51 protein-coding genes (1 of these 51 only partly in view) are annotated in these 56784 nt (G+C 70.6%); 27 read left to right on the plus strand and 24 right to left on the minus strand.

What is annotated here, in order from left to right; all coding sequences use genetic code 11:
• Positions 1–71: 71 nt before the first annotated feature.
• Genes LWF15_RS17245 through dapF form a run of 3 tightly spaced genes read left to right on the plus strand, consistent with a single transcriptional unit; the run spans position 72 to position 2712 of the window.
• Positions 72–902, plus strand: coding sequence for a class III extradiol ring-cleavage dioxygenase family protein (locus LWF15_RS17245; protein WP_232811861.1), 831 nt, complete (start codon positions 72–74; stop codon positions 900–902).
• Positions 899–1843 carry a tRNA (adenosine(37)-N6)-dimethylallyltransferase MiaA gene (gene miaA / locus LWF15_RS17250; RefSeq protein WP_232811862.1) on the plus strand — a complete coding sequence of 315 codons (945 nt, stop codon included), beginning with the start codon at positions 899–901 and terminating at the stop codon, positions 1841–1843. Before LWF15_RS17245 ends, miaA begins: the two co-directional genes overlap by 4 nt.
• Positions 1840–2712, plus strand: a complete 873-nt coding sequence (dapF, locus tag LWF15_RS17255) for a diaminopimelate epimerase (RefSeq protein ID WP_232811863.1) — start codon at positions 1840–1842, stop codon at positions 2710–2712. Before miaA ends, dapF begins: the two co-directional genes overlap by 4 nt.
• An 84-nt stretch (positions 2713–2796) precedes the next feature.
• Here dapF and LWF15_RS17260 read toward each other — a convergent pair whose 3' ends face one another.
• Entirely contained in the window at positions 2797–3438 is a 642-nt protein-coding gene (locus LWF15_RS17260; RefSeq protein WP_232811864.1) for a class I SAM-dependent methyltransferase, read from the minus strand.
• Positions 3439–3565: 127 nt separating this feature from the next.
• Between LWF15_RS17260 and hflX the strand changes: the two genes are divergently transcribed.
• Positions 3566–5050 (plus strand): GTPase HflX, encoded by a 1485-nt coding sequence (hflX, locus tag LWF15_RS17265; RefSeq protein WP_408623500.1) that lies wholly within the window; start codon positions 3566–3568, stop codon positions 5048–5050.
• Positions 5051–5068: 18 nt separating this feature from the next.
• Here hflX and LWF15_RS17270 read toward each other — a convergent pair whose 3' ends face one another.
• Positions 5069–5548, minus strand: a complete 480-nt coding sequence (locus LWF15_RS17270; protein WP_232811866.1) for an ATP-binding protein — start codon at positions 5546–5548, stop codon at positions 5069–5071.
• Positions 5549–5793: 245 nt separating this feature from the next.
• On the opposite strand from LWF15_RS17270, the gene LWF15_RS17275 reads away from it, so the two are divergent.
• Positions 5794–7920 (plus strand): ATP-dependent DNA helicase, encoded by a 2127-nt coding sequence (locus LWF15_RS17275; protein WP_232811867.1) that lies wholly within the window; start codon positions 5794–5796, stop codon positions 7918–7920.
• Positions 7921–7923: 3 nt separating this feature from the next.
• Here the strand turns inward: LWF15_RS17275 and LWF15_RS17280 are convergent, their stop codons facing one another.
• Entirely contained in the window at positions 7924–8184 is a 261-nt protein-coding gene (locus LWF15_RS17280; RefSeq protein ID WP_232811868.1) for a hypothetical protein, read from the minus strand.
• A 354-nt stretch (positions 8185–8538) separates the two neighbouring features.
• A complete protein-coding gene (gene lexA, locus LWF15_RS17285) occupies positions 8539–9273 on the minus strand; it encodes a transcriptional repressor LexA (protein WP_232811869.1) in 735 nt (244 codons plus the stop codon).
• Between the two features lie 360 nt (positions 9274–9633).
• On the opposite strand from lexA, the gene LWF15_RS17290 reads away from it, so the two are divergent.
• The 5 genes from LWF15_RS17290 to LWF15_RS17310 all read left to right on the plus strand — a co-directional run bounded on the left by LWF15_RS17290 (position 9634) and on the right by LWF15_RS17310 (position 16055).
• Entirely contained in the window at positions 9634–10068 is a 435-nt protein-coding gene (locus LWF15_RS17290) for a hypothetical protein (RefSeq protein WP_232811870.1), read from the plus strand.
• A 605-nt stretch (positions 10069–10673) separates the two neighbouring features.
• Positions 10674–11039, plus strand: a complete 366-nt coding sequence (locus tag LWF15_RS37605) for a LysM peptidoglycan-binding domain-containing protein (RefSeq protein WP_232811871.1) — start codon at positions 10674–10676, stop codon at positions 11037–11039.
• 603 nt (positions 11040–11642) lie between these two features.
• The gene (gene nrdR / locus LWF15_RS17300; RefSeq protein ID WP_232811872.1) at positions 11643–12137 is read left to right on the plus strand and encodes a transcriptional regulator NrdR; all 495 of its coding nucleotides are present in this window, start codon (positions 11643–11645) and stop codon (positions 12135–12137) included.
• A gap of 288 nt (positions 12138–12425) precedes the next feature.
• Positions 12426–15362, plus strand: a complete 2937-nt coding sequence (locus LWF15_RS17305; RefSeq protein ID WP_232811873.1) for a vitamin B12-dependent ribonucleotide reductase — start codon at positions 12426–12428, stop codon at positions 15360–15362.
• Positions 15363–15668: 306 nt separating this feature from the next.
• On the plus strand, positions 15669–16055 hold the full coding sequence (locus LWF15_RS17310) for a DUF2500 domain-containing protein (RefSeq protein ID WP_232811874.1): 387 nt from the start codon (positions 15669–15671) through the stop codon (positions 16053–16055).
• A 57-nt stretch (positions 16056–16112) separates the two neighbouring features.
• Here the strand turns inward: LWF15_RS17310 and LWF15_RS17315 are convergent, their stop codons facing one another.
• Positions 16113–16646, minus strand: a complete 534-nt coding sequence (locus LWF15_RS17315; RefSeq protein WP_232811875.1) for a calcium-binding protein — start codon at positions 16644–16646, stop codon at positions 16113–16115.
• A gap of 161 nt (positions 16647–16807) precedes the next feature.
• Here LWF15_RS17315 and LWF15_RS17320 point away from each other — a divergent pair, with 161 nt between their 5' ends.
• The 4 genes from LWF15_RS17320 (at position 16808) to LWF15_RS17335 (ending at position 21546) form a co-directional block, all read left to right on the plus strand.
• Positions 16808–17710: a LysR family transcriptional regulator gene (locus LWF15_RS17320; protein ID WP_232811876.1), complete on the plus strand. Its 903-nt coding sequence runs from the start codon at positions 16808–16810 to the stop codon at positions 17708–17710.
• Positions 17711–18447: 737 nt separating this feature from the next.
• Complete coding sequence (locus tag LWF15_RS17325) at positions 18448–19434, plus strand: ABC transporter substrate-binding protein (protein ID WP_232811877.1); 987 nt, start codon at positions 18448–18450, stop codon at positions 19432–19434.
• On the plus strand, positions 19431–20633 hold the full coding sequence (locus LWF15_RS17330) for a quaternary amine ABC transporter ATP-binding protein (RefSeq protein ID WP_232811878.1): 1203 nt from the start codon (positions 19431–19433) through the stop codon (positions 20631–20633). Before LWF15_RS17325 ends, LWF15_RS17330 begins: the two co-directional genes overlap by 4 nt.
• Positions 20626–21546 (plus strand): ABC transporter permease, encoded by a 921-nt coding sequence (locus LWF15_RS17335; RefSeq protein ID WP_232811879.1) that lies wholly within the window; start codon positions 20626–20628, stop codon positions 21544–21546. Before LWF15_RS17330 ends, LWF15_RS17335 begins: the two co-directional genes overlap by 8 nt.
• A gap of 49 nt (positions 21547–21595) precedes the next feature.
• Here LWF15_RS17335 and LWF15_RS17340 read toward each other — a convergent pair whose 3' ends face one another.
• Positions 21596–22258: a response regulator gene (locus tag LWF15_RS17340; protein ID WP_232811880.1), complete on the minus strand. Its 663-nt coding sequence runs from the start codon at positions 22256–22258 to the stop codon at positions 21596–21598.
• Complete coding sequence (locus LWF15_RS17345) at positions 22255–23301, minus strand: sensor histidine kinase (RefSeq protein WP_232811881.1); 1047 nt, start codon at positions 23299–23301, stop codon at positions 22255–22257. The genes LWF15_RS17340 and LWF15_RS17345 overlap by 4 nt, the downstream gene beginning before the upstream one ends.
• A gap of 258 nt (positions 23302–23559) precedes the next feature.
• Between LWF15_RS17345 and LWF15_RS17350 the strand changes: the two genes are divergently transcribed.
• The 4 genes from LWF15_RS17350 to LWF15_RS17365 all read left to right on the plus strand — a co-directional run bounded on the left by LWF15_RS17350 (position 23560) and on the right by LWF15_RS17365 (position 25553).
• Complete coding sequence (locus tag LWF15_RS17350) at positions 23560–23988, plus strand: hypothetical protein (protein ID WP_232811882.1); 429 nt, start codon at positions 23560–23562, stop codon at positions 23986–23988.
• Positions 23989–24151: 163 nt separating this feature from the next.
• Positions 24152–24889, plus strand: a complete 738-nt coding sequence (locus tag LWF15_RS17355; RefSeq protein WP_232811883.1) for a phosphotransferase — start codon at positions 24152–24154, stop codon at positions 24887–24889.
• Positions 24890–24914: 25 nt separating this feature from the next.
• Positions 24915–25325 carry an ASCH domain-containing protein gene (locus LWF15_RS17360; RefSeq protein WP_232811884.1) on the plus strand — a complete coding sequence of 137 codons (411 nt, stop codon included), beginning with the start codon at positions 24915–24917 and terminating at the stop codon, positions 25323–25325.
• 84 nt (positions 25326–25409) lie between these two features.
• Entirely contained in the window at positions 25410–25553 is a 144-nt protein-coding gene (locus tag LWF15_RS17365; protein ID WP_232811885.1) for a hypothetical protein, read from the plus strand.
• Positions 25554–25555: 2 nt separating this feature from the next.
• Here the strand turns inward: LWF15_RS17365 and LWF15_RS17370 are convergent, their stop codons facing one another.
• The 5 genes from LWF15_RS17370 to LWF15_RS17390 form a co-directional block, all read right to left on the minus strand.
• Positions 25556–25756 (minus strand): hypothetical protein, encoded by a 201-nt coding sequence (locus tag LWF15_RS17370; protein ID WP_232811886.1) that lies wholly within the window; start codon positions 25754–25756, stop codon positions 25556–25558.
• A gap of 30 nt (positions 25757–25786) precedes the next feature.
• Positions 25787–26518 (minus strand): aspartate/glutamate racemase family protein, encoded by a 732-nt coding sequence (locus LWF15_RS17375; protein WP_232811887.1) that lies wholly within the window; start codon positions 26516–26518, stop codon positions 25787–25789.
• A gap of 2 nt (positions 26519–26520) precedes the next feature.
• Complete coding sequence (locus LWF15_RS17380; RefSeq protein WP_232811888.1) at positions 26521–28035, minus strand: NCS1 family nucleobase:cation symporter-1; 1515 nt, start codon at positions 28033–28035, stop codon at positions 26521–26523.
• 90 nt (positions 28036–28125) lie between these two features.
• Positions 28126–28842, minus strand: a complete 717-nt coding sequence (locus LWF15_RS17385; protein ID WP_232811889.1) for a GntR family transcriptional regulator — start codon at positions 28840–28842, stop codon at positions 28126–28128.
• A gap of 75 nt (positions 28843–28917) precedes the next feature.
• Positions 28918–29985, minus strand: a complete 1068-nt coding sequence (locus tag LWF15_RS17390; protein ID WP_232811890.1) for a 5'-3' exonuclease — start codon at positions 29983–29985, stop codon at positions 28918–28920.
• 183 nt (positions 29986–30168) lie between these two features.
• On the opposite strand from LWF15_RS17390, the gene LWF15_RS17395 reads away from it, so the two are divergent.
• Positions 30169–30675 (plus strand): MarR family winged helix-turn-helix transcriptional regulator, encoded by a 507-nt coding sequence (locus LWF15_RS17395; RefSeq protein ID WP_232811891.1) that lies wholly within the window; start codon positions 30169–30171, stop codon positions 30673–30675.
• A 3-nt stretch (positions 30676–30678) separates the two neighbouring features.
• Here LWF15_RS17395 and hrpA read toward each other — a convergent pair whose 3' ends face one another.
• Complete coding sequence (hrpA, locus tag LWF15_RS17400; protein ID WP_269810356.1) at positions 30679–34689, minus strand: ATP-dependent RNA helicase HrpA; 4011 nt, start codon at positions 34687–34689, stop codon at positions 30679–30681.
• Between the two features lie 97 nt (positions 34690–34786).
• On the opposite strand from hrpA, the gene LWF15_RS17405 reads away from it, so the two are divergent.
• Entirely contained in the window at positions 34787–35332 is a 546-nt protein-coding gene (locus LWF15_RS17405) for a Rieske (2Fe-2S) protein (protein WP_232811893.1), read from the plus strand.
• 57 nt (positions 35333–35389) lie between these two features.
• Here the strand turns inward: LWF15_RS17405 and LWF15_RS17410 are convergent, their stop codons facing one another.
• The 3 genes from LWF15_RS17410 to LWF15_RS17420 all read right to left on the minus strand — a co-directional run bounded on the left by LWF15_RS17410 (position 35390) and on the right by LWF15_RS17420 (position 39381).
• On the minus strand, positions 35390–37684 hold the full coding sequence (locus tag LWF15_RS17410; protein WP_232811894.1) for a flagellar hook assembly protein FlgD: 2295 nt from the start codon (positions 37682–37684) through the stop codon (positions 35390–35392).
• Between the two features lie 244 nt (positions 37685–37928).
• Positions 37929–38099, minus strand: a complete 171-nt coding sequence (locus tag LWF15_RS17415) for a hypothetical protein (RefSeq protein WP_232811895.1) — start codon at positions 38097–38099, stop codon at positions 37929–37931.
• A 298-nt stretch (positions 38100–38397) separates the two neighbouring features.
• Positions 38398–39381: a ribose-phosphate diphosphokinase gene (locus LWF15_RS17420; RefSeq protein WP_232811896.1), complete on the minus strand. Its 984-nt coding sequence runs from the start codon at positions 39379–39381 to the stop codon at positions 38398–38400.
• Positions 39382–39560: 179 nt separating this feature from the next.
• On the opposite strand from LWF15_RS17420, the gene LWF15_RS17425 reads away from it, so the two are divergent.
• The gene (locus LWF15_RS17425) at positions 39561–40007 is read left to right on the plus strand and encodes an SRPBCC family protein (RefSeq protein ID WP_232811897.1); all 447 of its coding nucleotides are present in this window, start codon (positions 39561–39563) and stop codon (positions 40005–40007) included.
• Positions 40008–40084: 77 nt separating this feature from the next.
• Here LWF15_RS17425 and LWF15_RS17430 read toward each other — a convergent pair whose 3' ends face one another.
• The 3 genes from LWF15_RS17430 to LWF15_RS17440 are packed head-to-tail and all read right to left on the minus strand — an operon-like array spanning position 40085 to position 44380.
• Entirely contained in the window at positions 40085–40834 is a 750-nt protein-coding gene (locus LWF15_RS17430) for a M50 family metallopeptidase (RefSeq protein ID WP_232811898.1), read from the minus strand.
• Positions 40835–40851: 17 nt separating this feature from the next.
• Entirely contained in the window at positions 40852–42339 is a 1488-nt protein-coding gene (locus LWF15_RS17435; RefSeq protein ID WP_232811899.1) for a glycosyltransferase family 87 protein, read from the minus strand.
• A 37-nt stretch (positions 42340–42376) separates the two neighbouring features.
• Positions 42377–44380 carry a penicillin-binding transpeptidase domain-containing protein gene (locus LWF15_RS17440; RefSeq protein WP_232811900.1) on the minus strand — a complete coding sequence of 668 codons (2004 nt, stop codon included), beginning with the start codon at positions 44378–44380 and terminating at the stop codon, positions 42377–42379.
• Positions 44381–44427: 47 nt separating this feature from the next.
• Between LWF15_RS17440 and LWF15_RS17445 the strand changes: the two genes are divergently transcribed.
• The 4 genes from LWF15_RS17445 (at position 44428) to LWF15_RS17460 (ending at position 48844) form a co-directional block, all read left to right on the plus strand.
• A complete protein-coding gene (locus tag LWF15_RS17445; protein ID WP_408623446.1) occupies positions 44428–46197 on the plus strand; it encodes an alkaline phosphatase D family protein in 1770 nt (589 codons plus the stop codon).
• Positions 46198–46450: 253 nt separating this feature from the next.
• Complete coding sequence (locus LWF15_RS17450; RefSeq protein WP_232811902.1) at positions 46451–47332, plus strand: PadR family transcriptional regulator; 882 nt, start codon at positions 46451–46453, stop codon at positions 47330–47332.
• 274 nt (positions 47333–47606) lie between these two features.
• The gene (locus LWF15_RS17455; protein ID WP_232811903.1) at positions 47607–48536 is read left to right on the plus strand and encodes a PAC2 family protein; all 930 of its coding nucleotides are present in this window, start codon (positions 47607–47609) and stop codon (positions 48534–48536) included.
• Positions 48537–48643: 107 nt separating this feature from the next.
• Positions 48644–48844, plus strand: coding sequence for a DUF397 domain-containing protein (locus LWF15_RS17460; protein WP_232811904.1), 201 nt, complete (start codon positions 48644–48646; stop codon positions 48842–48844).
• Between the two features lie 76 nt (positions 48845–48920).
• On the opposite strand, the gene LWF15_RS17465 is transcribed toward LWF15_RS17460, so the two are convergent.
• On the minus strand, positions 48921–49736 hold the full coding sequence (locus LWF15_RS17465) for a phosphatase PAP2 family protein (RefSeq protein WP_232811905.1): 816 nt from the start codon (positions 49734–49736) through the stop codon (positions 48921–48923).
• Between the two features lie 11 nt (positions 49737–49747).
• Positions 49748–51331: an ATP-dependent DNA ligase gene (locus LWF15_RS17470; protein WP_232811906.1), complete on the minus strand. Its 1584-nt coding sequence runs from the start codon at positions 51329–51331 to the stop codon at positions 49748–49750.
• Positions 51332–51427: 96 nt separating this feature from the next.
• Between LWF15_RS17470 and LWF15_RS17475 the strand changes: the two genes are divergently transcribed.
• The gene (locus LWF15_RS17475; RefSeq protein ID WP_232811907.1) at positions 51428–51814 is read left to right on the plus strand and encodes a hypothetical protein; all 387 of its coding nucleotides are present in this window, start codon (positions 51428–51430) and stop codon (positions 51812–51814) included.
• On the opposite strand, the gene LWF15_RS17480 is transcribed toward LWF15_RS17475, so the two are convergent.
• The 3 genes from LWF15_RS17480 to LWF15_RS17490 form a co-directional block, all read right to left on the minus strand.
• Positions 51801–53456, minus strand: a complete 1656-nt coding sequence (locus tag LWF15_RS17480) for an ABC-F family ATP-binding cassette domain-containing protein (protein WP_232811908.1) — start codon at positions 53454–53456, stop codon at positions 51801–51803. The two genes, LWF15_RS17475 and LWF15_RS17480, sit on opposite strands and share 14 nt — an antisense overlap.
• A 76-nt stretch (positions 53457–53532) precedes the next feature.
• Positions 53533–53949, minus strand: a complete 417-nt coding sequence (locus tag LWF15_RS17485; RefSeq protein WP_232811909.1) for a YccF domain-containing protein — start codon at positions 53947–53949, stop codon at positions 53533–53535.
• A 117-nt stretch (positions 53950–54066) separates the two neighbouring features.
• Complete coding sequence (locus LWF15_RS17490) at positions 54067–55290, minus strand: pyrophosphate--fructose-6-phosphate 1-phosphotransferase (RefSeq protein ID WP_232811910.1); 1224 nt, start codon at positions 55288–55290, stop codon at positions 54067–54069.
• Between the two features lie 329 nt (positions 55291–55619).
• On the opposite strand from LWF15_RS17490, the gene LWF15_RS37610 reads away from it, so the two are divergent.
• Positions 55620–56784 carry the 5' portion of a GGDEF domain-containing protein gene (locus tag LWF15_RS37610; RefSeq protein ID WP_232811911.1) on the plus strand. 506 nt of this gene lie beyond the right edge of the window, so only the first 1165 of its 1671 coding nucleotides appear in the window; its start codon is at positions 55620–55622; its stop codon lies beyond the right edge, outside the window.

The following is a 56784-nucleotide window of genomic DNA, read 5'->3' on the forward strand; positions in this document are numbered from 1 at the left end:
CGAGTTCTGCGGTCAGCGCACACCCACGTCATCACGGTCCGCGTCGGCGCTGCCGGGTTTAGGGTCGGGGGGTGCTCGCCGCTGCCTTCGTGCCTTGTCCACCCTTGCTCGTCCCGGCCCTCACCGGCGCCGACGACAGCCAGACCCGAAGCACGCAGCCGCCCGGGGGCGCGCCACCCGTCGCAGAAAGCACCGCCCTTCAGAACGGTGCGGTCGAAGACAGCGCGGGCATGGCCGCCGGGGCCGGGGTCTCGGTGCCCGCCCTGACCGGTCCTCTGCTGGCGGCTTGCGACCAGGTGGTGTCCGGCCTGCTCGAGGCGGCGCCGCAGACTCTCGTGGTTGTCGGGCCGGGGGAGCGGACGTGGCGGCACTCGTCCGAGGAGTGGGGCACGCTGGCCGGGTTCGGCGTGGCCGTCGAGGCGCCGCGGAGCCATGCGCCGACCGCGCCGGAACTTCCCTCGTCGCTGACCATTGCCCGGTGGCTGCTGGAGCGGGCCGGCTGGAGCGGACGGCTCATCCTGCAGGAGGTGTGCACCACCGCCTCCGTACCCGACTGCCTCGAGCTGGGGCACTCGCTCGAGCAGCAGGCCGGCCCGGACTCGGCCTGGCTGGTGCTGGGCGACGGCAGCAACCGGCGGGGGGTGCGCTCGCCCGGGTTCGAGGATCCGCGGGCCGAGGCCTTCGACGCTGAGGTGGTCAAGGCCCTGACCAGCGTCGATCCGGACGCCCTGGCGGCTCTCGACCCGGCCCTGGCCGACGAGCTGGGCTGTGTCGGCCGGGCCGGCTGGCAGGTGATCGCGGGGGCGCTCGACGGGCCCGGCTCGGCGGCGGCCGCGATGCGTTACGACGCGGCCCCCTTCGGGGTCGCCTACCTGGTCGCCGACTGGCGGTTCGGGGCATGAGCGAGACGAACGCAGCCGCCACCCCCGCGCTGATCGTGGCCGTGGTGGGGGCGACCGCCACCGGCAAGTCCGACCTCGCCCTGGATCTCGCCGAGGCGCTCGACGGCGAGGTGATCAACGCCGATGCGATGCAGCTGTACCGAGGCATGGACATCGGCACGGCCAAGCTGCCGGTCGCCGACCGGCGCGGCGTGCCGCATCACGTGCTCGACGTGCTCGACGTGACCGAAGAGGCGAGCCTGGCTGCGTACCAGCGCGATGCGCGGGCTGCGCGCGACGACATCCTGGCCCGGGGTAAGACGCCGATCCTGGCGGGGGGCTCGGGACTGTACGTGCGGGCGGTGCTCGACCAGCTCGAGATCCCGCCCACCGACCCCCGCGTGAGGCTGCGCCTGGAGCGGGAGGGCGAGCAGGCCGGGGCGGCCGAGATGCACCGGCGCCTGGCCGAGAAGGACCCGGCGGCGGCGATCGCCATCCTGCCGACCAACCTGCGTCGCATCGTCCGGGCGTTGGAGGTCATCGAGCTGACCGGCCGGCCGTTCAGTGCCACCCTGCCCAAGCCGGAGTACGACGTGCCGGCCGTGCAGATCGGGCTGGCGGCCCCGCGCGAGGAGCTGGACGACCGGATCGCCGCCCGGGTGGTCCGGATGTGGCGCGAAGGCCTGGTCGAGGAGACGGTACGGCTGGTGTCCGAGGGGTTGCTCGACGGCCGGACGGCTCCCCGGGCGCTCGGCTACGCCCAGGTGCTGCGGATGCTCGAGGGCGAGCTGGACGAGGTGGAGGCTCAGGTCGACACCGTGAACACCACGCGGAAGTTCGCCCGGCGTCAGGAGTCCTGGTTCCGTCGGGACGAGCGGGTCACCTGGCTGCCCTACGACGCCGCGGATCTGCGGCAGCGGGCGGTCGAGGCCGTCTCGAGCACGCGTAGCCTTACCTCGTGACCACTTTCGCGAAAGGCCACGGCACGGAGAACGACTTCGTGCTTCTCGACGACCCCGACGGTGGGATCGACCTGACGCCGGAACTGATCCGCCGTCTCGCCGACCGGCGGGCCGGGCTGGGCGCCGACGGAGTGATCCGCGTTGTGCGCAGCGCGGCGGCGGGGCAGGACCCGAGCGCCGAGTGGTTCATGGACTACTGGAACTCGGACGGCAGCGCGGCCGAGATGTGCGGCAACGGCAGCCGGGTCTTCGTGGCACACCTTCTGCGTCGGGGCTGGGTCCAGCTGGAAGACGGCGAGGATGTGCGGATCGCCACCCGGGGTGGCGTGATGCCGGTGCGGCGCCGCGGTGAGCTGTTCACCGTCGACCTGGGCGCCTGGAAGGTCGCAGGGGGGCCGCCGGCCGTGGCTGCCGGTAGCGACGTGAAGGTCACCTTCCCCGGGCTACCCCCGCTGCCGGGTCTCTCGGTGGCGCTGAGCAATCCGCACGTCGTGGTCGCCCTGCCCGACGTCGAGACGCTCGAGGCCCTCGACCTCTCGGTCGCTCCGATCGTCGACCCGGCTCCGCCGAACGGCACTAACGTCGAGATCGTGGTGCCGCTGCACGACCAGAGCGTGCTGTCCGACCTCGGCCATCTGAAAATGCGGGTGCACGAGCGCGGCTCGGGGGAAACCCGTTCGTGCGGCACCGGAACCGTGGCTGCGGCGCTGGCCGCCCGGGCCTGGGGTGGCGACCTGGCGCCTGACCACTGGCGGGTGGACGTGCCCGGTGGAACGCTCTACGTCGACGCGGAAGGCACGGCGAGCGAGGGTGATTCGGCCAAGTTGTCCGGCCCTGCGGTGATCGTGGCGGACGGCGAACTGGTCTGAAGTCAGGCAGCGGGTCGGTGGGGTCGGCGAAAGCCAACCACCCCACCGACCCGGCCTCTCAGCGTTCGAGGCCCACGAGCGTCTTCAATTCGACGCAGGAGCGGTGACCCGCAAGACCCGGTAACCCTTCGCGCTACCCGCGCGCACCACCGACCATCCCCCGGGAAGCTGCGTCTGCAACCAGCCGTGCAGGGAGTCGGCGCCCAGGTTGCGTTGCACCACCAGGTGCGCCGACGCCTCCGGCAGCAGCCGGGGGAGCCAGTGCAGCAGCATGGCGTGCAGTTCCTGCTTACCCACGCGGATCGGCGGATTCGACCAGATCGCGGCGAAACGTACGTCGTCCGGCACCTTGTCCGGGGTGGCCGTGCGTACCCCAGCAGCCCCCGCCCGACGGGCGTTGAGACCGGTGAGCTCGAGCGCCAGTTCGTTCACGTCGACCGCCCACACCGAGGCGGCGGGCGAGAGCAGGGCCTGGGTAAGCGCGATCGGCCCCCAGCCACAGCCCAGATCGAGCAGATCGCCCTCGGGGGGCGGAGGCGGGACCTCCCGCAGGAGCACCCGGGTGCCCAGGTCGATGCGGTCCCCGCTGAACACGCCGCCGGCCGTGGTCACCTTGACCTCGCGCCCGGCCAGCATGATCTCGACCTCCTGGCGGGCGGAGGCCTCTTTCGGCGTACGGAAGTAGTGGGCGCCGGGCTCGGCCGCCTCAGAAGATTCGCTGGTCATCGCTGGCAAAGCGTAGGCCCCCGCACCGGCCCTCTTCACCATGGGCGGGAATCTCGCTGGCCACCGCCGTGTTGACATGCAAGGCTGGATGTCGTAAGCCCAGCCAGACCGACCAACGGAGGATGCTCTGAGTATCAAGGATCGCAGCACTGCCGACCGTAGCGACGCCGTCGAGCGCATCCTGTCCCGGCAGGGAACCGCACTCGCCGACGGGAACACCCGCTGGGGCGAGCACGACGGGGACCAGACCGACCTGGCCGACCGCCAGGCGCTGCGCCGAGTTTCCGGGTTGTCGACCGAGCTCGAGGACGTCACCGAGGTCGAGTACCGGCAGCTGCGACTTGAGAAGGTCGTCCTCGCCGGGGTCTGGACCAGCGGGAGCACCACCGACGCGGAGAACTCGATCCGGGAGCTCGCGGCCCTGGCCGAGACGGCCGGGTCGCAGGTGCTGGACGGTGTCCTGCAGCGTCGTACCTCACCCGACCCGGGCACCTACCTGGGCAAGGGCAAGGCCGAGGAGCTGCGCGGGATCGTCGACGCCACCGGCGCGGACACGGTTGTGTGCGACGGCGAGCTCTCGCCCTCGCAGCGGCGTGGCCTGGAGGACGTGGTGAAGGTCAAGGTCATCGACCGCACCGCGCTGATCCTCGACATCTTCGCCCAGCACGCCAAGTCCAAGGAGGGCAAGGCGCAGGTCGAGCTCGCCCAGTACGAGTACCTGCTGCCGCGTCTGCGCGGTTGGGGTGAGTCGATGTCCCGCCAGGCCGGTGGCCAGGTGGGAGCCGGTAACGGTATGGGCTCGCGTGGTCCGGGTGAGACGAAGATCGAGCTCGACCGGCGGCGCATCCGCGCCAAGATGGCCAAGCTGCGCCGTGAGATCGCCGAGATGAAGACGTCCCGGGTGACGATGCGCGACTCCCGTCGCCGTAACGCCGTCCCGAGCGTGGCGATCGCCGGTTACACCAACGCCGGCAAGTCCAGCCTGCTCAACCGGCTCACCGGGGCCGGCGTGCTGGTCGAGAACGCCCTGTTCGCCACCCTGGACCCGACGATCCGCCGGGCGGCCACGCCGGACGGGCGCGAGTTCACCCTGGCCGACACGGTCGGGTTCGTCCGGAGCCTGCCCACCCAGCTGGTCGAGGCCTTCCGCTCCACGCTGGAGGAGGTCGGCGACTCCGACCTGCTGCTGCACGTGGTCGACGGCAGCCATCCCGACCCGGAGAGCCAGATCACCGCGGTCCGCTCGGTGCTGGCGGAACTGAAGGGCGACGTCCCCAAGGAGATCGTCGTCATCAACAAGATCGACGCGGCCGACCCGGAGGTGATCGACCGGCTGATCCTGCGCGAGCCGCAGGTGATCGCGGTGTCGGCGCGCACCGGTGAGGGGATCGACAAGCTGCTCGACCTGATCCAGGACGAGCTGCCCCGCCCGGACGTGCAGGTCGAGGTGCTGGTGCCCTACGACCGCGGCGATCTGGTCAGCAAGATCCACGAGCGCGGCGAGATCCTCTCGTCCGAGCACGTGGCCGAGGGCACGCGGATCAGTGCCCGGGTCAGCGCCGGCATGGCCCACGTGCTGGAGCCGTACCGGCAGGAAGTCGCGGCTTCCTGAACCGCACCGGTTCCGTGGTCATCGGCGGCGATGCAGTCGCAGCGTCACCGAGACCACGGAACCGCCGGTCGGGCGCGGAGTCACCACCAGGTCGTGGGTGAGCTCAGCGACCAGGTAGAGCCCGCGTCCGTGCTCGGACAGCGCGTCCTCGGGCAGCGAGGGGACCAGCCGGCTCTGCTCGTCGAGCAGTTCCGGGCGGTCGCCGAATCCCGGCCCGAGGTCGGCGGCGCTGACCAGGGGATGCGGGCCGTCCCAGCTCAGGGCGATCCAGGCCGGGCCCGGGGTGTGGGCGAAGGTGTTGTTCAGCAGTTCCGCCACCACCACCTCGGCGGCGTCGAACTCGGCCTCGTCACAGTCGTCCGCCGCCCGGCTGCGCAGAGCCGCCATCACCAGGCGGCGTACCCGCGGCACCATCGCCGCGTCCTCTGCGTCGAGCGTCCAGGAAAGTATCCCCTCGGGCTCGCGACTCCCTGGAGCCCGCGCGCCGGGGGTCGTCACCGCGGTAGCCCTCCAGGATTCGTGCCGGCAGTCGAGATGCCGTCGACTGGAACGGTTTACTGCCGCTCCCAAACGCCTGGTGGCGCTCATCAGCTCGCTCCTCCGCCTGTTCCGCGCGAGACCGCCCCACCGCGGTTTGATGGTTGAAGGTCAAGCTAAAGACAAAGGTGCAGTACGGGGGCGGTTTGCCGGGGCGCAGAGTCCCATATTCAGGTCTTTGGAGTACGGCCCGTTAGGCTGGTCCGATGGCTTCCACCCCCGATCCCGAGCCGGACGAGCAGCTCGAGGAGGAGGCCGGGCAACCGGCCGAAGGGGCGCCCAGGAAGCGCCGCCGCCGGGTGGCCAAGCTGCTCGCCGCCGCGGTCTCGGAGATCGGTGGCTCCCCGCGCGAGGGCCAGGTGCAGATGGCCGAGGCGGTCGACGAGGCGATCAACGCCCGCCGGCACCTGCTGGTCCAGGCCGGCACCGGCACCGGCAAGTCGCTCGGCTACCTGGTCCCGGCGGCCAAGAAGGCGGTGAACAGCGAGCGTCCGGTGGTGATCTCGACGGCCACGCTCGCCCTGCAGGCGCAGATCGTCGAGCGTGACCTGCCGCGCCTGGCCGGCGCGCTCACCGGTGAGCTCGGCCGCTCGCCGAGCTGGCAGCTGGTCAAGGGGCGCCGCAACTACGTCTGCGTGCACAAGCTGGCGGGCGGCTTCCCGGACGACGACACGCTGTTCGACTCCCCGGCCGAGCTCCCGGTGCTGGACCAGGCCGACAAGGCGGTGAACCACCCGGCGCCCGCCACCGGCGTCACCTACAGCGCAGCCGCGAGCAAGCTCGGCCGTGAGGTGGTGCGGCTGCGCGAATGGGCCGAGACCACCCGCACCGGAGACCGGGACGAGCTCGTGCCCGGGGTCTCGGAGAAGGCCTGGCGCCAGGTCTCGGTCAGTGCCCACGAGTGCCTGGGTGCCTCCCGCTGCCCGATGGCCGGGGAGTGTCACGTCGAGCTGGCCCGGGAACGCGCCCGCGAGGTGGACATCGTGGTCACGAACCACGCGCTGGTGGCGATCGACTCGTTCGAGGGCCGCTCGATGCTGCCCGAGCACGAGGTGCTGGTGCTGGACGAGGCCCACGAGTTCGCCGACCGGGTGACGTCGGTGACCACCGACGAGATGACGGCCTCGATGGTGGAGTCCGCGGCCCGGGGTGCCCGTCGGGTCGGCGTCGGTGACACCACGATGCTCGAGGTCGCCGGCGAGACGCTGGAGGGCGTGCTCGAGGGGCTGCCCGCGGGGCGGTTCGAGAACGCGGTGCCGGAGGGCCTTCTGGCCGCGGTGTCCCAGGTCCGCGACACGGCCCGGGCCGTGGTCTCGTCGATCCAGCAGCTGGCCAAGGACGACAAGGGCGGTGAGGGCGACGGAGCCCTGCAGGTCGCCCGGGCCGCGGTCACCGAGGTCTTCGACGTGGCCGAGCGGCTGATCTCGGCCGCCGCCCAGGCCCAGGCCTACGACGTGGTCTGGATCTCCCGAACCCGGCGCCCGGACGGGGGTGAACGGGTCGGGCTGCACGTGGCGCCGCTGTCGGTGGCCGGGCTTCTGCGCGAGCGGTTGTTCGCCGACCGCACGGTGGTGCTCACCTCGGCCACGCTGACGTTGGGCGGCACCTTCGACTCGGCGGCCGGTTCGGTGGGCCTCGGGGGAGAGGGCGCGCCCGAGTGGACGGGCCTCGACGTGGGCAGCCCGTTCGACTACCCCAAGCAAGGCATCCTCTACCTGGCCAAGCACCTGCCCCAGCCCGGCCGGGACGGCACGTCGCCGCAGGCCATGGACGAGCTGGAAGAGCTGATCAGGGCTTCCGGAGGGCGCACGCTCGGGCTGTTCTCCTCGCGGCGGGCGGCCGAGGCCGCCGCCGAGGAACTGCGCGACCGGCTCGACGTGCCGATCCTGTGCCAGGGCGACGACAGCATGAACACCCTGGTCAAGGAGTTCGCGGCGGATCCGCGCACCTGCCTGTTCGGCACCCTGACCCTCTGGCAGGGCGTGGACGTGCCGGGGCCCTCGTGCCAGCTGGTCGTGGTGGACCGGATCCCGTTCCCCCGCCCGGACGACCCGCTGGCCTCCGCCCGTCAGCGGGCGGTGGCCAAGGCCGGGGGCAACGGGTTCATGTCGATCGCGGCCACCCACGCCGCCCTCCGGCTGGCCCAGGGCGTCGGCCGGCTGATCCGCTCATCGGGCGACAAGGGCGTGGTGGCCGTGCTGGACCCCCGTCTGGCCACGGCCCGGTACGGCGGGTTCCTGCGCGCCTCGCTGCCGCCGTTCTGGACCACGACCGACAAGAAGGTCGTGCTCGAGGCCCTGCGGCGGATCGACGGGGCGGCCGAGGACGCCTGAGCCTCAGGCCCGCAGGGAGACCCGGACCGCGCTGGTCAGCTCGTCGATGGTGGTGACGCCGTCGAGGAAGTCGTCGGGGAAGGTCACGTCCAGGGCCTCACCCATCGCGTTCAGCAGCCGGGGGCGCGAGGCCTCGTCGGTGTCGAGCACCGCGGGGAGCTCGTCGGGCAGACCGTCGGCGGGGACCCGCAGCTGACGGGCGACCACGGCGCGAACGGCCGAGTCGAGCTCGACGACCGTGAGGTCGAGAACGGGATCGGTCACTGCTCGATCCTTCCTGTCCGGCCGAGCCGGTGAGGAATCCGGATCGGTCTCTTAGCCGCCTGGGGCGGGGCAACGGTCACGTCACCGTCGGTTCCCAGGCCCGAAACACTTTTGACGTCCGGAGACAGTAGCGTGCCGACCTGGTCGGAACGGCCTGGTCCAGCTGTCGGTCCCCTTTTCGGAGCCGGTGATATATCGAACACCGGGCCGCCTGCAGACGTCACGAAGCCGGCTCCGCGCAGGCCAGGCGGAACCGGCTCCGGTTCTTGTGCGCGCGCTTCCGTGCGGGCGCCGTTCGGGTGTGCGGCAGTGCTGCTTCGGCCTTGGGGCGGCGCTGTTGCGGCCTCCGGGCTCTCAGACGCGACGCATGACCGCGACCACGCGGCCCAGGATCGTCGCGTCGTTACCCGGGATCGGCTTGTAGGCCTCGTTGTGCGGCAGCAGCCAGATGTCGCCGTCCTTCCGCTTGAACGTCTTCACCGTGGCCTCGCCGTCGATCATCGCCGCGACCACCTCGCCGTTCTCGGCCACCGGCTGACGGCGGACCGCGACCAGGTCGCCGTCGCAGATCGCCGCGTCGATCATCGAGTCCCCGACGACCTTGAGCAGGAACAGCTCGCCGTCACCGACCAGCTGACGGGGCAGGGCGAAGACGTCCTCCACCGCCTGCTCGGCCAGGATCGGGCCACCGGCGGCGATCCGGCCGACCAGGGGCACGTAGGACGGCGAGGGCTGGGTGTCGCGGTTGCCGTTCTCGTCCGCGAACTGCGGTGAGGCGGCCTGGCGCTCGCCCGGCATGATCACCTCGATCGCCCGGGGACGGTTCGGGTCGCGCCGGACGAACCCCTTCTTCTCCAGGCTGGACAGCTGGTGCGCAACGCTGCTGGGGCTGGTCAGGCCCACCGCCTCGCCGATCTCGCGCATGGTGGGCGGGTAGCCGCGCCGGTCGACGGTCTCCCGGATGGTCTCCAGCACCCGCCGCTGGCGGACGGTGAGGCCGTCGCCGTCGGGGGGCCCGTCGGGGAGCGTGCGCACGGTTGCGCCCCCCTTCTCCGACACCGCCGCGCCGGCGGTCGGATCGTCTGCCATCTGCCACCTCCATGACCCTGTGCCCGGCAGTCCGCCGGACACGATCACCGTAGGGAAGCGCGGCGACACTTTCAAACAAGTGTTCGAACGTGTCGCGAGTTTGTCGCCGGTGAGTGGTAGACATTGGACATGTGTTCGATCGAACCTGTGTTCGAACACCTCTCGCCCGGTCCCGATCGCCTCAGATCCCGAACCCATCGCATTGGAGTCGAAGGATGAGCCTGACGTTTGCTTCTTCGTCCGCCCGTAACCGGGCCTCGCAGCGCTCTCGGTCCGGCCGTCCCGTGCTTGCCGGGGAGCGTCCGCACCTGCGTCTCGTGCGCGAGGGGGAATGTGCGTCGGATGTCGAGAAGAGTTTCAGTGGAGGCGATTCCGGGTTTCTGGGGCGTCTGGGGGATCTGGGCCGGTTCGGGCAGTTCGGTCGGCTCGCCGGGATCGGGCGTTCGCGTGGGGAAGAAGATCCAGAACTGGGGACGTTCGGGGCGGGCGTGGGCGGTAAGCGGGCTTCCGGGCGCTCGGGTGAGTCGGGTGTGCGGGGACGACGAGGTGGTCCGGGAGGTGCGGGGCGCGCCGTTCCGGGTCGTTCGGGGGCGGGCGGTCGCGCGCTGCGACGTAGTGGCGAGGCCGGGCGTGTCGGGGGCGGCCTGGCTGAGCCGGCTAAGGCTGGTCGCGGCGAGCGTGCTGATCGAGCTTGGCGTGGTGCTGACCGGGGTGTGCTCGGTGGGCAGTCGGCCGGGCGCGGTGGGGAGCGGACCGGGCGTGGTGCCGGGCAGGTTGTGCGCGGCGAGCGGGTAGGCGACCGGGGTGGGGTGGGCTCGGCTGGGGGTGGCCGAGCAGGTGGTGCCGTGGGCCGATCGGGTGAAATGGTCCAGCGGGCCTCAGTAGTTGCGGGGCGCGCGCAGGGGGAGCGGCGCGCCGTCGGCGCCCCCGGACAGCGGGCCATCGTGTTGGGGCGTAGCGGGCATGAGCCTGGCCGGGGTGTGCGGCTGCCCGCCCAGGGGCAGGCTGTGCCTGAAGAGCGGGTTCAGCGGAGTAACTCCGGGCATGCACGTGGGGCGGGTAAGGGGCAGTCGGTCACCGCTTCGGGGCGGCCTGGCCCGGGCCGGCAGAGCCACGGGGCTGGTGCTGAGCATCGCCGGGGTGCGGTGCAGCGGGCTTCGGTCCTGGCCGGCACCCAGTCCATCGATCTGAGTGACATCGAGGTCGGCGGTCGGGGTGGTTCGTCGAAGGCTGGTCACGGGCCTGCGGCCCAGCGGGGTAGTGCCGACCGGCCGGGAACGGGGCAGGGCGCAGCTCGGCGTGCGTCTGGGGCGCCGGGCGGAGTGGAGCGCGGCGCAGGTGGGCGGGCGTCCGGGGTGCCGGGCGAGGTAGAGCAAGGTGCGGCTCAGCGGGTTTCTGGGGTGCGGAGCGGAGCTGGTCAGGTTGCGCCCGCTCAGGGCGCTGTTCCGGCGGCACCGGAGCGCGACGCCCTGCGGCTGACGCGGCGTGGTCAGGTGGTGGTGCGGGCCGGGGCTGCCCTGCTGGCGTCGACCTCCGTGCTGGCCGGGGTGCTCCTGATCAACCGCACGGCTGAGGCGGGTTCTGACGTGCAGCCGGTGTCGGTCTCCTACCGCGTGGTGCTGCCGGGCGAGACGCTGTGGGCCATCGCCGGCGAGGTGGACCCGGAGGGCGACCGGAGCGAGACGGTGGCCGACATCATGGATCTGAACGCGCTCACCGACCCCGCCGTGGCGGCCGGTCAGCGTATCGCCCTTCCGGGCAACTAACTCCGCATGTTCGGCCGGTGACAAGCTGTGGGCACTAGATGTTGGGGTTCGGTTCTCTTTCCGGGTGCGGATCTGGCAGTCTTTCCGGCGGTGGCCCGACCCGGCCTGTCGTCCTCGCCACGGGCGGTCGGCGTGTCGCGGGAGGGCCCGACAAGATCATCCGCGATCCGGACGCCTCTCGGTCATGACCATAAGTAGCTTTATAGTTGCGCGCGGTAATCGCCCGGCAGGAGCAGGCAATGGGCAACGATGCAGGTCGCGAGCACGGGTTCCGGATGATCGGGACCAGGGCGGGGGCTCGTTCCGGAAGTGGTCGATCGGTGTGGATCACGATCCGGGGCGGATGTCCAGGATCTTCGCAGGGGCGTCTCGAGGGTGGCCTGACCACGGCTGCCGGGTGGCGCGCAAGGGGTTCGGGCAGCTTGCATGTCGTTGGTCATCGTCCTAGCGTTACCCCTAGATGTAGTAGTTACAGGGCTGTAAGCGGTCCACATCTAGTTAGTGATTGCCCACAGGGCGGAGTCATCCGTTCCTTCGGCCGTCCCCGCGCCCGGTCTGTCCGGGTACGGTCCGCTCTCTGCGTGTCTCCTGGGAGGAGTCGTCGTGAACTGCCCCTTCTGCCGTAACTCCGACTCCCGCGTGGTCGACTCGCGCAGCACCGACGACGGCGCCGCGATCCGCCGGCGCCGCCAGTGCCCGCAGTGCGGCCGTCGCTTCAGCACGATGGAGACCGCCAGCCTCACGGTGGTCAAGCGGTCCGGCGCCACCGAGTCGTTCAGCCGGACCAAGATCATGACCGGCGTCCGCAAGGCCTGCCAGGGCCGCCCGGTCGGCGAGGACGACCTGGCCCGGCTGGCCCAGCGGGTGGAGGAGACCATCCGGGCCACCGGTTGCGCCGAGATCGAGGCGCACGAGGTGGGCCTGACCATCCTGGGGCCGCTGCGGGAACTGGACGAGGTCGCGTACCTCCGGTTCGCCAGCGTCTACCAGGCCTTCGAGTCGCTCGAGGACTTCGAGTCGGCGATCACGGTGCTCCGGGCCGAACGGGAGCCGACCGGCGTCGAGCCGGGCAACCCCCCGGCCTCCAGCGCCACCTGACATCGACCACCGCCGTCGCCAGGCAGGGGAAGGCCGGGCGACGGCGGTTCGGCGCAGAGACACACCGCACCACCAGCGTCACCAGTACGGCCGGGCGCCACCGCTCTGCCCTGCGCCAGGACGGCAGGCACCACGCTCCGCCGGCACCACCCGAACCATTGCACCTGCACCGCAATTAGCAACACGCCTGCACCACAACGCAATTCACCAAAGCGCCGATATCGGCACGAGTACGCCGTCGCCCGGGTCACCCCGGGCCCAGGCACAGCAACTAAGGGGAACGGACGAATGACGGAGACCGTCTCAGGCCAGTCGGGCCAGGGGTCGCGGAAGACCCGCAACGGAGCACCGCAGGTGCGCCGCACCGGTCTTAAGATCGGCCGGGTCTACACCACCGAGGGGATCCACCCCTACGACCAGGTCACCTGGGAGCGCCGGGACGTCGTCCAGACGAACTGGAAGTCGGGTGAGACGATCTTCGAGCAGAAGGGCGTCGAGTTCCCCGACTTCTGGAGCCTGAACGCCTCCACGATCGTCACCACCAAGTACTTCCGCGGCGCGGTCGGCACCGACTCCCGCGAGTCCAGCCTCCGGCAGCTCATCGACCGGGTGGTGCTCACCTACACCAAGGCCGGTCGCGACAACGGCTACTTCCTCGGCGAGGACGACGCCGAGGTGTTCGAGCACGAGCTCACCTGGATGCTGCTGAACCAGGTCTTCGCGTTCAACTCCCCGGTCTGGTTCAACGTCGGCACCAGCGCCCCGCAGCAGGTCAGCGCCTGCTTCATCCTGTCCGTCGACGACTCGATGGACTCGATCCTGAACTGGTACAAGGAAGAGGGTTTCATCTTCAAGGGCGGCTCCGGCGCCGGCCTGAACCTCTCCCGCATCCGCTCCAGCAAGGAACTGCTGAACAGCGGCGGCACCGCCTCCGGCCCGGTCTCCTTCATGCGCGGGGCCGACGCCTCGGCGGGGACGATCAAGTCCGGCGGGGCCACCCGGCGCGCGGCCAAGATGGTAGTGCTCGACGTCGACCACCCGGACATCGAGGAGTTCGTCGAGACCAAGGCGCGCGAGGAGAACAAGATCCGCGCCCTGCGCGACGCCGGCTTCGACATGGACCTGGGTGGCAAGGACATCCACAGCGTCCAGTACCAGAACGCCAACAACTCGGTCCGGGTCAGCGACGAGTTCATGCGCGCCGTCGAGTTCGGTGAGCAGTTCGGCCTGACCAGCCGCACCACCGGCGAGGTGATCGAGCACGTCGATGCCAAGGAGCTGTTCGGCAAGATCGCCAAGGCGGCGTGGGAGTGCGCCGACCCGGGCATCCAGTACGACGGCGTGATCAACGACTGGCACACCACCCCGGAGTCCGGCCGGATCACCGCCAGCAACCCCTGCTCCGAGTACATGCACCTGGACAACTCCAGCTGCAACCTGGCCTCGCTGAACCTGCTGAAGTTCGTCAAGGACGACGGCTCGTTCGACGTGGAGAAGTTCACCAAGGCCGTCGAGATCGTGATCACCGCGATGGACATCTCGATCTGCTTCGCCGACTTCCCGACCGAGGCGATCACCGAGACCACCCGCGCCTACCGCCAGCTGGGCATCGGCTACGCCAACCTGGGCGCCCTGCTGATGGAGTCCGGCCTGGGCTACGACTCCGACGGTGGCCGGGCCCTGGCCGCCTCGATCACCTCGCTGATGACGGGTGCGGCCTACCGCCGCTCCGCCGAGCTCGCCGGGGTCGTCGGCGCCTACGACGGCTACCAGCGCAACGCCGAGGCGCACCGCCGCGTGATGCGCAAGCACGCCGCCGCGAACGACACCATCCGCACCATGCATCCGATGGACATCGCCGTGCAGCGCGCCGCCACCAAGGAGTGGGAGCAGTCGCTGAAGATCGGTGAGCAGAACGGCTGGCGCAACGCGCAGGCCTCGCTGCTGGCCCCGACCGGCACCATCGGCTTCATGATGGACTGCGACACCACCGGTATCGAGCCGGACTTCTCGCTGGTCAAGTTCAAGAAGCTGGTCGGCGGCGGCTCGATGCAGATCGTCAACCAGACCATCCCGCGGGCGCTGCGCAAGCTCGGCTACGCCGAGGAGACGGTCGAGGCCATCGTCGAGTTCATCGGCGAGAAGGGGCACGTGATCGACGCCCCCGGCCTGAAGGCCGAGCACTACGAGGTCTTCGACTGCGCGATGGGCCAGCGGGCGATCCGTCCGATGGGCCACGTCCGGATGATGGCGGCCACCCAGCCGTTCCTGTCCGGCGCCATCTCCAAGACGGTCAACCTGCCCGAGACCGCGACCGTCGAGAACATCGCCGACGTGTACTTCCAGGGCTGGAAGCTCGGCCTCAAGGCGCTGGCCGTCTACCGCGACAACTGCAAGGTCGGCCAGCCGCTGTCGGACGCCAAGGCGAAGAAGACCGAGGAGCCCGCCAAGGTCGAGAAGGTCGTCGAGAAGGTCGTCGAGTACCGCCCGACCCGTAAGCGCCTGCCGAAGTCGCGTCCCTCGATCACCACCCGCTTCACCGTGGGCGGCGCCAAGGGCTACATGACGGCCGGCTCCTACCCCGACGACGGCCTCGGCGAGGTCTTCATCAAGCTCGGCAAGCAGGGCTCCACCCTGGCCGGGATGATGGACTCGTTCTCGGTGGCGGTGAGCATCGCCCTGCAGCACGGGGTGCCGCTGCAGACCTACGTGGAGAAGTTCACCAACCTGCGCTTCGAGCCGGCCGGCCTGACCGACGACCCGGACGTGCGGATGAGCTCCAGCATCATGGACTACGTGTTCCGCCGCCTCGCCCTGGACCACCTGTCCTTCGAGGAGCGCTCGGCCCTGGGCATCTACTCGGCCGAGGAGCGCACCCGCGAACTGGAGACCGGTTCCTACCTGCCGGCCGAGGACGACAGCGAGGACGTCGAGGAGGAGCTGGAGAACCTGGCCCAGTCGGCTCCCTCAACCCCGGCCCAGCCCGAGGTGGTGCAGCCGCTGACCACGGGCCACGCCACCAGCCAGCTCCCGGTGGTGAACGTGAGCGGGGCCGCCACGGCGAAGTCGGCGCCGACCGCGGTGCACTCCTCGGCCGAGCTGTTCGAGGCGATGCAGGGCCGCACGGCCGACGCCCCGATGTGCTTCACCTGCGGCACGAAGATGCGCCCGGCCGGTTCCTGCTTCGTCTGCGAGGGCTGCGGCAGCACCTCCGGCTGCAGCTGACCTGTCCGGATCCGACCAGGGGCGGTGCCGAGAGACTTCGGCGCCGCCCCTGGCGCGTTCGTACCCACCAGCTCGTGGGTGCGTCCGGAACAGCTGAAAAGGGGGCCCTGGCAAGCGGAGAACGCTCACCAGGGCCCTGGGTCCTGCCTGCCGACCTCAAGCCCCGGTCTCCGGCCCCCGCGCCCGCCTGCCCGCCGATCCGGTGACAGGGCCGGCGAACAGATCACAGCCGGCTGCGTGCATCGAAAGGCCAGGGTGCCGCGTCTGTACTGAGGCAGGCACCGGGGTGGAGCGTGGGAGGAACCGATGGAAGACGAGATGTTCCGGGATTTCGACGGGTCGCTCGACCTGTTCGCGGTCGGGTTCTTCGTGGTGTTCGGCGCTGTCGCCCTGGTGATCCTGACGGGGATCCTGTTCGCGATCTACAAGGGACTGGCCCAGCGCAGCCGCGACAACGCCTCGCCGCTGCTCACCGTGCCGGCCGTCGTGGTGGCCAAGCGGCAGGAGGTCCGGCGCAGCGAGAACAGCGCGAGCAACGCGTACTACCTGACCTTCGAGGTGCAGGGCCACGACCGGGTCGAGTTCCCGGTGCTCGGACAGCAGTGGGGGACGATCCTGGAGGGCGACCGCGGTCGGCTCACCTATCAGGGCAGCCGGTTCAAGGGCTTCGACCGCACCCCGCAGGACCGCTGAGCGCGGCCCGGGGCGTCAGGTCCGGCCTGACGCCCCGGGAGCCGCTCGAGGAACCGGTCAGTCGTCGTCGTTGTCGTCGCCCTGGTCGATGTCGTCGCGGCCCGGGCCGCCGTTGATCTTGTCGCGGCCGGGGCCGCCGTCCAGGTCGTCCGCCCCGGAGTTGCCCCAGATCCGGTCGGCGCCCTTGCCGCCGTCGATGTCGTCGCCGCCGGAGCCGCCGTACAGCTTGTCGTTGCCCGACTCGCCGTCGATGTCGTCCTCACCGGTGCCGCCGTAGACCGTGTCGGCCCCGGTGCCGCCGTCGATCTCGTCCTCACCGGCGCCACCGCAGATCAGGTCGTTGCCGCCCCGGCCGTCGATCTCGTCCTCGCCGCCGCGGGCGACGATCACGTCGCGGCCCTTCGTGCCGTTGATCTCGTCCTCACCGTTGGTGCCGACGATCGTCGCCTTCACCCCGTTGCAGGTGAACGTGGCGGCGGCCTTCGGCGCGGAGCTGGCCGAGGCAGGCGCGGCCAGCAGGAACGTTCCGGCGCCGATGGCCGCGGCAGCGGTGACGGCGAAGGGGACGGTGCGGGTCAGCTTGCGGGACATGCTCACTCCTTGGTGCGGTGGTCTTCGTGCGGTCCGGCTCTCCGGACTGATGACAACTTCACCGGGCGGGCGTGAGCCGAACAGGAGAGGGAGATGAAGGGCTTCTCATCTTCCGCCTGCGACCTGGTTCCTTTGCGGACGTTTGCCCCTACCTTGGGGCGATGGAGCGTCGTCAGCTGGAGTACTTCCTCGCGGTTGCGGAGTGTGGAAGCTTCACCCGGGCCGCGGCCGCCCTCACCATCGCCCAGCCCAGCCTGTCCCACGCGATCGGGCTCCTGGAGCGCGAACTGGGCTCCGTACTGTTCGAGCGGCTGGGGCGCGGGGTGCGTCTCACCGCCGCCGGCCAGGCCCTGCTGGCCCCGGCCCGGCGCACCCTGCGCTCGTTCCAGCTCGCCGCCACCGCGGTGCGCAGCGTCAGCGACGTCGGGTTCGGCCGGCTGACGATCATCTCCAACACCCTGTGGGCGGTGGAACCGCTGGTGCAGATCATCGGCGAGTTCCGGCAGGCCCACCCGGCCGTGCAGTTCAGCGTGGGCGACCCGGTGCGCCGTTCCGAGGTGCTCGACCAGGTGCGCTCGGGCGAGGCGGACTTCGGTCTCGTCGACGGAACCCCGCCGGCGGGCGTGCTGGAGAGTCGCTGGCTGCTGGAACACCGGCTGGTGGCGGTGCTCCCGCCGGGGTCCCTGCCCGGTCTGACCTCGGTGAGTGTGTCCGAGCTGGTGCCGGTGGGGCTGATCTGCACACTGCGGGGCACCGCGCTGCGCGAGCTCCTCGACGTGGAGCTGCAGGTGGCCGGCGAGGCGTCGGAGATCGCGGTGGAGACCGCCCACCTGGCCTCGGTGATCCCGCTGGTGCTGGCCGGGGCCGGGGCTGCGCTGCTGCCGGAGGGGCTGGCCGAGGACGCCGCCCGGCGGGGCGCGCGGGTGCTGCCGTTGCGCCGGCCGACCAAGGCGGCGGTGCACCTGATCTGGCGGTCCCGAGGGCTGAGCAGCCCGGGCGAGCAGTTCCTGGCCCTCGCCACCACCATGTTCGGCGATGTGCCGGAAGCCGTCACCCAGCTATAGATAATGTCTATAGGATTGAGAGAGAAATGGTCTCCCTCAATCACCCCGGGCTATCGACGGCCCTGCCCCCGGCTGTCACGATCAGCTCAGCCGGGCGAAGGGCAGCTTCACCGCGGTCGATGCCGCACGGGCGGAAGTGCCTGTGACTGACTATGTTTCGAATGGGTGAAGAATGTGCTCCGGTCCGGCACCAGGTGTGGTGACCAAGGTAGCGGTGATGGCCGGCCGACGTCACCGCCGACCGTGGGCGAGGCCCTCCGGGCCCGGGCCGGTGGTCGACGACGGCGGCGGCCGGGTGGCCGGCTGTCGACCCAGGGTGGCCGGCCTGCGCCGGAAGTGAGTGAGAAGGCTCACCCGGGCGCAGGCCGGGGGCGAGAGCCCGGAGCCAGGTGTGCTATCCGGCACCGGCTTTCGGATCCGGACGGGCCTTCCGGGCCGATCCCTGGCAAGGTTGTACGTCCGGAACCGCACGCCGACGAAGCCGTGAACCTGACGAACGATCTGACGATGACTGCCGCACGTGAGCACGACCGGCCCGGCCGCCCCGGATCTTTCCGGCGCGGTCGGCGTCCGGCCTGCCCGCTTGCCTGCTGCACAACACCTTTGGGCCCCGCCCGGACTCTGCGCAGTCGAACCTGGCCCCCGGAGGCCGGTTTCTGCCGCGAGCAGGTCCCCGCCGGGCAGACGGTCGGCCCACGTCGGAATCCCCCCGCAGCACCGGAAGAAGGAGAAGCAGGATGAGGCCTCCCAGACGGCATGGTCTGAGGGCGCTGGCCGTCGCGCTGTGCGTGGCCGCGGTCACCAGCGCCTGTTCCAGCGCCGAGGACAAGGGTGACTTCGCCCTGCTCGGCGACGGCGGAGGCGGCGGCGGGGGTGGTGGCACCGAGTCGGTGACGCTGATCCAGCAGCCGTGGGTCGACCTCCAGGCGCAGAACGAGATCGCCAAGCAGATCCTCGAGGACCTGGGCTACTCGGTCCGGGTCAACGAGGTCTCGGTCGAGCTCGGCGCCCGGGCGATCGCCAGCGGTGACGCGGACGCCTACCTGGGCAACTGGTGGCCCTCGCAGGAGCCCACCTACGGCGAGCTGATCGACGGCGGCGACGTGGTGGTGGACAGCACGATCCTGGAGGGCACCGAGTACTCCCCGGTGGTGCCCGGCGACACCGCCGAGGAACTGGGCATCAAGTCGCTGGCCGACCTGGACCAGCACGCCGACGCGTTCGGCCGCCGGATCTACGGCATCGAGGCCGGTGCCCCGGGCAACGAGACGATCCAGAAGGCCATCGACGAGGACGCCTACGGCCTCGGCGACTGGAAGCTGGTCGAGAGCGGCACCCCGGCGATGCTCGCGCAGGCCGAGAAGGCGCAGAGTGCGGGCCAGCCGATCGTCTTCCTGGGCTGGAGCCCGCACTGGATGACGGTGCAGTTCAAGACCGTGTTCCTGGAGGACCCGGAGGGCGTCTGGGGCGGGGCCGGTGAGATCCGCACGGTCTCCCGCGCGGGCTTCGCCGAGGAGAACCCCAACATCGCCACGTTCCTGAAGCAGCTCAGCTTCACCACGGACGAGGCCGGGCAGTTCTACTACGACCACGACAAGGAAGGTAAGTCGCTGAGCGACATCGCGTCGGCCTGGATCGAGGCCAACCCGGAGAAGGTCGGCGAGTTCCTGCAGGGTGTGAAGTCCAGTGACGGTCAGGATGCGGAGTCGGTGATCGGCGCATGATCGAGGGAAAGAACCTGAGCAAGGCCTACGGCCTCAGCGCGGGCGCCGCCCGCCGGGCCCTGGCCAGTGAAGATCCGGCCGCCGCGGTCGCCAAGGCCGGTGGCTACCTGGGCGCGCACGACGTCAGCTTCCGGATCGAGACCGGCGAGATGTTCGTCGTCATGGGTCTTTCCGGGTCGGGCAAGTCCACCGTGCTGCGCATGATCAACCGCCTCAACGAGCCCAGCAGCGGTGAGCTGCTGATCGACGACGAGGACATCGTCAAGGTCCCGGACGCGCGGCTGCGCCAGATCCGGAACCAGAAGATCGGCATGGTCTTCCAGCACTTCTCGCTCTTCCCGCACCGGACCGTGCTGGAGAACGCGGCCTACGGGCTGAAGGTGCGCGGCGTGGCCAAGGGCGAGCGGTTCGAGAAGGCCGACGCCGCACTGAAGCGGGTCGGGCTGGAGGGGCGCGGCTCGAAGTACCCGCACGAGCTCTCCGGCGGTATGCGCCAGCGCGTCGGCCTGGCCCGGGCGCTGGCCGTCGACCCGCCGATCCTGCTGATGGACGAGCCGTTCTCGGCCCTCGACCCGCTGATCCGGCGGGACATGCAGGACCTGCTCACCCAGCTGCAGGCCGAGGACAGGCGCACCACCGTGTTCGTCACGCACGACCTGAACGAGGCCATGCGGATCGGTGACCGGATCATGGTCATGCGCGACGGCAAGGTGGTCCAGGTCGGCGCCGGCGTGGAGATCGTGGCCCGCCCGGCCGACGACTACGTCAGCGAGTTCGTCGCCGACGTGGACCGGGCCCGCGTGCTCACCGCCGCCGACCTGGTGCGCCCGGCGCTTCTCACCTTCCGGGTGGGCGAGGACCCGGCGGTGGCGCTGAGCCGGCTGGCCGACAACGAGGCCGTGGGTGCCTTCGTGCTGGAGGACGACGGGCACCTGCTCGGCGTGGTCACCGACACCAACCTGCACGACGCGGTCACCCGCAAGGAGAAGGACCTCGCCCGCTGCGTGACGAAGGAGTACCACGCGGTGAAGCCGGACGCCGTGATCGGCGACTTCATGCATCTGGCCGGCCGCCAGGTCGTCCCGGTCACCGTGGTCGACGAGAACGGCAAGCTGGCCGGCGTGGTGCCCCGCGCGGCCATCCTGTCCAGCCTTTCGAGCGTTGCCGAGGCCCGTGAGGAGGCGGCAGTCAATGCCTGAGATCAAGATCGGCCAGTACGGTGAGGACGTCATCAACTGGCTCACCGACAACCTCGAGGGTTTCTTCGACTGGCTCACCACCCTGCTGAGCCACCTGCTGCGGTTCACCTACGACATCGTCGCCGGTCTGCAGCCGATCCCGATGACCATCGTGTTCGCGGTGATCGCGCTGGTGGTCACCCGCCGCATCGGCCTGACCGTGCTGCTCACCGCCGGCCTGCTCCTGGTCGACGGGATGGGCCTGTGGTACGAGACCATGCAGAGCCTGGCCACCGTGCTGCTGGCCACCGCGGTGGCGCTGCTGATCGGGATCCCGGTGGGCATCTGGTCGGCGTTCAACCCGGTGGTCCGGGCCGTGGTCGGGCCGGTGCTGGACTTCATGCAGACCGTGCCCACCTTCGTGTACCTGCTGCCGACGGTGCTGTTCTTCGGCATCGGGGCGGTGCCCGGCATGATCGCCACCATCGTGTTCGCCGCCCCGCCCGCGGTGCGCCTGACCACACTGGGGATCCGCCAGGTCGACGCCGAGACGGTCGAGGCCTCGGCCGCCTTCGGCGCGTCGCGCCTGGAGATCCTGCGGGAGGTGCAGCTTCCGCTGGCCCGTCCCTCGATCATGGCCGGGGTCAACCAGGTGATCATGCTGGCCCTGTCGATGGTCGTGGTCGCCGGTCTGGTCGGTGGTGAGGGTCTGGGCGGCATCGTCGTCTCGGCGGTGCAGAGCCTGCAGATCGGTGACTCGATCGAGGGCGGCCTGGCCGTGGTGGTGCTGGCGATCTACCTCGACCGGGTCTCGGCCGCGCTCGGCGGTCAGGGCCGGGGCAACCCGTCCTGGTGGCCGAAGCGCACGGCCACCGAGGGCCTCGAGCAGGTCCAGGTGCAGCCCGCGGGCAAGGAACTGGTCCCCGCGAACTGAACCGGAACGAAATGAGGGACGTCCGTGACCACCTGGTCACGGACGTCCCTCATTCGTTCTGGCCGGCTACCACGAGAGCATTCTCGTAGGCGAACACCACCGCCTGGACCCGGTCGCGCAGGCCGAGTTTCAGCAGGAGGCTGCTCACGTGCGACTTCACCGTGGTCTCGGCGACGTGGAGCCGACGGCCGATCTCGGCGTTCGAGAGGCCACGGGCCAGCAGCACCAGCGTCTCCCGCTCGCGGGCGGTGAGTCTTTGCGCCGCAGTACCGGTGGTGACGGGTGGGCTGCGATGCGCGAAAACCTCAACCAGCCGCCGGGTCACCGAAGGGGAGAGCAACGAGTCGCCGCTGTGCACCACCCGGATCGCTTCGAGAAGCTTCTCGCGGGAAGCATCCTTGAGCAGGAACCCGGCCGCCCCGGCCCGGATGGCACCGAAGACGTACTCGTCCTCCTCGAACGTGGTGAGCACGAGAACCCGCGTCTCGGGGTGCTTCTCGGTGATTGCCGCGGTTGCGGTGATGCCGTCGGAGACGGGCATACGGACGTCCATCAAGACTATGTCGGGCCGGTGCCGCTCGGTCTCGTGGACGGCAGCGATGCCGTCGGCGGCCTCGCCCACCACCTCGAGGTCGTCGAAGGCAGCCAGAACCAGGCGCAGGCCCAGCCGGACCAGTTCCTGGTCGTCGGCGAGAAGGATGCGGATGCTCACGGTGTCTGATCTTTCGGCCGAGGCAGCTGAGCCGTGAGGCGAAAACCACCGATGGACGGGGGTACCGGGCTCTGGGTGGCCAGCTCGCCGCCCGCTGCCGAGACTCGTTCGTGAAGGCCGCGCAGTCCGTGGCCACCTTCCCAGGCCGAAGCCGGGGCGACCCGGCCGTCGTCCTGCACAACAACCTCCAGACGCTCGTCGCCGTATCCGATGTGCACGCTTACCTGACTGGGGGAGTGGGCGTGCCTGAGCACGTTGGTCAGACCCTCCTGAACGATGCGGTACGCCGTGAGCTCGATCCCGGGCGGGGCGGCCCGGATCGAGCCGGTGCGGCTGAGGGTGACCGGCATACCGGCTTCCCGGTGCCGGGCCACCAGATCTGGCACCTGGTCCAGGGTGGGCGCCGGAGCGAGCGCGGCCCCGTCACCCTGGTTACGCAGCACCAAGAGCATGCGCCGCAGTTCCGCCATGCTCTCCTCGCCGCTCTTCTCCACCCGGCGCAGCGCCTCCTCCGCCAGGTCGGGATCGCGGCGTACGGAATCCCGGGCACCCCGTACGCCGAGCAGCATCACGGTGACCGAGTGAGCCACGATGTCGTGCAGTTCGCGGGCGATCGCAGTGCGCTCGGCCTGGGCCGCGAGCTGGTCACGCTGTTCTCGTTCCCGCTCCAGTTGCTCGGCGCGTTCGGCCAGGGTGGCCACGTAGCGCTGCCGCGTTTGCAGGTAGACGCCGACGGCCCAGGCCAGCACCGGCACCGGCAGGCTGCTGATCGAGCCGACCTGCAGCACGATGGCGCTCACCACCAGCGCCGGCACCGACCTACGGCGTTCTTCCTGCAGGGAGAGCAACCCGAGGGCGATGACCGCAGGCGCTCCGCCGGGGTAAGCATTGATCGCCGCCAGGAAGCCTTCGATGAGCAGGAGGGCCAGAAGAACGCCCAGGGGACTGCGGCGGTGGAACCAGAGCAGCAGCCCGGCCAGAACACTCAGCGCGATCGGTATGGCAGGTGGCGGGCTGCCCGGGGCACCAAGACTGTCTGACAAGAACCCGATCTCGAGCCCGACAGCGCTCCCGACCAGTCCCAGGTCGATCAGTTGGTCTCGCTGACCAGACGATACCCGTTGCCAGGCGGCTGCAATCGCCTGCCCGCCCGACCCCGCCGACCACCCGACCCGAGCCTTCACCGGCTACCCCCGCCCGATCGTCCATTGTTCTGCTGGCTCTTTCAGATCACGAGCGGCTTCGCTGTAACGTGGCGGTGCCGCTCGCGAACTCTGCTGCCTTCGTGAACAGGATGGTGCATGAATCCCGCGCTGTTGGGCGAAATTCTGCCCCTCGCCCTGCTGGACTCGGTGAGCGTGTCAACTCTGCTGGTGCCGGTCTGGTTCCTGCTGGCCCCGGGCGAGCTGCGGTACCGGAACGTGTTCGGGTACCTGCTGGTGCTGGCCACGGGGTATCTGGTGCTCGGCGTCGGCCTGGCCGCCAGTTTCTCGGCTCTGCGCCGGCAGGTCACTGACCTCCTCGACTCGCCGGTGGGTGACCTGCTGGTCACCGTCTTCGGTATTGCGTTGCTGCTGTTTGCGGCCTGGTACGGCCTGGGGCGACGACCTGACGCAGCGGGGGAGGAGGGTCAGCTGTCGCGTTGGCGTGATGCAGTGGTCGGGCCGAACGCGGCGGCGCGCGGTGTCCTCGTGATCGGGGTGGTGGCCGTGCTGCTGGATCCGCCGTAACGAACGCGAGGACACGGCCTGGCTGCTGGCCATCGTGGGAGGGCTCCTGCTGTCCACCACCGATCTGTTCGCGCGGCTCAGCGACAGTGTCGGAGGATGAGTTTCTATGGAACAGGAAATTCCTCTGGCCGGGGGCGTCGGGAACGCAGGGCAGGTCTTTCGCTTGGGAGACACGGTCAGGCGCCCCTGGCGGTCGTACACCGCCCCTACCCACGCCTTTCTCGCTCACCTGGCGAAGACCGCCCCCGGGATCGCCCCGGTGCCGGTGGGTCAGGACGAGCGGGGGCGCGAGGTGCTCAGCTGGATGCCGGGCGACGTCGCGCTGCCGCCGTTTCCGGCGTGGTCGTTCACCGATCAGTACCTGTCGTCGCTCGGCCGTCTGCTCCGACGTCTGCACGATGCGGCCGAAGGCTGGCAGCCCCCGGCCGGCAGCGTCTGGAACACCGAACTGGCCGACCCGGAAGGCGGGTCGATCATCGTGCACGCCGACATCTGCCCGGAGAACATCGTGGCTCATGACGGCTCTGCCGCCGCGGTGCTCGACTGGGAATTCGCGGCGCCCGGGCGCCCCTTGTGGGACGTGGTGAGTACCGCTCGTCTGTGCGTGCCCTTCACCCACCCGAGCCGTCACGACCCGTCGGTCCCACCGATGGACATGGCTGAGATGCGCCGTCGCTTACTGGTTTTCCTCGCGGGGTACGGGCTGTCCGAGGAAGATCGCCGGGCCTTTCCTCGGGTGGTCGACCAGCGTCGGCAGGCCGGGGAACTCTTCGTGCTGGGACGGGTGGCCGCTGGGCAGACAGCGTTCGGGCGCTGGGTCACCCCGCAGGGGCGGGCACAGCTGGCGGCCGAGAAGTCCTGGGTGGCCGAACTGCCGGCCGATGTGGCCATGGAAGGCTGAGCGCCCGACGACGGAGGAGGAAACGATGGGCTGGCCGCGGGTGGACGGGTTGCGCACGATGGAGCTCGGCTCCAAGGGGGCGATGCGGGCCGAGCTGAACGGGCTGGTGCTGGCCGGGCTGAAACGGGGCACGGCCGGGCTCTACTCGGACTACGCCGCCGAGGGGGAGGAACTCGAGCAGGCCGGCGAGGTGATGGTGCTGGTCGACGACGACCTGACCGAGGTGGGGCGGATCGAGGTCACCGGCGTCCAGGTGGTGCCGTTCGAGCAGGTCACCGATGAGTTCGCGCGCTCCGAGGGCGAGGGTTTCGCCGACTGGGAAGAGTGGGCGCTCGCTCACCGCCGGTTCTGGGAGAGTGCCGGCGAGACGGTGTCGGGGGACACGCCGGTGGCCTGCGTCTCGTTCCGGCTGTGGTCTGCGTCCGACCTGGGCTGACCTCGGTGCCCGGGTGATATCTGGGCAAATCGATCATGCCGACGTAGTGTGAGGGCGCGGGGGCTGAGGCGGGAGGGGGCTGCGGTGAAGATCTCGGCGTTGGTGTGGCTGGTCTGCGTGGTGGCGCTGGTGATTGCCGGAGCGATGGCCTTCTCCGGCAATCTGTTCCCGGCCGCGATCACCCTCGTCCTGGTCTGCGTGGTGCTGCTGGCGCACCGATTGCGCTGAAATCAGAACAGACGGGGCACCAGCAGGGCGAGCACGGCCAGCGCCACGCCGGCGCCGCTGAGGATCATGATCTGGCTGCGCTGCTGCTCGGTCGGGATCTCACCGCGCCGCGACTGCTTGTAGGCGGTGTAGACGATGCGCAGCACCAGGCCCATCACCACGAGGGCGGCCAGGCCGAGCACGGTCAGAACGGCGATCTCCACACGCCCACCCTAACCGGACTGCGCGCCTGGTCACCCCAGGCCCCACGGGGCCAGCACCCCGGTGAAGGGCTTGGGCGGCGGCGGGGCGAACTCACCTCTCTTCCCGGTGCTCAGCCCCAGACGCACCAGCGACTCGGCGAACACGGTGGCCGCCGCCACCCCGTCCACCACCGGTGACCCGAGAGCGTTCGTGATCGATGCGCAGAGGTCGGCCATCCCCGCGCACCCCAGCACCACCGCGTCCGAACCGTCCTCCTCCAGCGCCCGGCGGCAGTGCTCGGTGATCACCGCCCGGGCCTGCGGGTCGGTCTCCAGCGCCAGCACCGGGATCTCGCAACTGTGCACGCCCCGGCAGCGCTCGCCGAAGCCGTAGCTGCGGGCCAGGTCCCAGGCCCGCCCGGTGGTCCGCGAGAGGGTGGTGACCACGCTGAACCCCCGCCCCAGGAACGAGGCGGCGTGCATCCCCGCCTCGGCGATCCCGACCACCGGGCCCCGGGCCCGTTCCCGGGCGGCCTCCAGCCCGGGGTCGCCGAAACAGGCCACCACGTAGGCCGAGACCCCCTCCTGCTCACCGCGCGCGATCTCGGCGAGCAGGCCCGGCACGGCCAGGGCCTCGTCGTAGTGGCTCTCGATCGAGACCGGGCCGTGCTCCGGGTTCACCGCCTCGACGACCGTGCCGGGACCGGCCACCGCGCGGGCGGCGTGGGCGATCGTGGCGGTCATCGAGGCGGTGGTGTTCGGGTTGATCACCCGGATCCGCATGGTCAGCCGGCCGCCTCGGTGAGGGCCCGCCGGGTGGCCGACCCGGGCCGTCCGGCCAGCGCGAAGTAGGCCACGAAGCCCAGGGCGCAGCCGATGAACCAGCTGTAGTCACTGATCCAGAGCGCGTCGCCGGTCAGCTTCGGCACCACCACCGAGGCGATCGAGAAGGTGCCGGCCAGGGCCGTGGCGAGCACCGCGTCCGGGTTGTAGCCCTTCTCGTACCAGTACCTTCCGTCCTCCGACATGGTGAACAGGTCGTCCACCACCACCCGCTGGCGGCGGATCAGGTAGTAGTCGGCGATCAGGACCCCGAACAGCGGGCCGATCAGGGCACCCAGCACGCCCAGGGTGTAGTGGATCGCGTCGGTGTTGTCGTACCAGTTCCACGGCGTGAGGATCACCGAGCCGACCGCCGCGATCATGCCGCCGGCCCGCCAGCTGATCCGCTGCGGGCTGACGTTGGAGAAGTCGAAGGCGGGGGAGATGAAGTTGGCCACGATGTTGATCCCGATCGTGGCAGTGGTGAAGGTGAGGGCACCGAGCACGATCGCGAAGGTGTTGTCGATCCGCGAGACGGTCTGGACCGGGTCGGTGATCAGCTCGCCGAAGACCGGCAGGGTGGCCGCCGCGGTGAGCACCGTGAGCAGCGAGAACACCAGGAAGTTGACCGGCAGGCCGAGCAGGTTGCCGCGCTTGACCGCCTCGAAGCTGCGCCCGTAGCGGGAGAAGTCGCCGAAGTTCAGCATCGGGCCGGAGAAGTAGGAGACCACCAGGGCGATCGCCGAGAGCATGGTGGTGACCACGCTCCAGCCGGAGAGGTTCTCCGACGAGAGGTTGAGCGAGACGTGCCACTCGGACTTCCACAGCAGGTAGCCGCAGAGCAGGAACATCACCACGTAGACGGCCGGGCCGCAGAAGTCGATGAACCGGCGGATGCTCTCCATGCCCATCCAGAACACCGCCGCCTGCAGCACCCAGAGCAGGGCGTAGGTGCCCCAGCCCAGGTAGGAGAGGCCGAGGAAGCCGTGCTGGGCGGGGTCGGCGTAGGGCGCCAGACCGTCGAACAGGCGCACCAGCACCACGTCGAGCGCGGCCGAGGCCAGGTAGGTCTGGATGCCGTACCAGGCCACCGCGATCGCCCCGCGGATGATCGCCGGGATGTTGGCGCCGCGCACACCGAACGGGGCGCGGCAGATCACCGGGTACGGAACCCCGGCGATCTGGCTGGGTTTCGCCACCAGGTTGCAGAAGAACTGGACGATCAGGATGCCCACCACCAGCGAGACCAGAACCTGCCAGGAGGTGAGACCGAGGGCGAAAAGGCTTCCGGCGGTCACGTATCCGCCGACGCTGTGCACGTCCGACATCCAGAACGCGAAGATGTTGTACGTGCCCCACTTCTGGTCGGCCAGGGGCGCCAGGTCCTCGTTGGTGAGGCGGGGGTCGTACCCCTCCTTGATCACTGAAGCTCCGGCCGGGTGGTCGGGGGTCAGGTGGTGGACGACGTCTTCGGCCATGAGCGGGCTCCCGGGGCGTAGGAGGAGGCGTAGGAGGATCAGGGGCTCCTTCGACGCTAGGCCGCGCTTGTTGCCCGGTGATGTCGGCTTTCATATATCTTCCGGATCGGCCAGCAGCCCGGCCCGTTCCGGCAGCGAGGCGATCACCTGCGCCAGACGGTCGTGGTGCTGGCCGGCGATCCGGAGCAGGGCCTCGGCGTCGCGGGTGGTGAACGCGGTGAGCATCGCGGTGTGCTCGCCGTGCAGCAGCGCCCGCTCGGCGCCGGGTAGCCAGCGCATCGGCTGGAACGGCTCGGTGACGTTCCAGGCCGACTCGAACATGCGCTGCAGCCGGTGCATCCGGCAGGGCACGATCAGCGCCAGATGAAAGTGCCGGCTCGCCCGGTGGTAGCTGCGCGGATCCCAGTCGGTCTGCAGGGTCTCCAACATCGCATGGGCCTGAGCGGCAGCAGCGATGTCGGCCGAGGTGGCCATCTCGACGGCGGCCCGCAGAGCCGCCGACTCCAGCACGCCCCGCACCAGGTAGATCTCGGACAGCTCCCGCCGGGTCAGTTGCGCCACCACGTAACCAGCGTTCGGCCGGTGGGCCACCAGGTTCTCCCCCACCAGCGTCTTCAGGGCCTCGCGCACCGGGATCGGGCTCACCCCGAACAACGCGGCCACCTCGGCCAGGGGGATCGGGGTACCGGGCGGGGCGCCGCCCTCCAGGATCACCCGCCGCAGCTCGTCCAGGATCGCCAGCTGGGGGCTGCCGGTGCGGCGTGGCTCCAGCTGGGCAAGGAGAACCGATCGCCGTCCGTGGCCCATCCTCGGGAAACTACCTGAGGACGGCGGGAGCCGGGGGCCCCGCAGAAGGCATGGACTTACGAAACCCGACCCAGGTCAGAACAGGCTCATCTGCCCGGCGTCGGCCAGCGCGGCGGCGTTACGGGCGGCCCGGGTGAGCGTGGGGCGGGGCAGGGTGATCACCCTGTCCTTGTTCTCCGGGCGGGAGCGCGGGCCCTGCCCGTAGACCCGCTCGCTGTACCAGGACGGCGGCTCGCCGCCGGTGAGTGACCAGAGCGAGGCGCCGAGCCGGATGTCGCGGGCCCTCAGCGTGTCCTGCAGGCGCTGCTCGTCGAGCGGCAGGGACATCGTGGCGATCTTCGGGATGCGCAGGTCGCGGCGCATCTCCATGAGGTGCTGGTTGCGGGCCACGTTCGCGCGGGCCTCGGGGCCGGCCAGGGCGGCGGTGGCGGCCGGCCCGATCAGCGCGGCCACCTCCTCTTCCCGCCCGTCGTCGAGCGCGCCGTAGACCTTCTCCACCGACTCGAACTCGGCCAGCAGCTTCGCCGCCCGCTTGGGGCCGATGCCGAAGGCGCCGGGCAGGTTGTCGGAGGCGTCGCCGCGCAGGGCGGCGAAGTCCTTGTACTGGTCGGGGCGCACGCCGTACTGGTGCTGCAGCCCTTCCGGGTCGATCAGGGGCGAGCCGTCGATGCCGCCGTTCATCACCCGCAGCACCGAGGTGTTCTCGTCGACCAGGGCGAACATGTCGCGGTCGCTGGTGACCACGGTGGTGCGCCAGCCGTGCCGGCGGGCGGCCCGGGCCGAGGAGGCCATCACGTCGTCGGCCTCGTAGCCCTTGGGCACGATCACCGTGACGCCGGCCGCGGCCAGGAAGCCGGGGGCGGCGTCGAGCTGCAGGCACAGATCTTCGGACTTCTCCGGCCGGTGCGCCTTGTAGCCGTCGTAGTCACCGCGCCGGACCGACTCACCGGCCGCGCAGTCGAAGCCCACCACCAGGGCGTCCGGCCGCAGCCGGGCCGAGGCCGTGGCCAGGAAGCTGATCAGCCCCTTCAGCGCCCAGACCGGGGCGCCGCCCTGGTCGCGCAGATCGCCCTGGGACATCGCGTGGTGAGCGCGGTGCAGGAGGCTGTTGCCGTCGACAGCCAGCAGCAGGGGAACGGGCACGCGTCCCAGAATGCCCCAACCGGTCGCGTCGGCGCACGCACCCTGACCGGAAAATCTCGAACGAGTGTTCGATCTTGCCTGGCCGCAGGCCCGGTGGATCTCCGATTACCGGCTGGTTGCCCCGGGGAACCACCGGAGCGTCCGATGAGGCAGATTCCCGAAAACCCTGGATACAGTGTGCCGGTGAGCGAACCGCGGTGGCTGAGCGACGAGGAACAGAAGGCCTGGCGCAAGTTCGCCGCGGTCTTCACCCTGCTACCGGCCTCCCTGGACGCCCAACTGCAGCACGACGCCTCCCTCACCCACTTCGCCTACTTCGCCCTGGCCATGCTCTCCGAGGCGCCCGACCGTCAGCTGCGGATGAGCGAGCTGGCGGCCCGCTCCAGCAGCTCCCCGAGCCGGCTGTCGCACACCATCAGCCGGCTGGAGAACCGGGGCCTCGTCCGGCGCTTCCGGGCCGCCGAGGACGGCCGGGGTCAGGTGGCCCAGCTCACCGACGAGGGGATGGCCGCCCTGGTCGGGATGGCGCCGGGGCACGTGGAGGCGGTGCAGCGGTTCGTCTTCGACGCCCTCACCGCCGAGCAGGTGCAGCAGCTGAACGAGATCTCCGGGGCGATCCTGGCCAAGATCGACCCCGACGGCACGCTGGTGCCCCCGCCGCCGTCGAGCAGTTCCGACGGCGAGGGCTGAACCTCAGCGCAGGTCGGCGATCGCCTTGCGCACCCGCTGCTCGGACACGGGGTACGCGGTCTTGAGTCCGCCGCCGAACAGACCCACCCGTAGTTCCTCGAGCATCCAGCGCACGCCGATCACGTCGTCCTCGCGCCGGCGTGCCGGCGGCAGCTTAGCCACCGCCGCCTGGAACTCGGCCCGCAGAGCAAGGACCTGTTCCTGCTGCCCCCGGTCGCGCTGGTAGCGCTCCGGCAGCTTCTCCAGCCGGCGTTGCATGGCCTGCAGATAACGGACGAGGTCAGGCAGCTTGGTCGCGCCGGTGGCGGTCACGAAGCCGGGGAAGACCAGAGCGGCCAGCTGGGAGCGCAGGTCGGTGAGCCCCGGCAGCAGGGCCGGGCTCGACGTGGACTTCAGCTCCAGCTCGATCTCGCGGGCCAGCCCCAGAATCGTGGACGTGGTGGCCAGGACGCTGGTGACCTCCGGATGCACCTCCTGCCGCACCTCCAGGAGCAGGCGCTCGAAGCCGGCCCGGTCCCAGGCCGGCCCGCCCGCCCGGTCGACGAGGTCGTCGACGGCCGCCCCGAGGCAGTCGTCGAACAGGTCGGACGGCGTCTTGTGCGGGGCCTGGGCCAGCGCCAGCTTCTGCCGGTTGCTCAGCCGGGCCAGCACGCTCTTGGCCGGCGAGGCGATGTTCAGCACGATCAGCCGGCGGGTGCCCGCCCGCATCGAGCGACGCTGGTCGCCGGGATCGTCGAGCACCTTCACGTCGACCGTGCTGCCCCGGTCGACCAGCGCCGGATACCCCTGCACGGTCAGCCCGGCCGACTTGTACTCGACCGACCGCGGGATCGCCCCGACGGTCCAGGCCGTCAGCCCGGTGACCTCGACCTTGGAGACCGCCGAGGAGATCTCCTGGCGCAGCTTCGGGCGCAGCTTCTCCCGCAGCCGGTCCAGGCTCTTGCTCTCGCCCAGCCGGTTGCCCTTCTCGTCCTCCACCCGGAAGGTGACCTTGAGGTGGTCGGGCACCTTGGCCAGGTCCCACGCGCCCTCCGGGACGTCCACCCCGGTCAGCTCGTAGAGCTCGTCCTCCAGCGCCGGGAAGAGCGGCTCGGAACCGGGCTCGGTGTCGGCCAGCCGTTCCAGCACCGCCCGGGCCCGCTCCGGCGCCGGGGTCAGCCCCTTGCGCACCGGCTTGGGCAGCGAGCGGATCAGCTCGGTGACCAGTTCCTGCCGCAGTCCCGGGATCTGCCACTCGAAGTCCTGGTCCTTGACCTGGTTCAGGGCGCCCAGGGGCAGGTGCACGGTGACCCCGTCGGCCGCCGTACCCGGCTCGAACTGGTAGGTCACCTTCAGGCGCAGGTCGCCGACCGGCCAGGTGGCCGGGTAGTCCTCGGCCGAGACCTTGGGGGCCTCGGGGGCGAACAGCATGGACGTCCAGAAGCTCAGCTGGTCGGGCCGGTCCCGGCGGGCCTTCTTCCACCACGAGTCGAAGTGCGGCACCGACACCACGTCGGCGGGGATGCGCTGGTCGTAGAAGTCGAACAGGATCTCGTCGTCCACCACGATGTCGCGGCGCCGGACCTTCTCCTCCAGCGACTCGACATCGTCCAGCAGCTTGCGGTTCTCGTGGAAGAACGCGTGGCCGGTGCGCCACTCGCCCTCGACCAGGGCGTGCCGGATGAACAGCTCCCGGGACAGCTCCGGGTCGATCCGGCCGTAGCCGACCGTGCGCCCGACCACCACCGGAATGCCGTACAGGGTGACCCTTTCGGTGGCCACCGCCGAGCCGCGCTTCTTCTCCCAGCGGGGCTCGCTGTAGTGCCGCTTGACCAGGTGCCCGGCCAGCCGCTCGATCCACAACGGGTCGATCCGGGCCGCCGTGCGGCCCCAGAGCCGGCTGGTCTCGACCAGTTCGCCGACCATCACCCAGCGCGGGGTGCTGCGGTACAGCGCCGAGCCCGGCTGGATGGCGAAGCGGGCACTGCGGGCCCCCAGGTACTCCCGCGTCTCGCCGTCTTTCAGGCCCACCTGCGAGAGCAGTCCCGAAAGTAGCGACAGGTGAATCTTTTCCGCCTGGGCGTCGGTGACCGGCTCGAGCGCATCCTCGATCTCGTCCGGATCGACGGCCTCGGGATCGAAACTCGACGTCGCCCGGCCGCCCGCTACCCGGATCCCCGCGCTGCGCAGCACCTGACGCAGCTGCCCGTGCAGGTCCTGCCACTCCCGGATCCGCTGACTGTGCAGGAACTCGTCGCGGCACATCCGCCGGAACCGGCCGGAGCCGTACTCCTTCTGCTTCCCGACCACGTAGTTCCACAGGTTCACGTAGCTCAGGAAGTCCGAGCGCTGGTCCTTGAACCGGGCGTGCGACTGGTCGGCCTGGGCCTGCTTGTCGGTCGGCCGTTCCCGCGGGTCCTGGATCGACAGCGCCGAGACGATCACCAGGACGTCGGCCAGACAGCCGTTGCGGTCGGCCTCCACCAGCATCCGGGCCAGCCGGGGGTCGACCGGCAGCTGCGCCAGGGTGCGCCCCATGCCGGTGAGGCGCTTGCGCTGGTCAGTCTGTTCCGGGTCGATCGCGCCGAGCTCGTCCAGCAGCGCCATGCCGTCCTTGATCTGACGCGGGTCGGGCGACTCCAGGAACGGGAAGCGTTCCACCTCGCCCAGGTTCAGTGAGGTCATCTGCAGGATGACGGCGGCCAGGTTGGTGCGCAGGATCTCCGGGTCGGTGAACTCCGGACGGCTCTCGAAGTCCTCCTCGCTGTAGAGGCGGATGCAGATACCGTCGGAAAGCCGCCCGCAGCGGCCCTTGCGCTGGTTCGCCGAGGCCTGCGACACCTTCTCGATCGGCAGGCGCTGCACCTTGGTGCGGAAGCTGTAGCGGCTGATCCGGGCCGTGCCCGGGTCGATCACGTACCTGATTCCCGGCACGGTGAGCGAGGTCTCGGCCACGTTGGTGGCCAGCACGATGCGCCGGCCCGAGTGCGGGGCGAAGACCCGGTGCTGCTCGGCCGCCGAGAGCCGGGCGTACAGCGGCACCACCTCGGTGTTCGCCCCGACGTGCCGGTTCAGCGCGTCGGCGGCGTCGCGGATCTCGCGCTCACCGCTGAAGAACACCAGCACGTCGCCCGGGCCCTCGGCCTCGAGCTCGTCGACCGCCTCGATCACCGCCTCGATCGGGTCGCGGGTGATCTCGGTGGTGTTGCCCTCCTCGTCGACCTCCTCGACGAGGACCAGGGGACGGTAACGGACCTCGACCGGATAGGTGCGGCCGGAGACCTCGACGATCGGGGCGTCGTCGAAATGCCGTGAGAACGCCTCCGGGTCGATGGTGGCGGAGGTGATGACCACCTTCAGGTCGGGCCGGCGCGGCAGCAGCTGCTTGAGGTAGCCGAGCAGGAAGTCGATGGTGAGGCTGCGCTCGTGGGCCTCGTCGATGATGATCGTGTCGTAGCGGGTGAGCAGCCGGTCCCGCTGGATCTCGGCCAGCAGGATGCCGTCGGTCATCAGCTTGACCAGCGTGGAGTCGCTCGCCTGGTCGGTGAAACGCACCGTGTAGCCGATGGTCTCGCCCAGTTCGCCGCCCACCTCCTCGGCGATCCGCTCGGCCACCGAGCGCGCGGCCAGCCGCCGGGGCTGGGTGTGCCCGATCATCCCGCGGACGCCGCGGCCCAGTTCCAGGCAGATTTTCGGCAGTTGAGTGGTCTTGCCCGACCCGGTCTCACCTGCCACGATCACGACCTGGTGCTCGGCGATCGCCTTCAGCAGGTCGTCACGCCGCTGACTCACCGGCAGTTGCGCCGGATAGGTGATCGCCGGAACGGAGGCGCGACGGCTCTCGACCCTGGCCCGCGAACTGCCGATCTCCGTGGAGATCCGTGCCAGTTCGGCGGTTCTCTCCTCGTCGGTCCGCCGGCGTGAGTGCAGCACCGAATCGAGCTGACGGCCCAGCCGGCGCTCATCGGTCAACGACACGTCGTTCAGGGAAGAACGCAGCTCATTTACAGCTGAAACCCAGGTTTGTGTGCTCATCTGCGCGAAATCCTAGACACCACAGGGAAAAGTTGCGTGGCCGGGTAGCCATGTCACTAGTATTTTCATCTTCAACGACCTCACAGGAGGATCACCCATGACTGCAACCCTCCGCAGCACCGGAGAGAAGCAGACGGCTCCCGACGCGGCCGCGAACCTCGAAGAGGCACGGCCGGCCGGCTTCAGCCGGCGCCGGGCCATGACGGTCTGCTCCCTGACCCTGCTCGGTGCAGCCGGGCTGGCCGCCTGCGGCGGTGGCGACGAGGAGGAGACCACGTCGTCCTCCGGCTCGACGCCCTCGGCCTCCGAGAGCACCGAGAGCTCGGCCGACGCGGGCTCGGGCTCGGGCGGCCAGACCATCGCCGCCGTCTCCGACATCCCCGAGGGCGAGGCCGCGAGCTTCGAGCTCGACGGTGACCCGATCATCGTGTCGATGCCCGCGGCCGAGCAGCCGGCGGCCTTCTCCGCCGTCTGCCCGCACCAGGGTGCGACCGTGGCGGTGGAGGGGGACCAGATCGTCTGCCCGCTGCACAATTCGATCTTCGAGAAGGACACGGGCGCTTTCGTCTCGGGGCCGGCGGCCGGGAAGGGACTGACCCCGATCGAGGTGTCGGTCGAAGGCGGGAACATCGTCACGTCCTGACCCATTCCCTGCCCATCGTCGCAGGATCCAGGCGCCGGGCCCGGGGAGTCAAACGACTTACCGGGCCCGGCGCCGGTCCGGACGGTCCGGGCCGACGGCACTGACCTCCACGGTGCCCCGGACCCGGGTGGGGGAGGCGGCCGAGATCAGGGTGCCGGAGCCGTCCAGGGCCTGGGCGGTCAGCTCCCAGGTGTACTGGCCCACGGCCAGCCGCGTGCCCGCGCCGGAGCGGCCGTCCCAGACCAGGCCCCGCAGGCTGCCGTCGCTCAGCGTGGTGGAGCCGTCGGGTGCGGTGACCGGCAGGGTGCGCACCACCCGTCCGGCCGGGCCGAGGATCCGCAGCACCGCGTCCCGCACCGGCCGGGTCACGTCGAACTGCGGCTTCCAGGTGTCGTACTTGCCGTCGCCGTCGGGGGTGAAGCCGAGCGGGGCGGCCGCCGCGATCAGCCTCGGCCGCAGGTTCACCGCGAAGGGCAGCTTCTCCAGCACCACCCGGCGCCGCTGCTCCCCGAGCCGCACCTCGCGCGCCACCAGATCGCCGTCCAGGGCGAAGCCGGTGGTGGCGCCGGGCAGGACGACGGGGGTGGAGGCCGGGTCGGAGAGGTCGACCAGGCTCAGGGCCTCACCGTCGCGCCAGGCCAGCACCCCCTCGCGCAGGGTGAGACCGGTGATCGGCTGCGGGTCCGAGCCGATGATCGACCCGAGGCCGGTGGTGACGTCGCGGATCTCGCCGGTGCGCAGGTCCTGCACGGTGACCCGGTCCCAGGAGCAGCTGGTCCAGGCGGCCTGACCGGCCCAGGTGGCCACCAGCGGGGCCTGCTCGCAGCTGCTGGGGTCGAGCCGGACCGGCAGCGGGCGCTCGACGTCGACCGACCAGACGCCCGCCAGACCGGCGCCGCTCTTCGGCACGGAGTACACGACGTCGGCGCCGTACAGGTCGTCGTGGCCGTGCTGGGCCGAGGCTGCGGGAGCGGTCCAGAGCAGCTCTCCGTCCGGGCGGAAGACCTGCCCGGCGACCAGGGTGTACGCGCCCGAGACGGTGGGGGAGTCGTCGGTGACCCGCACTCGTCCATTGTTGGGAAGTTCCACGAAGCGCTGGGCGACGACCGCGCTCGTTCTTCCCTGGTCGATCAGCTGCCACTGGGTGGCCGTTCCCGGGTTCTGCAGGACGCCGCGGCCGGCCGAGAAGGCGATCGGGACGACGGAGCGGTTCCCGGCCGACGAGCCGGCCAGCTGCGTCAGCTCGGTCTTGTCGCCGAGAACGATCCGGCCGGCGTCGGTGCGCAGCACGTTGCCGAACACGGCGGCGGCCTTGCGCCGGCCTGCGGATCGGTCGGTGTAGTGCAGCGAACCGGCCGACAGGGCCCAGGACGTGACCGGGTACCGGGCCGGCGGGATCTCCGCGATCCTCGTCACCGAGCGGCCCTGGACCAGGTGGACGGCCGGATGCCGGCCGCTGGAAGCGGTGTAGAAGCGGTCCCCGACCAGGTCCAGGCCGGAGTCCGAGGTCACACCCTTGGGCAGGGCGACCCGGGTGATCTTCGCCGAGCCCTTCGTGCGGTGCTCCAGCACCCAGCGCTGCCGGTAGCGGATGATGCGGCCCGACCGGTCACCGAACTTCAGCCACTTCCCCTTGGTGGTCGGGGCGATCTTCCCGTCCGGATCCACCTGCGTGTAGGGCGTGGTGGCTTCCCCGCCTCGGGGTTTCTCCCGTACTGCGAGGGAGCCGGACCGGGGTTCTTCACCGGTGGCCAGGTCCAGCCGACTTTCCTGGGGGTAGGCGTTGCCGCGCTTCCCTCCGCCGAGTTCGTACCAGGTAAGCAGGGTGCCGGCGACGCTCAGCCGGACCAGAGAGCCGTCTCTGGTGCTTACCCCGGCGCCCGGGCGAGCGGTCAGCTGCATCGTGCCGTCGGGGCCGGTGAGCGCACCCGTGTAGACCGTGGCGGCGGCACCTGAGCCGGCGGCGGGCCCCTGCCACACGGCCAGGCCATGTTCCGATGCGCCGATCAATCTGGCCGGGGTAGGTGCGGGGTGACCGGCCATCGTCAGTGAGTCCAGGGGCTGGACGGTGCGGGCGGCCAGGGCCTGGGCTCGGGTTCGTACCGGTTCGTCGGCGCTACCGGGAGCATTCACGGCACCCGTCAGGACGAGAGAGAGCGCGTAGGCGGCCGGAAGCAGGCGTAGGTGCCGGGCTGGGCGGGGACCTGGGGCGCTGGGCCTTACCGGCTCGGCTGGGGGTGGGGGTTCGCTGGGCGGGGCTTCGTGAATGACCTCCAGGTGGTCCGCCGGATCGAGGCGGACTTCGAGATCGGGGGCGCTCACCTGGGCGTCTCCCACCTTTGAACCGGACACCTGCGAATGGTGCTCCGGGAGCAGGGCCGATGCACGCATCCGGTGAGCGGCCGGGGACTGGGCGGGTTCGGCTGGGGGAAATCAGGCGCAGAAGGGGTCTTCGCCGTCCGCTCTTGCCCCGGACCCTCCGGATCTGTTGCTCCGCGGGGGATTTGCTCGGTAGGGGGAGAGGTTGCGGGTGGTGGGCCCGGCCGTCCCCCCGGTCGGTCGGGCCCACCGTCTGTGGGTCGTCACCCGCAAGTGTTCAACTGATCCAGGCTGCGAGGGCCTGGAACGGATCGTCGGCGACGGTGTGGGCCTGCATCAGACGGGGCCCGACGGCGGTGGCGGGCAGAAGCGCTGCGGCGATGAGCAGTTGCAGCGCGCGACGGCGGCGTGACAGGTCAGGCCTGCGGGACAGGGATGGTGTGGGCATGCGGAAGTTCCCGGATCAATGACGGATCGGCCGCGACGCCGGCGAAGGACGGCGAAAAGCGCAGCGAGGACTGTGCGAAGCATGCCGTCCCCGGGTCCGGCCCGCATGTCACCTCATGAGGGGACGGCGGAGCTCGGCTGACTTGCCTTGCAGTCAAAGAGATTAAGGACGTTTGTGGGCCTGATGGGTTGCCTGGCGGCACCTTTCGGGCGTGACGGCAAAACGGAACGCCGCTGTCGCCCGGGGGAAGAGCCCCCGGTGACAGCGGCGTTCGGCAGTGGTGCCCGGCGGCCGAGGACTACCCCTCGTCCGCGCTGAACAGCGAGGTGACCGAGCCGTCCTCGAAGACCTCGTGGATCGCCTGGGCGATCAGCGGGGCGATCGAGAGCACGGTCATGTTCGGCAGCAGCCGCTCGGCCGGGATCGGCAGCGTGTTGGTGAGGATGATCTCGGTGGCACCGCAGTCGCGCAGCCGCTCGGTGGCCGGGTCGGACAGGATGCCGTGGGTGGCCGCGATCACCACGTCCTTGGCGCCCTGCTCGAACAGCTTGGTGGCGGCCTTGGTGATCGTGCCCCCGGTGTCGATCATGTCGTCGACCAGCAGGCAGGTGCGGCCCTCGACGTCACCGACCACCCGGTTGGTGACCACGGTGTTCGGCATCCGCGGGTCACGGGTCTTGTGGATGAAGGCCACCGGTGTGCCGCCGAGACGGTCGGCCCAGCGCTCGGACAGCCGCACCCGGCCCGAGTCGGGCGAGACCACGGTGATCTCCTCGCCCTTGTACTTGTCCGCGATGTAGTCGCCCAGCAGGCGCATCGCGAACAGGTGGTCGACCGGGCCGTCGAAGAAGCCCTGGGTCTGGTCGGTGTGCAGGTCGACCGTCATCAGCCGGTCGGCGCCGGCCGTGTGCAGCAGGTCGGAGATCAGCCGGGCGGAGATCGGCTCCCGGCCCCGGTGCTTCTTGTCCTGCCGGGCGTAGGGGTAGAACGGCAGGACCACGGTGATCCGGTCGGCCGACGCGCGCTTGAGCGCGTCGATCATGATCAGCGTCTCCATGACCCAGGTGTTGATGCCGTGGCCGCAGGACTGGACGACGAAGGCGTCGGCGCCGCGCACCGACTCCTCGAACCGGACGAAGATCTCGCCGTTGGCGAACTCGTAGGCCGACTGTGGCGTGAGGCTGACGTCGAGATACTTGACGATCTCCTCTGCCAGATCGGGGTATGCCCGGCCGGAGAAGACCTGCAGCGTCTTCCGGCTTTGGATAGAAACAGTGTTCACCAGCGGTACCTCTCACGGGGGTCGTGCCGCCATGTTCCCAGACTTTTCATGCGACAGGCTTTTGGGGGATTGAAGCACCCTCCCCATCGGCCGACTGTGAATCGACGATGACCGAAACTGGCCCCTCCGGCTCGGGGAGGGGGTGCTGAGTCGGTACTGGCTGATTCAAAGGGGGCTGGATGTCCACATACGTGCAACTGGGTCGCGTGGAGGCTGGGCTGCCTCCGGCGCTGGTCGACGACGAGGACGTGACCTCGGACCGGATGGTCTACGTGCGCCGGATCGTGCCGGGCAGTGCCGGGCACGTCTGGCAGGTGCTGCTCAGCCCGCAGGGCACTGCGGTCTGGCTGGGGCACGGAGCGGTGATCGCCGGGCCCGGGCAGACCTACATGAGCGACGAAGGTGACGCCGGAGTCGTGCGTAGTTTCCACCCCCTGGAGCAGTTGCGGCTGTCCTGGCACTCCAGCGCCGAGGACGAGACCAGTCTGGTCGAGCTCGACCTGACCCCGGTCGCCGGGGGCACCCGGCTGCGACTGTGGCACGAGGGCCTGCCCTCGGCACTGCGTTCGGCGATGCAGGAGCGGTGGGAACAGCGGCTGGACGACTTCGCGCGCAGCTGTCTGTAGCGCCCTGCGGGCCTCGGCGGACGGCCCTCGGCCGGGAGAAAGATCACCCGGCCGGGGGAACGTCACGGACCCGCGGCTCAGGGGTTCCAGCTCAGCATCAGCCACCCGCCGGCCGCGATCGAGACCAGCGACACGGCGAAGAAGACCACCACCCAGACCAGCCCGGGCACGTGGCTCAGCCAGGCCAGCTGGTCGGCGTCCGAGGTCACCGGCGGACCGCCCCGGGTGCCGCTGCCCTGGGCCCGGCGGGAGCGCTGCAGTTCGATCACCGCGCGCAGGCCCCCGATCAGCAGCAGCCAGGTCACCGCGCAGGCGAAGCCCAGGGCGGTGCGCTCGTCGCCCCAGACGATCACCGCCACCGCGGCCGCCCCGGTGGCCACCACGGTGAGCAGGCCGAAGGCGTTGCGGATCTGGGTGAGCAGGACGGCCAGCAGGCCGACGACGATCCACAGCAGCCACTGGACCCGGTCCAGCCCGACCAGCGCGGCCAGACCGACCCCGATCAGCGAGGGCGCCGGGTAGCCGGCCAGTGCGGTGAAGATCATGCCGGGCCCGCGCGGCTTGCCCCGGGAGAGCGTGACCCCGGAGGTGTCCGAGTGCAGCTTGATCCCGGCCAGTTCGCGGCCCATCAGCAGCGCGGCGACGGCGTGCCCGCCCTCGTGGGCGATCGTGACCACGTTACGCAGCACCCGCCAGGTGGTGCGCTCGCCGGTGAGGACCACGGCGGCGACCATCAGGACGATCACCAGGACGCGTTCGTCGCTGAGGGACTCCCAGGAGAGGTTGTCCCAGTCGAAGGTGGTGCTGGTGGCGCTGGCCGCTGACATTTCGCCAAGGGTAGGGGTCAGCGCTGAGCGTCTTCCACGGGGTCGGCCGGGAGTTCGGTGTGAACCGGCCGGCTGCCGTGCCCGTGCCCGTGCCCGTGCCCGTGCCCGTGCCCGTGCCGATGCCGGCGGCCCAGGCGGGGCAGCGGGTGCGCCTCCGGCCGGCCGGCGATCGGCCCGGCGGCCGGATCGTCCAGCCCGAGCCTGCGCACCGGGTCGGCCTCGGGCCGGTAGATGGTGTGCAGGATCATCCCGCAGAGGATCACCACCAGCAGGTCCCGCAGCAGCACCACGGCGAGGAACTGCTCGGGGGAGTTGCCCCGGTCCGGATCCTGCAGGCCCAGGAAGTAGCCCAGACGCGGGTACCAGAGGTAGGCGTCCACCCCCATCCAGACCAGCAGCGGGAACACCCGGGGCAGGGCCAGCACCGCCAGGGGCACCAGCCACAGCGAGTACTGCGGGCTCCAGACCTTGTTGGTGAGCAGGAACGCGGCGATCACCAGGAACACCAGCGACGCGAGCCGGGGCCGGCGGGGGGCGGTCAGGCCGACCACCCCGATCAGCAGGCACAGCACCAGGAAGGCGGCCAGGGTGAAGGCGTTCAGCTTCTCCGGTGAGTGGCCCGAGTAGAGCGGGTAGTCGAAGCCCCGCCAGCCGGTGAAGGTGGTCAGCGCGTTGTAGATCGAGTCGTGGTCGGCCGGGCGCACCGAGTTCAGCCGGAAGAACTCGTACCAGCCCCGGGGGTAGAGCAGTGCGAACGGCGCGTTGCAGGCGACCCAGGCCGCGGCGGAGGTCAGCGTGGCCTTCCACCAGGGGCGCATCGTCCCGGCGCGCCAGCACAGGATCAGCAGGGGGCCGAGGATGAAGAGGGGATACAGCTTTGCTGCCGCCCCGATCCCGAGCAGGACCCCGGCCAGGACCGGTTTGTTCCGGGCCCAGGCGAGCATGCCCGCGGCGGCCAGCGCCACCGCCAGGGTGTCGAAGTTGGTGAAGGCATGCACGAACACCAGGGGCGAGAGCGCCATCAGGGCCACGTGCCACTTCCTCGCGGCCAGCGGGATCGTGCAGGCCACGGCGGCCAGCCAGGCCACCGCGAGCACCACCGCCATGATCACGAAGTAGGGCGCGACCTCGGGACCGGGATAGCCGTCCACGGCCACCCAGACCTTGGTCACCTTCATCACGCCGTACTGGAGCAGACCGGTCACCACCGGGTACTCCATCGCCCGGACGCTGCCGTCGGCGTCGGTCCAGGTGGTCTTGTAGGGCAGCGTGCCGTCCTGCAGTCGGTCCACCCCGTACAGCGGGATGGCGTCGGAGTAGCAGTGCAGCGAGTACTGCCGGGCGTCGCGCCAGTCCAGCGCGATCTGGCCGTCCGCCGTGCGGTAGGTGTCGATGCAGGGCGCCTTGGCCACCCACCCCACCGCCAGGCCGACTCCGGCCAGCAGCATCAGGACCAGCCACACCCGCAGGCCACGGTCGGAGAATCTGCTGGTCAGTCCGGTCATCGGCCCGGACTTTACCGACCCATCCGATGTGTCACGCTTACGACGCGAGATCGGCCAGGAACTTCTTCACCAGCGGCACCGCGGTCTCCGCGCCGAAGCCCCCGTCCTCGACCACCACGGCGAACGCGATGTCGCCCTGGAAACCGGTGAACCAGGCGTGGGTTCGCGGCGGGACGTCGCTGCCGTACTCCGCGGTGCCGGTCTTTCCGGAGACCGGGCCGCCCGGAACGCCCTTCAGTGCGGTGGCCGTGCCGTTCGTCACTACGCCGCGCATCAGCGAGCGCAGGGTCTTGGCCGCGGCCGCGTCCAGCTTCACCGGTTCGACCTCCGCGGACGTTTCCGCGGAAGCGGTGGGTTCCGCACTCGCCTGGCCACCCTCGTCCTCGGAGGTGGGCTCTTCGCCGGTGCTGCTGGGCCGGCCGTTGAGCACCAGCCGGGGAGCGTGCCAGGTGCCCTCGGCGACCGCGGCCGAGGCGCTGGCCACGGTGAGCGGGCTGGCCAGCACCTTGCTCTGGCCGATCATCGAGGCGGCGTGCTCGACCGCGTCGCCCTCGGTGGGCACCTGGCCCAGGTAGGCGGTGACCCCGGTGGCGTTGGGCTGGCCGTAACCCAGCGACCTGGCGGCCTCGGCGAGTTCGTCCTGGCTGATCAGCCGGGCGCTGCCGACGAAGGCGGTGTTGCAGCTGTGGGCGAAGTCGTCGGCGAACTTCACCCGGCCCAGCACCTCGTCCTCGGCGTTCTTGAAGGTCTTGCCGCCCACGGCCAGGGTGGCCGGGCAGGCCACGGTCTTGTTCGCGGTCATCCCGCCGAACTCGAGCAGGCCGAAGGTGGAGGCGACCTTGAAGGTGGAACCGGGCGGGTACTGGCCGAGCAGGGCCCGGTTGTAGCTGTTGCCGTTCGGGCCGCCGTTGGCGACGGCCAGGATGTTGCCCGTCGCCGTGTCGATCGCCACCAGCCCGGCCAGCTTCTTCGCCGAACCGAGCGCCTTGTCGGCGGCGTTCTGCACCTCCTGGTCGATGGTGACCTCGAGGTTCTCGCCGTCAGTGGGGTCGGCGCGGTAGAGCTCGGTCGGCTCGGTCTCCTTCTGGTCCGGGACGGCGGCCGTCACCGCGACCCCGGGCGTGCCCGAGAGCTGCTCGTCGTAGGTGCGCTGCAGACCCGACAGCCCGGTCTCGTCGCCGGCCTGCACCCGCCCGCCCGACTCCTTCACGATGTCCGCGGTGGCCGTGCCGACCGTGCCGAACAGCGGCCGGGCGAAGTCGGAGGTGGGCGGCAGCGAGAGGTTCTTGGTCTGGAACACCGTGCCCGGGATCGGCTGCAGCTGGTCCTTGACCTTGTCGTAGGCGGCCCGGCGCAGGGTGATCACCTCGACGAACACGTCGTCGCCGGCCGCCTTGGCCCGCTTCAGCAGGGCGGCGCCGTCCACGTCGACGATGCCGGCCACCTGGTTCACGGTCTGCTCCAGGTTGTCGGCCCGGGACTTCTGCAGGCCGACCATGACCACCTCGCGATCCTCGACCAGCACCTTCTCGCCGGCGCCGATGATCTGGCCGCGGCGGCCGGTCAGCGTGCTCGCCTCCAGCGTGGCCGTGGCCAGCGCGCCGGTCAGCTGGGGGTGCACCAGGGCCGGGCTGTACTCCGGCAGCCAGGCGTCGTCCTGCTTCACCAGGGTCAGCGTGGTGTCGTACTGCCACTGCTGGTCGCCGGTCAGCGGCCAGCTGACCTTCAGCGGCACGCTCGCCGTCTCGCCGCTCTCGGACTCGGCCGGCTCGCCCGCGGTGACCTCGGCCGGCTTGTCGGTCTTCTCACTCGTGAGGCCCGCGGTGATTTTCTGCACGGCGCCCGCCGGGTCCTTGGTCTCGCTCGGGGCGAAGGCCAGGGTGGCCAGATTGCCGCCGGTCCAGGCCCGGGCGAAGGCGGTGGCCGCGGTGGTCTGAGCACCGCTCTGGTCACTGCCTCTCAGCAGGTACAGGGCTGCACCCCCGGCCCCGGCGAGGACCAGTACGGCGACCAGGACGGAGATCAGGACGCGACGGCTCACGGTCCCCGACGGTAGCGGTCGAGCCGGGCCTGCGGTACGAAAGGTGCGTGCCCTCCTTGATCCTTGGACCAGTCCTCCGGCATGTCGGTGCCGAACACGCAACGGTCTGGGTCGAGGTGGACACCCGCTGTGAGGTGTCCGTGCTCGGCGCGACCGCGACGACCTTCGAGGTCAGCGGCCATCACTACGCCCTGGTGCAGGTGGGGGACCTGCCCGCGGCCGAGACGGTCGAGTATGACGTGCGTCTCAACGGGGTCCAGGTCTGGCCCCCCGCAGAGCCCGGCCGGCCCGGCGTGTCGGGCGGGGGCCCGGTGCTGCCGCCCTCCCGGATCCGCACCCTCGATCCGGAACGCCCGCAGCGCATCGCGTTCGGTTCCTGCCGGGTGGCCACCCAGCGCACCGTGAAGGGCAAGCGCAAGTACGGGGTGGACGCCCTGGAGGCGTACGCCGTCCGGATCGCCAACCACCCCGACGACGGCTGGCCCGACCTGATGCTGATGCTCGGCGACCAGGTGTACGCCGACGAGACCACCGAGCTCACCCAGCAGCGGATCGCCGCCCGGCGCGACATCACCAAGCCCCCGAAGCGCGAGATCGCCGACTTCGAGGAGTACACCTGGCTCTACCACGAGTCGTGGAGCGACCCGCAGATCCGCTGGCTGATGTCCACGGTCCCGATCGCGATGATCTTCGACGACCACGACGTGCACGACGACTGGAACACCTCCCGGTCCTGGCGCCAGGACGTGAAGAAGACCTCGTGGTGGGCCGAGCGCATCGTCGGCGGGCTGGTCTCGTACTGGGTCTACCAGCACATCGGCAATCTCTCGCCGCAGGAGCTCGCGGCCGACGAGGTGTACCAGCGGGTGCTGCAGTGCGCCAAGAACGGTGAGGACGCGGCCCCGATGCTGCGCGAGTTCGCCGAGATGGCCGACGCCGAGGCGGACGGGGGCAAGGGCTACCGCTGGTCGTTCTGGCGGGACCTGGGGCGCACCCGGCTGGTGGTGATCGACTCGCGCTGCGGCCGGATGCTCGACGGCGAGTACCGCTCGATGCTGTCCGACGCCGAGTTCGCCTGGGTGGAGGAGAAGGCCCGGGGAGACTTCGACCACCTGCTGATCGGTACCTCCCTGCCCTGGCTGATGGCCCCGGCGCTGCACCAGATCGAGGCCTGGAACGAGCATCTGGCCGAGGGCGGGGGGCGCCGCGGCTGGGTGGGGGAGCAGCTGCGGCGGGCCTCCGACCTGGAGCACTGGCCGGCCTTCCGGGAATCGTTCGACCGGTTGTCGCGGCTGATCGCCGACGTGGCCTCGGGTGAGCACGGCAGCCCGAGGCCGGCCTCGGTCTGTGTGCTCTCCGGCGACGTGCACCACAGCTACATCTGCGAGGCCGACGTCACCCCGTTGATGCGCGAGGTGCCCGCCGACGCCTCGAAGGTGTACCAGCTGACCTGTTCGCCGGTGCACAACACGATCCCCGCCGTGATGCGCCTGGCCTTCAGCATCTCCTGGACCGCGCCGGTCACCCGGATCGCCCGGCTGGTGTTCACCCGGCCGCGCACCATCCCCGAGACGCTCATGCGCTGGAAGTCGCTCGGGGGGCCGCTTTTCGGCAATGCCATCTCCACGTTGGTGCTGGAGGGCCGGGCCGCCCGGGTGGTGCTGGAGTCGACCCGGCACGCCAAGCCCCAGCAGCCGCGCCGGCAGTCGGACGGCGATCCGATGGGCAGCGAGTGGGAGCTGACCCCGGAGGACTGGGACGAGTCGCGCTACCCGCTCGAGGTCGAGATCGCGCGCGACCTGTCCGCGCACTCGTGAAGCGCGGTGCTGCCTTCTTCTAAGTAGCTCTTCGGACCGAACCACCGATCGAGGACGCGGGTGGGCACCCAGGTGCCCACCCGCGTCCTTCGTTTGCTCTTCTCCCTTCGGGAACAATCTCGACAGCGATACGTTAACGATATATCGTCGAAGCATCGATAGAAGGAGGACGGCGATGACGAGGCACACACCTCAGGAGATGACAGCGAGCGGCGCGGCAAGAGGCCGGGCCCGGGCATGGAAGGAAGAGCGAATGAGGCAGGCAGAAGAGATGAACCGCGAGACACCCGAGTGGGGATCCCCCGGGGAAGGAGGCCCGTTCGGCGGGCGCCGGTTCCGTCGTGGACGAGGTTTCGGCTTCCCCGAAGCAGTTGGCCCGAGGGGGGCTCGCGGTCAGGGGATCGACCCCAACGACTTCCCCGAGGGTGAAGACGACCGCGAGGGAGGCCGGGGGCACGGCCCGTTCCACGGTGGGCGGCGTGGTCCCGGTCGGTTCGGCCCGGGTGGGTTCGGGCCGGGCGGTTTCGGCCCGGGCGGTTTCGGTCCCGGTGGTTTCGGGCCGGGCGGCTTCGGCCGAGGAGGCTGGGGCGGCGGTGACGGGCCCGGTCGTGGTCCGGGTCGTGGTCGCGGCGGGCGTCGTCCGCGGGGCAACGTACGGGCCGCGATCCTGGCCCTGCTGGCCGAGGAACCCCGTCAGGGCTACCACGGCTACGCGATCATGACCGAGCTGACCAAGCGCAGCGGTGGTCTGTGGCGCCCCAGCCCGGGATCGGTCTACCCCGTGCTGCAGCAGTTGCAGGACGAAGGTCTGATCACCGCGGAAGAGGCGGAGGGCGGCCGCAAGGTCTTCGCGATCACCGGCGCCGGCGCCGAGACGGTGCAGCAGAACCCGGGCGAGTTCAGTGAGCCGTGGGCGATGGCCGGCCCGGGGCAGCGGCAGCGGGTGCAGACCCTGTTCGAGGGGATGGGCGCGCTCGGTCAGGCCACCCAGCAGGTGGCCCGGCTGGGGTCGGACGAGCAGGTCGAGCGGGCCCGGCTGGCCCTCGACGAGGCCCGGCGGCGGATCTACCGGATCCTCGCCGAGGACGAGTCCGCCGACCCGGACGCGCCGGTGCCGACCGGTGACCAAGAGTGACCGTGGCGGGCGCCCGGAGCGCTGATCCGGGCGCCCTCCCGTCGGGACCGCAGGCCAGACGGCTGTTCCGGTGTGCGGTCCCGGCGGGTGTGATCCACGCTGTTCGCTCAGGGTGGACACCGGATCCGGGATTCTGCGACGAACCGGTAGCGTTGTAGGTGCCGGGTGCCCGTTCCACGGCGCCGACCCGAAGGGTCGGCCGGAGCGCGGACGGGGCCGACGAACCACAACGCGCGAGGGTCGCAGCCGCGCCCGGCGATGGAGGAGGACGCACGTGCTGGATCCGCGGGATCTGTACACGCTCGCCGAGGAACAGCCGGCCGAGGGAGAGCTCGACCGCCCGGTGCTGGTCCACGCCCTGGGCGGATTCATCGACGCGGGCAATGCCGGCCGGCTGGCCGGTGAGCACCTGCTGAGCTCTTTGGAGCACCGGGTGCTGGCCACGTTCGACGTCGACCAGTTGTACGACTACCGGGCCCGCCGTCCTCCGATGACGTTCATGGAGAACCACTGGGAGAGCTACGAGGCTCCCCGGCTGATCCTGGAAGAGGTCAGGGACGTGGAGGGCCGGGGCTTCCTGATGCTCACCGGCCCCGAGCCGGACATCCAGTGGGAGCGGTTCGTCGTCGCGGTCACCCAGCTCGTCGATCACTACGACGTGCGGCTGACCGTGGGCGTGCACGCCATCCCGATGGCCGTGCCGCACACCCGCCCTGCGGGGATGACCGCCCACGCCACCCGGCGCAACCTGATCGACATCAAGAACTCCTGGTCGGGCAACGTGCAGGTGCCGGGCAACGTGGCCGGACTGCTGGAGCTGCGGCTCGGGCAGGCGGGCAAGGACGCGGCCGGCTTCGCGGTGCACGTGCCGCACTACCTCACCCAGGCCGAGTTCCCCGACGCGGCGGTCGCCCTGGTCGACGCGGTGGCCGATGTCGCCGACCTCACCCTGCCCACCGGCTCGCTGATCGAGGCGGGCATCGAGACCCGGGCGGCGATCGAGGAGCAGGTGGCCGGCCAGCCCGAGGTCGCAGCGGTGGTCAGCGCGCTCGAGCAGCAGTACGACGCCTACGCCGCGGGCGAGGGCAACGCGCTCCCGCTGGCCGACGGCCCGGGCGAGCTGCCCACGGCCGACGAGCTCGGGGCCGAGCTGGAACGGTTCCTGGCCGAGGAGAACGACCGCAAGGGCCGCGGCGACAGCTGAGACGCCTGAGCTCGGCTGACGCTGTGCTCAGGCGAGGTGACCATCCGTCGCGATCTGGGTACCCTGCCTGTGTTTGATCGGTGATCCGTACTTTTCGGGGGTTCGTGATGAGCATCGACAGCACGTGGATCAGGGCGAGCGGCGCCGAGGGCAGCGACGAGTTCGTCGAGATGCGCCGCACCGGCGACATGATCGAGGTCCGCTACTCCAAGGGCGGCGAGACCGGTGACGTCCTGTCGTTCACGCCGGGGGAGTGGGACGCCTGGCTCGACGGTGCCAAGAAGGGCGAGTTCGACCACCTGGTCTGAGGCTCGACCGACCAGAACAGCCGGAGGACGCCGGTGGGCCTGCTGGTCAGCAGGCCCACCGGTTTCTCGTGCGGGCTCAGGCGCGGGTGGGCGCCTGTTTACGCGGCCAGATCTTCAGCGTCCGGCTGTGGCTGAACGCCACCAGGGTGATCATCAGCACCGAGAGGCCGAACAGGAATCCGCCGATCACGTCGGTGAGGTAGTGCACGCCGAGGCCGAGCCGGTCCAGGGCGACGATCACCGGGAAGGCCAGGGCGCCGGACCACAGCGCCACCCGGGCCCGGGTGCTGCGTAGGTAGAACCCGTCGGACGGGAGCCGGACGTGGTGGCGCAGGCTCGGCTCGAGCAGCACCACCACGATGCCCGCGAACATCACCGCGTTGGTGGTGTGGCCGGAGGGGAAGCTGGCCCCGGCGGCCAGGTAGATCGGATCCGGCAGGTCGGGACGGGCCCGGTCGACCAGCAGCTTGACCACCGCGTTGAGCGTGCCGCCGATGGCGAGCGTGACCACCATCCAGGCCACCGCCCGGCGGGCTCCGTGCCGCCAGAGGACGAAGGCCGGGATCAGGAAGATCGCCCGGATCACGAACGGCTCGGTGGCGTGGCCCAGCACCGTCAGGATCGAGTCCAGCCAGGGCCGGTCGACGACGTAACCGTGGGCCCCGGTGGCCACGTCGTGGTCGATCTCGGGGACGTGCGGCAGGCCGGTGGAGACCAGGACCATGAGCAGGACGAACCCGCCGAGCAGCGTGGTGCCGAGGAACAGCAGCAGCCCGGCCAGGACGAGCTTGCTCTCGTTCTCCAGCGGCCAGTCCTCTTCCGGGGCCGGGGGATCCGCCTCGTCCCACGTGACCGCCTCGGATGCCGCTTCGTCCTGCCTCTTGCCCGCCAAGCTCTTTCCTCTCATTCGGCCGTCTCCGGCCCGGTGTCCTCTTCTTCGACGACGTGATGGCTGCGGACCGTGGTGATCGTGTCCGCCTCGGCCGCGGCCTTGTCCGGCCGGTGGGCCAGCACCCGCGCGAACCGCAGCGCCAGGCCGGCCGGGTAGCGGGGGGAGCGCTGCACCCCGTCGAAGGCGATCTCGACCACGAGTTCGGGGCGCACCTGCACCACCCACCGCGACTCCTTCTCGGTGAGCTCGCGCAGCTTCTCGGTCTGCCAGGCCAGCATCTGGTCGGTCAGGCCCTTGAAGGTCTTGCCCAGCATCACGAAGCCGCCCGGCGGGCCGTACTCACCCTCGGGATCGCGGGCGCCCAGGTGCAGGTTGGACAGCTTGCCGGTGCGCCGGCCGTGCCCCCACTCGGCGGCCAGCACCACCAGGTCCAGCGTGATCCGCGGCTTGACCTTGACCCAGCCCGCCCCGCGCCGGCCCATCGTGTAGGCGGAGGCCAGCGACTTCACCACGACGCCCTCGTGGCCACGGGCCAGGGTGTCGGCCGCGAACGCCTCGGCCCGGGCCACTTCGCCTTCATCCGCCGGATCCTCCACCACGTGCCGGGGGACCACGAGTTCAGGCGCAGCCGCCTCCAGCCGGGTGCGGCGGGCCGAGCCGGGCTGGTCGATCAGGTCGTCGCCGTCGACGTGCAGCGCGTCGAACAGGGTGAGGCCGAGCGGGGTTGCGGCGCGGGCACTCTCGACGTCGCGCCGGGCCACCCGCGCCGAGGTGACCTGGAAGGGGGCGGGACGGCCGGAGGCGGTGGTGGCGATCACCTCACCGTCGAGGATGGCCTCACCGACCCCGAGAGCCCGCACGGCCTGGACCACTTCGGGTACCCGGGCGGTGATGTCGTCGAGCGTGCGAGTGAACACGGCCACCTCTTCGGCCCGCCGGTGGATCTGCACCCGCACGCCGTCGAGCTTCCACTCCACCCCGGCCGGGCCGGTCTTGCTCAGGGCCGCGCCGAGTTCGGGGGCGGGCGCGGCGAGCATGGGGGCCAGGGCGCGGCCGACCGAGAGCTGGAAGGCGTTCAGCGAGTCGGCCCCGCCCTCCAGCGCCGCCGCGGCCACGTCGGGCAGGTCGCCGTGCACGGCCAGTGCCCGGCGCACCGCGGCCAGGGGGACCTCGGCGGCCTTGGCCACCGCATCGACGATCAGCCCGGCCGCCGCCCCCTGCCGCAGTTCACCCGAGATCAGGCCGGAGAGCAGGCGCTGCTCGGGCGCGGTGGCGGCCGCCATGAGCGAGTGCACGATCTGCTGCCGCTCGCCGCTGGAGCCGGGCCCGGTGAGCAACGAGGCCCGGGCCAGTGCATCGTCGACCTCGCGCACGCTGAGCGTGGGCTGCGGGGCCGGCGGGGGTGCGGAGCGCAGCGAGGCCCAGCCCAAGCCGGTGCGCCGCTGGAACGTGCGCCCGGACAGCCAGGCCGCCACCACCGGGGCATCGCTGCCCGAGGCCTGGCGCAGGCAGGCCGCCAGCAGCGCGATCTTCTCGCGCCGGGCGGAGGCGGCGGAGACGGCCTCGGAGGCCGCCGCGATCTCGGAGAGAAGCACGGGACCTACTCTGCCCGCCACCACCGACAAGAACACTTCGAGTGAACTCGCGCCGACCGGCGACACTTCGCGGTGACGCCCGCCATCATGGGCCGAATGAGGCGTTTCGTCCGCTGGGGCAGTTGCTTCGCCGTCCTGCTGGTGGCCGGTGGCGTCTGGCTGGTCCTGGACCACCGGTCCGACGAGGCCGCCGGCCGGGCCGCGGTCGAGCAGTACCGGCAGCGCACCGGCGTCACCGATGTCTCGGTCGCCTGGACCGAGCGCTTCGGTGACTGCGCCGTGGTCGCCCTGCACGACTCACGTCAGCAGGGCGTCGGCTCCATCGTGGTGCAACGCGCCGGGCAGACCTGGAGCACCGCGCGTTCCACCGAGGAGGAGGGGGTGTTCTTCGACTCCGACGACGTCGGCAGCCACCGTGACTGCCTGGACGTCGCCGAGTCCTCCGGGCCTCTGGTCAACGGCGCTCCGGTCAGCTCTCGGTGACCGTGCCCACCCCGTCGCTCGCCGAGACCGCGAACCGCCGGGTCACCCGGACCGCCTCCAGCAGCCGCCGGTCGTGCGAGACCAGCAGCAGGGTGCCGCCGAACGACTCCAGCGCCTGCTCCAGCTGTTCGATCGCGGGCAGGTCGAGATGGTTCGTGGGCTCGTCCAGCACCAGCAGGTTCACCCCGCGCGCCTGCAGCAGGGCGAGCCCGGCGCGGGTGCGCTCACCGGGGGAGAGGGTGCCGGCCGGGCGCAGCACATGGCGCGCCCCGAGGCCGAACTTGGCCAGCAGAGTGCGTACTTCAGCGTCCGGCCAGTCCGGCACGTGGGCGCTGAGCGCCTGCGCCACCGTGTCGTCCCCGGTGAACGCCGAGCGGGCCTGGTCGATCTCCCCGACCACGACCCCCGACCCGAGTGACGCCCTCCCCGATGCCGGCGCCAAACGTCCCAGAAGCAGTGACAGCAGGGTGCTCTTGCCGGAGCCGTTGGGGCCGGTGATCGCGATCCGGTCGGCCCAGTCGACCTGCAGCGTGACCGGGCCCAGCCGGAACGGCCCGCGCTGGGCGACCGCCTGGTCGAGCGTCGCCACCACCGAACCGGAACGGGCGGCCACCGCGATCTCGAACTGCAGCTGCCACTCCTTGCGCGGTTCCTCGACCACGTCCAGCCGCTCGATCATCCGCTGCGTCTGACGTGCCTTGGCGGCCTGCTTCTCGGCCGACTCGGCCCGGAAGTTGGGCACGAACTTGTCGTTGTCGGTGGCCTTGCGCCGGGCGTTGCGCACTCCCTTGTCCATCCAGTTGCGCTGGGTGCGGGCGCGTTCCTCCAGACCGGCGCGGGTGTCGGCGTAGTCCTCGTAGGCCTCGCGGGCGTGCCGCCGGGCCACCTCGCGCTCTTCCAGGTAGGCCTCGTAACCACCGCCGAACACGCTGACCTGCTGCTGGGCCAGGTCCAGCTCGACCACCCGGGTGACCGTGCGGGCCAGGAACTCACGGTCGTGACTGACCACCACCACCCCCGAGCGCAGCTCGGCCACGAAGCGCTCCAGCCGGGCCAGGCCGTCCAGGTCCAGGTCGTTGGTGGGCTCGTCGAGCAGGATCACGTCGTAGCGGCTGAGCAGCAGCGAGGCCAGGCCGGCCCGGGCCGCCTGCCCGCCGGAGAGCGAGGTCATCGCCGAGTCCAGGCCGCCGGTCAGCCCCGAGCGCAGGCCGATCTCCTCGGTGACCTGCTCGGCCCGCTCGTCGAAGTCGGCGGCGCCCAGGGCCAGCCAGCGCTCCAGCGCCACCGAGTAGGCCTCACCGTCGCCGCCGTCGGCCAGAGCCTCGGCGGTGGCGTCCATCTCGGCCTGGGCCGCGGTGATCCCGCAGCGCCGGGACAGGAACTCCAGCACCGTCTCACCCGCGCGCCGCTCGTGCTCCTGGGGCAGGTAGCCGACCGTGGCCTGTTCCGGGCTCAGCGAGACCCGGCCGCTCTCGGCCTCGTCCAGCCCGGCGAGGATCTTCAGCAGGGTGGACTTCCCGGCGCCGTTGGCCCCGACCAGACCGACCACGTCACCGGGGGCGACGACCAGGTCGAGGCCGCTGAACAGCTGGCGGTCACCGTGCCCGGCGGCGAGTTCGCGGGCGAGCAGGGTTGCAGACATGACTCAGAGACTCTTTCATCCCGGGGGGGCAGCTCAAGCGGATATCCGGCTCAAGCTACCGGCCCGGGACGGGTGGTCAGGACGCGTAGGCCACCGGCAGAGCACGCGGGTTGTCGGACGAGACGACCTCTTTGCCCAGCGGGGCCAGGGCCACCAGCGCGAGTTTGATGTTGGCCCAGCCGAACGGGATGCCGACGATGGTCACGCACAGCGCGAGGCCGGTCATCACGTGGCCGATCGCGATCCAGACGCCGGCCAGCACGAACCAGAGCACGTTGCCGATCATCGACGGGGTGCCCGCGTCGTGCTGCGGCACCAGCGTGCGCCCGAACGGCCAGAGCACGAAACCGGCCAGCCGGAACGAGGCGATGCCGAACGGGATGGTGACGATCAGGACGAACATGACCAGCCCGGCCAGGGCGTAGGCCAGCGCCAGCCAGAAGCCGGCGAAGACGAACCAGAACACGTTGAGGACGAACCGGATCGCGTCCATGGGGGTTACCTCTGCCTCCTTCGTGGTTCCCCTTCCGGAGAACCTCCACAGGCACCCAAACGCGACGGAGCCCGCAGAGGTTGCATCCGGCGTCCCCAGTTCTGGTTCTGGGGAGTTCTAGTGAGAAGTGGCGACCGGAGTGCCCTTCTCCTGCCCGATCGCCGAGAGCAGCTCGTCGAACCAGGGCTGCGAGGTGTCGAACGGCTTGCCGCCGCGGATCCGCGGGAACTCGATCGCCCGGAGCCGGTTGTCCTGCTCCTCGTCGTGCCCGATCACCCCGCTGACCCCCTCCAGCGCGCTCTGCACGGCCAGGTCCACGCAGCCCTTGATCAGGTGCAGGTCCTGCGCGTTGGCCGCCGCCGAGCGGGCGAAGTAGCCGCTCTTCTGCACCAGGACCTTCTCGGCGCCGACCTTCTCGGCGAACTGCTTCGCGAACCACTGGCCGGGGTTGATCGTGTCCAGCTTCACGTGCCCGAACGCGTCCCGGTCGGGCTCCTCGCCCCGGGCGATCAGCTCGGCCACGATCGAGTCCACCCCCGCCCCCTCGGACAGGAAGATGTTCACCGCGCCGACCTCGTCCATCTGCCGGCGCAGCCGGATGGCCTCGGCCTCCAGGTCGATGTCCAGCTCGGGCACGAACACCGCGTGCACGTCCCAGGAACGGATGTCGTTGCCGAAACCGGCGTACTGCTGCTCGGTGACCCACTCGCGGTACTTCGCCGCGGTCGCCGCCGTCAGCCAGCCGCAGTTGCGCCCCATCACCTCGTGCACGATCAGCATGCGCAGGTTCGAGGAGTGCTCGGCGACGATGTTGCGGGCGTAGACCGCGCCCTGTTCGGCCGCCGTGTAGGCGCCCAGGCTCTGGCGGATCGGCACCACGTCGTTGTCGATCGTCTTGGGCAGGCCCACCACGGTCAGCTCGTAGCCGTTGCCGTGCAGGTAGGCGGCCAGGTCGGCGGCGGTGGTGTTGGTGTCGTCGCCGCCGATCGTGTGCAGGACGTCCACCCCGTCCTTGGTGAGCTGTTCCGCGGCGACCTTGAGCGGGTCCTGGCCCTCCTGGACCAGCCCGCGCCGCACGCAGTCGGCCACGTTGGTCAGCTTCACCCGGCTGTTGCCGAGCGGGCTGCCGCCGAACCGGTGCAGCAGGTGCGCCTTTTCCCGGAGTTCCGGGGTGACCTGGATGTAGTCGCCGCCGAGCAGGCCGGCGTAACCGCTCCGGTAGCCGATGATCTCCACCTCGGGGGCGATCTCGGTGTAACGCTCGATCAGGCCGCCGACGGCGGAGGACAGGCAGGGGGCCAGACCCCCCGCGGTGAGCAGTGCGACGCGACGTACGGACATGGCTCGGGCTCCCGTGCAAACCGGACGGCTATTGGCTCGGCAACCTTAACGGGGGTACCTCACCCGGCCGGGGAGCAGGTGTTCGCGTCGGGCACAGCGGGCAGCGGAACAGTAGCGAATCGTGACATTAGTCTCAGGTGATCTCTTCGGCAGGGCGAAACACCGGAGAATAATTTGTCGTTCATCGGCGGGTGATCCCTTGTTCTGGCGCTTGGTGCCGAAACGGTGGGGGCGAGCGCACGACGCACAGCGGGGAGCGGAATACTACGGAACGCCCGAACCGCACCACCGTCCGTGGCAAGAACGTCGACCGTCAGCCCGACCAGGAGGTGGGCCCCATCAGTTCTTACGACGCTCACCAGACCAGCCCTTCCCCGCTCCGTTCCCGCACCCTCGACGCGGCCCTCGTGCCGCTGTCCGGGTCGTCGCCCGGCACGCACCGGCCCTGGAGTTCCCAGGCGGTTCTCGAGGCGCGCGCCGACTGGGTGGTGCGAGCCCAGGACGGGTTCGCCGAAGACGTCCTGGCCGAAGTGGAACAGGCGCTGCGCTCCCCGATCGAACCCCGGGCCCACGCCGCAGCCCTTTTCGTGCAGGCGCTCAGCCTGATGATGCTCAACGAGACCCCGATCGCCGTCATGGTCGCCCGTGAACTGGTCGCGCTCTGCCGGGACACCGGCAATCCCGCCGGCGCGGTGCAGGCGCGCTCCCTGCTGGTCGAACTGCTGCGCAGGGAAGGGCAGCGTGAGCAGGCGGTGGAACAGCTGGCCCACGCCACCGCCGGCGCCGACGGCCTGACCGATCTGCTGGACCAGGACGTGCAAACGGCGCTCGGTGCGCTCGTACTGGCGCATCGGATGATCGGGGTGACCGAGGGCGAGCCGGACGTTCAGCGCCGCCTGGACTCCGTGGAGAAGCACCTACCCAGGCACCAGCAGGTCGCCCGCCTGAGCAATCTGGCCTTCGGATTCGCCGAGCGGGGGGTACGGGCCGCTCACCGACCCCCGTTCGCGGCTGGGCGGGAGTTGCTGGAAGAAGCAGTCGCCGCGATCACCCGGGCGGCGCAGATCGACGGCGGGCGTACTTTCCGCGTGGTGGAGCTGGAGAGGCAGGTGCTCAGCGCGCTGCCCGACGCGATGCTCGGTGATCCGGCCCAGGCGCTGGCTCGACTGACCGGGCCCGCCGGGGTCTCGCTGGAGGAGGGGCCGAAGGCGGCGTCGGCCCAGGTGTTCTGGGCGATCGGCGTGATCCGGTCGCTGGTCCGGCTCGACCGGGCCGAGGAGGCGGTGGCGCTCGGCCGTCGGGTCCTGGCCATGTCGCACGACCACGTGGTGGAGATGGAACGCCAGGTCCTGGCCTACGAGGTGATGCTCGCCGAGCAGGCACCGGTCTTCGCTCCCGGCAGTGGCACGGTCGAGTACCTGAGGCTGGCCGCGCGGCGGGAGGACGAGACGTCGGGGTTGCTGAATGCGTTGTTCCGGGCGCGGGTGGACCTGT

The organism is Kineosporia rhizophila, assembly GCF_021277265.1.
Lineage (GTDB): Bacteria > Actinomycetota > Actinomycetes > Actinomycetales > Kineosporiaceae > Kineosporia > Kineosporia rhizophila.

What these genes read in the sequence shown, in the direction of transcription:
- miaA (WP_232811862.1), top strand. Translation starts at nt 899, where the DNA reads ATGAGCGAGACGAACGCAGCCGCCACCCCCGCGCTGATCGTGGCCGTG.
- LWF15_RS17260 (WP_232811864.1), bottom strand. Translation starts at nt 3,438, where the DNA reads ATGACCAGCGAATCTTCTGAGGCGGCCGAGCCCGGCGCCCACTACTTC.
- LWF15_RS17275 (WP_232811867.1), top strand. Translation starts at nt 5,794, where the DNA reads ATGGCTTCCACCCCCGATCCCGAGCCGGACGAGCAGCTCGAGGAGGAG.
- lexA (WP_232811869.1), bottom strand. Translation starts at nt 9,273, where the DNA reads ATGGCAGACGATCCGACCGCCGGCGCGGCGGTGTCGGAGAAGGGGGGC.
- LWF15_RS17305 (WP_232811873.1), top strand. Translation starts at nt 12,426, where the DNA reads ATGACGGAGACCGTCTCAGGCCAGTCGGGCCAGGGGTCGCGGAAGACC.
- LWF15_RS17310 (WP_232811874.1), top strand. Translation starts at nt 15,669, where the DNA reads ATGGAAGACGAGATGTTCCGGGATTTCGACGGGTCGCTCGACCTGTTC.
- LWF15_RS17315 (WP_232811875.1), bottom strand. Translation starts at nt 16,646, where the DNA reads ATGTCCCGCAAGCTGACCCGCACCGTCCCCTTCGCCGTCACCGCTGCC.
- LWF15_RS17320 (WP_232811876.1), top strand. Translation starts at nt 16,808, where the DNA reads ATGGAGCGTCGTCAGCTGGAGTACTTCCTCGCGGTTGCGGAGTGTGGA.
- LWF15_RS17325 (WP_232811877.1), top strand. Translation starts at nt 18,448, where the DNA reads ATGAGGCCTCCCAGACGGCATGGTCTGAGGGCGCTGGCCGTCGCGCTG.
- LWF15_RS17330 (WP_232811878.1), top strand. Translation starts at nt 19,431, where the DNA reads ATGATCGAGGGAAAGAACCTGAGCAAGGCCTACGGCCTCAGCGCGGGC.
- LWF15_RS17335 (WP_232811879.1), top strand. Translation starts at nt 20,626, where the DNA reads ATGCCTGAGATCAAGATCGGCCAGTACGGTGAGGACGTCATCAACTGG.
- LWF15_RS17350 (WP_232811882.1), top strand. Translation starts at nt 23,560, where the DNA reads ATGAATCCCGCGCTGTTGGGCGAAATTCTGCCCCTCGCCCTGCTGGAC.
- LWF15_RS17360 (WP_232811884.1), top strand. Translation starts at nt 24,915, where the DNA reads ATGGGCTGGCCGCGGGTGGACGGGTTGCGCACGATGGAGCTCGGCTCC.
- LWF15_RS17375 (WP_232811887.1), bottom strand. Translation starts at nt 26,518, where the DNA reads ATGCGGATCCGGGTGATCAACCCGAACACCACCGCCTCGATGACCGCC.
- LWF15_RS17380 (WP_232811888.1), bottom strand. Translation starts at nt 28,035, where the DNA reads ATGGCCGAAGACGTCGTCCACCACCTGACCCCCGACCACCCGGCCGGA.
- LWF15_RS17385 (WP_232811889.1), bottom strand. Translation starts at nt 28,842, where the DNA reads ATGGGCCACGGACGGCGATCGGTTCTCCTTGCCCAGCTGGAGCCACGC.
- hrpA (WP_269810356.1), bottom strand. Translation starts at nt 34,689, where the DNA reads ATGAGCACACAAACCTGGGTTTCAGCTGTAAATGAGCTGCGTTCTTCC.
- LWF15_RS17405 (WP_232811893.1), top strand. Translation starts at nt 34,787, where the DNA reads ATGACTGCAACCCTCCGCAGCACCGGAGAGAAGCAGACGGCTCCCGAC.
- LWF15_RS17415 (WP_232811895.1), bottom strand. Translation starts at nt 38,099, where the DNA reads ATGCCCACACCATCCCTGTCCCGCAGGCCTGACCTGTCACGCCGCCGT.
- LWF15_RS17425 (WP_232811897.1), top strand. Translation starts at nt 39,561, where the DNA reads ATGTCCACATACGTGCAACTGGGTCGCGTGGAGGCTGGGCTGCCTCCG.
- LWF15_RS17430 (WP_232811898.1), bottom strand. Translation starts at nt 40,834, where the DNA reads ATGTCAGCGGCCAGCGCCACCAGCACCACCTTCGACTGGGACAACCTC.
- LWF15_RS17435 (WP_232811899.1), bottom strand. Translation starts at nt 42,339, where the DNA reads ATGACCGGACTGACCAGCAGATTCTCCGACCGTGGCCTGCGGGTGTGG.
- LWF15_RS17450 (WP_232811902.1), top strand. Translation starts at nt 46,451, where the DNA reads ATGAGGCAGGCAGAAGAGATGAACCGCGAGACACCCGAGTGGGGATCC.
- LWF15_RS17460 (WP_232811904.1), top strand. Translation starts at nt 48,644, where the DNA reads ATGAGCATCGACAGCACGTGGATCAGGGCGAGCGGCGCCGAGGGCAGC.
- LWF15_RS17475 (WP_232811907.1), top strand. Translation starts at nt 51,428, where the DNA reads ATGAGGCGTTTCGTCCGCTGGGGCAGTTGCTTCGCCGTCCTGCTGGTG.
- LWF15_RS17480 (WP_232811908.1), bottom strand. Translation starts at nt 53,456, where the DNA reads ATGTCTGCAACCCTGCTCGCCCGCGAACTCGCCGCCGGGCACGGTGAC.
- LWF15_RS17485 (WP_232811909.1), bottom strand. Translation starts at nt 53,949, where the DNA reads ATGGACGCGATCCGGTTCGTCCTCAACGTGTTCTGGTTCGTCTTCGCC.
- LWF15_RS17490 (WP_232811910.1), bottom strand. Translation starts at nt 55,290, where the DNA reads ATGTCCGTACGTCGCGTCGCACTGCTCACCGCGGGGGGTCTGGCCCCC.